General features: G+C 66.5%; 50 protein-coding genes, 1 tRNA gene and 1 pseudogene. 38 read left to right on the top strand and 14 right to left on the bottom strand.

Annotated features, from left to right (window positions below; translation table 11 throughout):
* Nucleotides 1-204: 204 nt before the first annotated feature.
* Nucleotides 205-1,536, bottom strand: coding sequence for an alpha/beta hydrolase family protein (locus OB2597_RS11870; protein WP_040609296.1), 1,332 nt, complete (start codon nt 1,534-1,536; stop codon nt 205-207).
* Between the two features lie 159 nt (nt 1,537-1,695).
* Here OB2597_RS11870 and OB2597_RS11865 point away from each other — a divergent pair, with 159 nt between their 5' ends.
* The 14 genes and pseudogenes from OB2597_RS11865 to OB2597_RS11800 all read left to right on the top strand — a co-directional run bounded on the left by OB2597_RS11865 (nt 1,696) and on the right by OB2597_RS11800 (nt 8,275).
* On the top strand, nt 1,696-2,316 hold the full coding sequence (locus tag OB2597_RS11865) for a TIGR02466 family protein (protein WP_009805810.1): 621 nt from the start codon (nt 1,696-1,698) through the stop codon (nt 2,314-2,316).
* Nucleotides 2,317-2,775 carry a DUF3237 domain-containing protein gene (locus OB2597_RS11860; RefSeq protein ID WP_009805809.1) on the top strand — a complete coding sequence of 153 codons (459 nt, stop codon included), beginning with the start codon at nt 2,317-2,319 and terminating at the stop codon, nt 2,773-2,775.
* A gap of 205 nt (nt 2,776-2,980) precedes the next feature.
* Nucleotides 2,981-3,181, top strand: a complete 201-nt coding sequence (rpmC, locus tag OB2597_RS11855) for a 50S ribosomal protein L29 (RefSeq protein ID WP_009805808.1) — start codon at nt 2,981-2,983, stop codon at nt 3,179-3,181.
* A gap of 12 nt (nt 3,182-3,193) precedes the next feature.
* Nucleotides 3,194-3,421: pseudogene (gene rpsQ, locus OB2597_RS11850) on the top strand (30S ribosomal protein S17); the annotation flags it as partial.
* Nucleotides 3,422-3,595: 174 nt separating this feature from the next.
* Nucleotides 3,596-3,964 (top strand): 50S ribosomal protein L14, encoded by a 369-nt coding sequence (gene rplN / locus OB2597_RS11845; protein ID WP_009805806.1) that lies wholly within the window; start codon nt 3,596-3,598, stop codon nt 3,962-3,964.
* Nucleotides 3,964-4,275, top strand: a complete 312-nt coding sequence (rplX, locus tag OB2597_RS11840) for a 50S ribosomal protein L24 (protein ID WP_009805805.1) — start codon at nt 3,964-3,966, stop codon at nt 4,273-4,275. Before rplN ends, rplX begins: the two co-directional genes overlap by 1 nt.
* Entirely contained in the window at nt 4,268-4,831 is a 564-nt protein-coding gene (rplE, locus tag OB2597_RS11835; RefSeq protein WP_009805804.1) for a 50S ribosomal protein L5, read from the top strand. The genes rplX and rplE overlap by 8 nt, the downstream gene beginning before the upstream one ends.
* 17 nt (nt 4,832-4,848) lie before the next feature.
* On the top strand, nt 4,849-5,154 hold the full coding sequence (gene rpsN, locus OB2597_RS11830) for a 30S ribosomal protein S14 (RefSeq protein ID WP_040609294.1): 306 nt from the start codon (nt 4,849-4,851) through the stop codon (nt 5,152-5,154).
* A 13-nt stretch (nt 5,155-5,167) separates the two neighbouring features.
* A complete protein-coding gene (gene rpsH, locus OB2597_RS11825; protein ID WP_009805802.1) occupies nt 5,168-5,560 on the top strand; it encodes a 30S ribosomal protein S8 in 393 nt (130 codons plus the stop codon).
* A gap of 11 nt (nt 5,561-5,571) precedes the next feature.
* Nucleotides 5,572-6,105, top strand: coding sequence for a 50S ribosomal protein L6 (gene rplF / locus OB2597_RS11820; RefSeq protein ID WP_009805801.1), 534 nt, complete (start codon nt 5,572-5,574; stop codon nt 6,103-6,105).
* Between the two features lie 12 nt (nt 6,106-6,117).
* Nucleotides 6,118-6,477, top strand: a complete 360-nt coding sequence (rplR, locus tag OB2597_RS11815; RefSeq protein WP_040609293.1) for a 50S ribosomal protein L18 — start codon at nt 6,118-6,120, stop codon at nt 6,475-6,477.
* Between the two features lie 181 nt (nt 6,478-6,658).
* Nucleotides 6,659-7,231, top strand: coding sequence for a 30S ribosomal protein S5 (gene rpsE / locus OB2597_RS11810; protein ID WP_009805799.1), 573 nt, complete (start codon nt 6,659-6,661; stop codon nt 7,229-7,231).
* A gap of 3 nt (nt 7,232-7,234) precedes the next feature.
* Nucleotides 7,235-7,420, top strand: coding sequence for a 50S ribosomal protein L30 (rpmD, locus tag OB2597_RS11805; RefSeq protein WP_009805798.1), 186 nt, complete (start codon nt 7,235-7,237; stop codon nt 7,418-7,420).
* A gap of 126 nt (nt 7,421-7,546) precedes the next feature.
* Nucleotides 7,547-8,275: a gamma-glutamylcyclotransferase gene (locus OB2597_RS11800; protein ID WP_009805797.1), complete on the top strand. Its 729-nt coding sequence runs from the start codon at nt 7,547-7,549 to the stop codon at nt 8,273-8,275.
* A gap of 100 nt (nt 8,276-8,375) precedes the next feature.
* On the opposite strand, the gene OB2597_RS11795 is transcribed toward OB2597_RS11800, so the two are convergent.
* Entirely contained in the window at nt 8,376-9,110 is a 735-nt protein-coding gene (locus OB2597_RS11795; protein ID WP_009805796.1) for a vWA domain-containing protein, read from the bottom strand.
* A gap of 54 nt (nt 9,111-9,164) precedes the next feature.
* Nucleotides 9,165-10,520: a DEAD/DEAH box helicase gene (locus OB2597_RS11790; RefSeq protein WP_009805795.1), complete on the bottom strand. Its 1,356-nt coding sequence runs from the start codon at nt 10,518-10,520 to the stop codon at nt 9,165-9,167.
* 452 nt (nt 10,521-10,972) lie between these two features.
* Between OB2597_RS11790 and rplO the strand changes: the two genes are divergently transcribed.
* The 19 genes from rplO to OB2597_RS11695 all read left to right on the top strand — a co-directional run bounded on the left by rplO (nt 10,973) and on the right by OB2597_RS11695 (nt 28,231).
* On the top strand, nt 10,973-11,443 hold the full coding sequence (gene rplO / locus OB2597_RS11785; protein ID WP_009805794.1) for a 50S ribosomal protein L15: 471 nt from the start codon (nt 10,973-10,975) through the stop codon (nt 11,441-11,443).
* A 106-nt stretch (nt 11,444-11,549) separates the two neighbouring features.
* Nucleotides 11,550-12,920 carry a preprotein translocase subunit SecY gene (gene secY / locus OB2597_RS11780; protein WP_009805793.1) on the top strand — a complete coding sequence of 457 codons (1,371 nt, stop codon included), beginning with the start codon at nt 11,550-11,552 and terminating at the stop codon, nt 12,918-12,920.
* On the top strand, nt 12,917-13,561 hold the full coding sequence (locus OB2597_RS11775; RefSeq protein ID WP_009805792.1) for an adenylate kinase: 645 nt from the start codon (nt 12,917-12,919) through the stop codon (nt 13,559-13,561). Before secY ends, OB2597_RS11775 begins: the two co-directional genes overlap by 4 nt.
* Before the next feature lie 129 nt (nt 13,562-13,690).
* Nucleotides 13,691-14,593: an MBL fold metallo-hydrolase gene (locus OB2597_RS11770; RefSeq protein WP_009805791.1), complete on the top strand. Its 903-nt coding sequence runs from the start codon at nt 13,691-13,693 to the stop codon at nt 14,591-14,593.
* Nucleotides 14,594-14,604: 11 nt separating this feature from the next.
* Nucleotides 14,605-14,982 carry a rhodanese-like domain-containing protein gene (locus OB2597_RS11765; protein WP_009805790.1) on the top strand — a complete coding sequence of 126 codons (378 nt, stop codon included), beginning with the start codon at nt 14,605-14,607 and terminating at the stop codon, nt 14,980-14,982.
* Nucleotides 14,983-15,273: 291 nt separating this feature from the next.
* The gene (gene rpsM, locus OB2597_RS11760; RefSeq protein WP_009805789.1) at nt 15,274-15,642 is read left to right on the top strand and encodes a 30S ribosomal protein S13; all 369 of its coding nucleotides are present in this window, start codon (nt 15,274-15,276) and stop codon (nt 15,640-15,642) included.
* 15 nt (nt 15,643-15,657) lie between these two features.
* Complete coding sequence (rpsK, locus tag OB2597_RS11755; protein WP_009805788.1) at nt 15,658-16,047, top strand: 30S ribosomal protein S11; 390 nt, start codon at nt 15,658-15,660, stop codon at nt 16,045-16,047.
* Between the two features lie 113 nt (nt 16,048-16,160).
* Complete coding sequence (locus OB2597_RS11750) at nt 16,161-17,177, top strand: DNA-directed RNA polymerase subunit alpha (RefSeq protein WP_009805787.1); 1,017 nt, start codon at nt 16,161-16,163, stop codon at nt 17,175-17,177.
* A gap of 186 nt (nt 17,178-17,363) precedes the next feature.
* Nucleotides 17,364-17,783: a 50S ribosomal protein L17 gene (gene rplQ / locus OB2597_RS11745; protein ID WP_009805786.1), complete on the top strand. Its 420-nt coding sequence runs from the start codon at nt 17,364-17,366 to the stop codon at nt 17,781-17,783.
* A gap of 100 nt (nt 17,784-17,883) precedes the next feature.
* Nucleotides 17,884-19,284, top strand: coding sequence for a trypsin-like peptidase domain-containing protein (locus OB2597_RS11740; protein WP_009805785.1), 1,401 nt, complete (start codon nt 17,884-17,886; stop codon nt 19,282-19,284).
* Entirely contained in the window at nt 19,281-20,588 is a 1,308-nt protein-coding gene (locus OB2597_RS11735; protein ID WP_009805784.1) for a replication-associated recombination protein A, read from the top strand. Before OB2597_RS11740 ends, OB2597_RS11735 begins: the two co-directional genes overlap by 4 nt.
* A 140-nt stretch (nt 20,589-20,728) precedes the next feature.
* Nucleotides 20,729-21,103: a fluoride efflux transporter CrcB gene (gene crcB / locus OB2597_RS11730; protein ID WP_009805783.1), complete on the top strand. Its 375-nt coding sequence runs from the start codon at nt 20,729-20,731 to the stop codon at nt 21,101-21,103.
* The gene (locus OB2597_RS11725) at nt 21,100-22,143 is read left to right on the top strand and encodes an RluA family pseudouridine synthase (protein ID WP_009805782.1); all 1,044 of its coding nucleotides are present in this window, start codon (nt 21,100-21,102) and stop codon (nt 22,141-22,143) included. The genes crcB and OB2597_RS11725 overlap by 4 nt, the downstream gene beginning before the upstream one ends.
* The gene (locus tag OB2597_RS11720) at nt 22,143-22,811 is read left to right on the top strand and encodes an HAD-IA family hydrolase (RefSeq protein ID WP_009805781.1); all 669 of its coding nucleotides are present in this window, start codon (nt 22,143-22,145) and stop codon (nt 22,809-22,811) included. The genes OB2597_RS11725 and OB2597_RS11720 overlap by 1 nt, the downstream gene beginning before the upstream one ends.
* Entirely contained in the window at nt 22,808-23,521 is a 714-nt protein-coding gene (locus OB2597_RS11715; protein ID WP_009805780.1) for an ATP12 family chaperone protein, read from the top strand. Before OB2597_RS11720 ends, OB2597_RS11715 begins: the two co-directional genes overlap by 4 nt.
* A 232-nt stretch (nt 23,522-23,753) precedes the next feature.
* Nucleotides 23,754-24,773 carry an amino acid ABC transporter substrate-binding protein gene (locus tag OB2597_RS11710; protein WP_009805779.1) on the top strand — a complete coding sequence of 340 codons (1,020 nt, stop codon included), beginning with the start codon at nt 23,754-23,756 and terminating at the stop codon, nt 24,771-24,773.
* Between the two features lie 128 nt (nt 24,774-24,901).
* A complete protein-coding gene (locus OB2597_RS11705) occupies nt 24,902-26,116 on the top strand; it encodes an amino acid ABC transporter permease (protein WP_040609290.1) in 1,215 nt (404 codons plus the stop codon).
* 1 nt (nt 26,117) lies between these two features.
* Nucleotides 26,118-27,422, top strand: a complete 1,305-nt coding sequence (locus tag OB2597_RS11700; RefSeq protein ID WP_009805777.1) for an amino acid ABC transporter permease — start codon at nt 26,118-26,120, stop codon at nt 27,420-27,422.
* A gap of 14 nt (nt 27,423-27,436) precedes the next feature.
* Nucleotides 27,437-28,231 (top strand): amino acid ABC transporter ATP-binding protein, encoded by a 795-nt coding sequence (locus tag OB2597_RS11695; protein WP_050759233.1) that lies wholly within the window; start codon nt 27,437-27,439, stop codon nt 28,229-28,231.
* A gap of 44 nt (nt 28,232-28,275) precedes the next feature.
* On the opposite strand, the gene OB2597_RS11690 is transcribed toward OB2597_RS11695, so the two are convergent.
* From OB2597_RS11690 to argB, 3 genes are read right to left on the bottom strand one after another with little or no spacing between them, the layout of a single operon-like run.
* Nucleotides 28,276-28,782, bottom strand: coding sequence for a SixA phosphatase family protein (locus tag OB2597_RS11690; RefSeq protein WP_040609289.1), 507 nt, complete (start codon nt 28,780-28,782; stop codon nt 28,276-28,278).
* A gap of 13 nt (nt 28,783-28,795) precedes the next feature.
* A complete protein-coding gene (locus OB2597_RS11685) occupies nt 28,796-29,455 on the bottom strand; it encodes a hypothetical protein (RefSeq protein WP_009805773.1) in 660 nt (219 codons plus the stop codon).
* 3 nt (nt 29,456-29,458) lie between these two features.
* Nucleotides 29,459-30,325, bottom strand: coding sequence for an acetylglutamate kinase (gene argB / locus OB2597_RS11680; protein WP_009805772.1), 867 nt, complete (start codon nt 30,323-30,325; stop codon nt 29,459-29,461).
* Nucleotides 30,326-30,497: 172 nt separating this feature from the next.
* Here argB and OB2597_RS11675 point away from each other — a divergent pair, with 172 nt between their 5' ends.
* Nucleotides 30,498-31,082 carry an outer membrane protein gene (locus tag OB2597_RS11675; RefSeq protein WP_009805771.1) on the top strand — a complete coding sequence of 195 codons (585 nt, stop codon included), beginning with the start codon at nt 30,498-30,500 and terminating at the stop codon, nt 31,080-31,082.
* A 1-nt stretch (nt 31,083) separates the two neighbouring features.
* On the opposite strand, the gene yihA is transcribed toward OB2597_RS11675, so the two are convergent.
* From yihA to rpmH, 8 genes are all read right to left on the bottom strand, one after another.
* A complete protein-coding gene (yihA, locus tag OB2597_RS11670; protein WP_009805770.1) occupies nt 31,084-31,734 on the bottom strand; it encodes a ribosome biogenesis GTP-binding protein YihA/YsxC in 651 nt (216 codons plus the stop codon).
* Nucleotides 31,731-32,465: an MOSC domain-containing protein gene (locus tag OB2597_RS11665; RefSeq protein ID WP_009805769.1), complete on the bottom strand. Its 735-nt coding sequence runs from the start codon at nt 32,463-32,465 to the stop codon at nt 31,731-31,733. Before OB2597_RS11665 ends, yihA begins: the two co-directional genes overlap by 4 nt.
* Entirely contained in the window at nt 32,466-34,292 is a 1,827-nt protein-coding gene (gene yidC, locus OB2597_RS11660) for a membrane protein insertase YidC (RefSeq protein WP_009805768.1), read from the bottom strand.
* 165 nt (nt 34,293-34,457) lie between these two features.
* The gene (locus OB2597_RS11655) at nt 34,458-36,005 is read right to left on the bottom strand and encodes a putative bifunctional diguanylate cyclase/phosphodiesterase (RefSeq protein ID WP_040609288.1); all 1,548 of its coding nucleotides are present in this window, start codon (nt 36,003-36,005) and stop codon (nt 34,458-34,460) included.
* 55 nt (nt 36,006-36,060) lie between these two features.
* Nucleotides 36,061-36,954, bottom strand: a complete 894-nt coding sequence (gene ttcA, locus OB2597_RS11650) for a tRNA 2-thiocytidine(32) synthetase TtcA (protein ID WP_009805766.1) — start codon at nt 36,952-36,954, stop codon at nt 36,061-36,063.
* A gap of 56 nt (nt 36,955-37,010) precedes the next feature.
* Nucleotides 37,011-37,253 carry a membrane protein insertion efficiency factor YidD gene (gene yidD / locus OB2597_RS11645; protein WP_009805765.1) on the bottom strand — a complete coding sequence of 81 codons (243 nt, stop codon included), beginning with the start codon at nt 37,251-37,253 and terminating at the stop codon, nt 37,011-37,013.
* Complete coding sequence (gene rnpA / locus OB2597_RS11640) at nt 37,250-37,588, bottom strand: ribonuclease P protein component (protein WP_040609286.1); 339 nt, start codon at nt 37,586-37,588, stop codon at nt 37,250-37,252. The genes yidD and rnpA overlap by 4 nt, the downstream gene beginning before the upstream one ends.
* Nucleotides 37,589-37,683: 95 nt before the next feature.
* Nucleotides 37,684-37,818, bottom strand: a complete 135-nt coding sequence (gene rpmH, locus OB2597_RS11635) for a 50S ribosomal protein L34 (RefSeq protein WP_005980833.1) — start codon at nt 37,816-37,818, stop codon at nt 37,684-37,686.
* A 298-nt stretch (nt 37,819-38,116) separates the two neighbouring features.
* On the opposite strand from rpmH, the gene OB2597_RS11630 reads away from it, so the two are divergent.
* The 4 genes from OB2597_RS11630 to OB2597_RS11615 all read left to right on the top strand — a co-directional run bounded on the left by OB2597_RS11630 (nt 38,117) and on the right by OB2597_RS11615 (nt 41,801).
* Nucleotides 38,117-38,839, top strand: coding sequence for a TVP38/TMEM64 family protein (locus OB2597_RS11630; RefSeq protein WP_148234721.1), 723 nt, complete (start codon nt 38,117-38,119; stop codon nt 38,837-38,839).
* Nucleotides 38,836-40,245: a dihydrolipoyl dehydrogenase family protein gene (locus tag OB2597_RS11625; RefSeq protein ID WP_009805762.1), complete on the top strand. Its 1,410-nt coding sequence runs from the start codon at nt 38,836-38,838 to the stop codon at nt 40,243-40,245. Before OB2597_RS11630 ends, OB2597_RS11625 begins: the two co-directional genes overlap by 4 nt.
* An 18-nt stretch (nt 40,246-40,263) precedes the next feature.
* The gene (locus OB2597_RS11620) at nt 40,264-41,664 is read left to right on the top strand and encodes an ATP-binding protein (RefSeq protein ID WP_009805761.1); all 1,401 of its coding nucleotides are present in this window, start codon (nt 40,264-40,266) and stop codon (nt 41,662-41,664) included.
* Nucleotides 41,665-41,724: 60 nt separating this feature from the next.
* Nucleotides 41,725-41,801: transfer RNA gene (locus OB2597_RS11615), tRNA-Arg, on the top strand.
* The last annotated feature ends 156 nt before the right edge of the window (nt 41,802-41,957 follow it).

Genomic DNA, 41,957 nt, shown 5'->3' with positions numbered 1-41,957 from the left:
ACCCGTCTGGGGCTGTTGGCCGAACGGGTGGCCCGCGCCTTCTGGCCGCTCTGTTCGGTGGTGATCCTGGCCGCCGGTATGTTGATGCTGGGCCTGCACAACATGGTCGCGGTCGAGGTGGTCTGGGCGGTCGGCCCCACCCTACGCAGAATGAAGAAAGGGCGGGGTCGACCCCGCCCTTTTGCTTTGCGCGGAGCGGTGCGACTACTCGCCTGCCTCCATCCATTCCAGTCTCAGGCCGCGGCCCCAGCCTTCGTCGAAGCCTTTCCAGTAGGTATGTTCGGGTTTGAAGCTGCCGTCCTCGTTGGCCGCCCAGACACCGTCGTTGGCGGCGGGCACGAGGTCTAGATAGCTTTCCTTGTCGGCCTCGCCCTTCAGCTGCCAGTCGAGCCAGGCGGTGATGAAGTGCTGGGAGATGTTGTTCATCCGGGTCGTGTCCCAGACGGGGTCGAGGTAGTGATCGCTGCCGCTGACGCCGGGTTCCAGTGCCTCGGCCGGGACCGGCATCGGGGCGCCCGCATTGTGGCCGGCGTTCTCGAAGGTCAGCAGGGCGCGGTCGACGCCGGTGGTTTCCTTCCAGATCTGGCGCACGCCGTTCTCGTAGCCCGAGACCTCGTCCATCGAACCGGCGATGAACAGCGCGGGCACATCGACACCCGACAGCCCCTCGGCGTCCCACATGTTCCAGTTCCGGCCCCAGGGTCCGAAGGCGACGATGGTCTGGATGCGCGGGTCCGGCAGCGCCTCGTGGGTTTCGCTGCCGGCCTGGTGCACGGCGAGCATGTCATGGGCCGCACCGAAAGGCAGTTTGACCGCATCCTCGCTGACACCGCCGCCGGCGGTGACCAGCGCGCCGTATCCGCCCATGGAATAGCCGATGAGCCCGGTCGTCGAGGCGTCGACCAGCCCGTTCAGGAAGGAGCCGTCCTCGTCCGACATGGTGGCGATCCGGTCGAGCACGAAGAGCTGGTCGCGAGGGCGGTTGACCAGGGTCGAGCCGAAGGTGGCGAAGTAGTTGTCCGACACCTGAAAGGTCCTGTAGGTGGATTCGTTGTGGTCGATCGAGGCGACGACATAACCCTTGGAGGCGAGGTTCTCGCCCAAATGGGACATGAGATACCGGTTGCCCGGCCAGCCATGCGAGATCAGGACGAGCGGATAGGTGCCCTCGGCGGGGTCCGCATCGCGCATCGCCCTGCCGGCCAGGTCTATCTCGGTCTGCCCGTCGCGCAGGTAGGTCCGGATCGTGGTGTCGCCCTCGGCGCCGTCCGCGGCCGGGTACCAGACCTCGACCGTCAGTTCCCGGTCGTAGGTGGGCATGGTCTCGGGCTTGTCGGCACCGGGATCGACGCCGAGCACGTCGAGTTGGTCCTCGTTGACCAGGTCGAGCGTGCGCACCCCGACGGCCATGTCGCCATAAGCCGAAAGCTCCGGCGCATAGGGCCGCTGCCCGTCGATCCTGTTCTGGGCGCCAGCCCCCGTTGCGCCCATGGCCAGCGAGGCGATGAGCAGCACGCTCCCTGAGTGGTTTCGCATTTGATCCTCCCATTGCGAATTATTACGTTTTGTCGCGCGATTGTTTTCGGAAACGTGGGGAAACGCAACAGCGGGTGTGGCGCCCGCAGGGCTTCGCGCCATGGCGCCTCGTGCGATTTGCGGCTGTTGCCCCGCCCGGATCGGCGGTAAGAGGGTGGCATGGCCGATATACGATCCCTCTTTGCGACACCCCTATACCGCGCCCGCCTGTCGGAGTTCGATCCGGCCGTGGACACCGGGGAACTCGAAACCTCGTGCTATTCGATCGCCGAGGATGACGAGGCCGGTCAGGCCTGGTGCGAGAGGGAGGGGTATCCGGGCTATACCTCCTATGCCTCGCTGACCGATCTGCCGTGGCGATTCCCGATCTTCAAGGATCTCGAGGCCGCGCTCGACCGGCATGTCGCGGCCTTTGCCGATCACTGCCAGTTCGATCTCGGCGACAAGGCGCTGGTGCTCGAGGATCTCTGGATCAACATCCTTCCCGAGGGCGGGACGCATGGCAGCCACATCCATCCCCATTCGGTGATCTCCGGCACGACCTATGTCGCCATGCCGGACGGGGCCTCGGCGCTCAAGCTGGAGGATCCGCGCCTGCCGATGATGATGGCGGCGCCGACCCGCGTGAAGGATGCGCGAGAGGCGCTGCGGCCGTTCATCTATGTCGCGCCCGAACCGGGCGAGGTGCTGTTGTGGGAAAGCTGGCTGCGCCACGAGGTGCCGATGAACCTGTCCGAGGACGACCGGATCAGCGTCAGCTTCAACTACAGGTGGGGGTGAGTGCCTGTGCAAGTCCGGACCCGCCCCCTGTTCGACCTGTCCCTCGAGGTCGGCCCGGCGCATGACATGCGCGGCCCCGATGGCACGGGACGTCTGATCTATCATGTGACGGGCGGCGCCTTCGACGGCGCGCGCCTGCGCGGCCGTGTCCTTCCCGTGAGCGGCGACTGGGTCCGGGCCGAGGCAGGGTTCGGCCGGATCGACGTGCGGCTGATGCTGGAAACGGACGGCGGCGCGCTGATCTACATGCGTTACGAGGGGATCAACACGCTGGGTCCCGAGCATCGGGCGCGGCTGGCCGAGGGCAAGCCGCTGGACCCGGAGAGCTATTACTTCCGGACCGCCGCGCATTTCGAGACGGCGGACGAGGGCTGCGACTGGCTGAACCGGGTCGTCGCGGTCGGTGTCGGATCGCGGACCCCCTCGGGTGTCGAGTACGCCGTTCACGAGGTGCTCTGAGCCGCTGGAGGGGCAGGGCGGGGCCGTATCAAGCCGCATCGGGCTTGGCGTCCGACCGTGCGTTGCAGGTTCTTCGGATCAGGGCTTGCCACACAGGGGAATCGCGCCTATACGGCCCCCTCATCATGACTCCACCGGAATCAGGGTGACCCGCCGCTATGCGGACAAGGGGCCTCCCGGTGATGTTGAAAAAGGAAAAATGACCATGAGCGCGAACGAGCTTCGTGACAAGACCCCTGACCAGCTCCGCGAAGAGCTGGCCACCCTGAAGAAAGAGCAGTTCAACCTGCGCTTTCAGCAGGCGACCGGCCAACTGGAAAACCCCGCACGCATGCGCATCGCGCGCCGCCAGGCCGCCCGCGTCCTGACCGTGCTGAACGAAAAAGCCGCTTCGGCTGCCGAATAAGGGAAGATCCAGATGCCCAAACGTATCCTTCGCGGCGTCGTGACCTCCGACGCAAACGCCCAGACCGTCACCGTGTCGGTGGAACGCCGTTTCACCCATCCGGTTCTGCAAAAGACGATCCGGAAGTCCAAGAAATACCGCGCGCATGATGCGGACAACGCCTTCAAGAAAGGCGACATCGTCCGGATCCAGGAGTGCGCGCCCAAGTCCAAGACCAAGCGCTGGGAAGTGATGACCGCCGCGATGCTCGAGGACTACGAAGCACAGCGCGCCGAGGCCGCCAAGCTTCAGCAGGAAGCGGACGCCCAGCGTCATGCAGAACACGAGGCGGCCGGCAGCTAAGGCCGTCTCACCCATTAGTCGAAACCCTGGGGGAGCTAACGAGAACAGCCCCCAAAGGTCGGGAGAAACCAAATGATCCAGATGCAGACCAATCTGGATGTCGCTGACAACTCCGGCGCGCGCCGGGTGCAGTGCATCAAGGTCCTCGGCGGTTCGCACCGCCGTTACGCGTCGGTTGGCGACATCATCGTTGTCTCGGTGAAGGAAGCCATTCCGCGCGGCCGTGTGAAGAAGGGCGACGTCCGCAAGGCCGTCGTCGTCCGCACCGCCAAGGAAGTTCGCCGCGAAGACGGCACCTCCATCCGCTTCGACCGCAACGCCGCCGTCATCCTGAACAACGCAGGTGAACCGGTCGGCACCCGTATCTTCGGGCCGGTCGTGCGCGAGCTGCGTGCCAAGAACTTCATGAAGATCATCTCGCTTGCTCCGGAGGTGCTGTGATGGCCGCGAAGCTCCGCAAGGGTGACAAGGTCATGGTCCTGTCCGGCAAGGACAAGGGCAAGACCGGTGAGATCACCAGGGTCCTGCCGCAGGACGGCAAGGCCGTGGTCGACGGGATCAATGTCGCCGTCCGCCATACCCGCCAGACCCAGAACCAGCAGGGCGGGCGTCTGCCCAAGGCCCTGCCGATCGACATCTCGAATCTCGCGTTCGTCGATGCCAACGGCAAGCCGACCCGCGTCGGCTTCAAGATGGACGGCGACAAGAAGGTGCGCTTCGCCAAGACGACCGGAGACGTGATCGATGCTTGATACCGCGACCTACACCCCGCGTCTGAGGGCCGCCTATCGTGACAGCATCCGCGCTGCCATGAAGGAAGAGTTCGGCTACTCGAACGACATGATGATCCCGCGCCTGGACAAGATCGTCCTGAACATCGGCTGCGGGGCCGAAGCCGTAAAGGACAGCAAGAAGGCCAAGTCGGCTCAGGAAGACCTGACCGCGATTGCCGGCCAGAAGGCGCTGATCACCACGGCGAAGAAATCGATCGCGGGTTTCCGCGTCCGGGAAGACATGCCGCTCGGTGCCAAGGTCACCCTGCGGGGCGACCGGATGTACGAATTCCTCGATCGTCTGATCACCATCGCAATGCCCCGTATCCGCGACTTCCGCGGCGTGTCGGGCAAGTCGTTCGATGGTCGCGGCAACTATGCCATGGGCATGAAGGAACACATCGTGTTCCCCGAGATCAACTTCGACAAGGTCGACGAGGTCTGGGGCCTGGACATCGTGATCGCAACCACCGCGAAGACCGACGCGGAAGCCAAGGCGCTGTTGAAGCACTTCAACATGCCCTTCAACAGCTAATCGCGGGAGATTTAGATATGGCTAAGAAATCCATGATCGAGCGCGAGAAGAAGCGCGAGCGTCTGGTCAAGAAGTACGCGGCCAAACGTGCGGCCCTGAAGGAAATCATCTACGACGAGTCCAAACCGATGGAAGAGCGTTTCCGCGCCACCCTGAAGCTGGCCGAGCTGCCCCGCAACTCGTCCCCGACGCGTCTTCACAACCGCTGCCAGCTGACCGGCCGCCCGCATGCGTACTATCGCAAGCTCAAGGTGTCCCGGATCATGCTGCGCGAGCTTGGCTCGAACGGCCAGGTTCCCGGCCTCGTGAAATCCAGCTGGTAAGGAGGGCTGAGATATGAACGATCCTATCGGCGATATGCTCACCCGTATCCGCAACAGCCAGTTGCGCGGCAAGTCCATCGTCTCCACGCCGGCCTCCAAGCTGCGCGCCTGGGTGCTGGATGTGCTGGCGGACGAAGGTTACATCCGCGGCTATGAAAAAGGCACCGATGCCAACGGTCACCCGACCCTTGAGATCAGCCTCAAGTACTACGAGGGCACCCCTGTCATTCGCGAGCTCAAGCGGGTCTCCAAGCCCGGCCGCCGCGTCTACATGGGCCGCGATGACATCCCGCAGGTCCGCCAGGGCCTGGGCGTGTCGATTGTCTCCACGTCCAAGGGCGTGATGTCGGATGCAGCAGCACGCAGCCAGAATGTCGGCGGCGAAGTGCTCTGCACCGTATTCTAAGGAGGTCCGCAATGTCTCGTATTGGTAAAAAACCGGTCGAGCTGCCCTCGGGCGTCACCGCGACGATCTCGGGCCAGACCGTGGAAGTGAAGGGCCCCAAGGGCACCCATAGCTTCACCGCCACCGACGATGTCACCATCGTGCAGGAAGACAATGCCATCACCGTCACGCCGCGCGGCAAGTCCAAGCGCGCGCGCCAGCAGTGGGGCATGTCGCGCACGATGGTCGCCAACATGGTGAAGGGGTCGACCGACGGCTTCAAGCGCGAGCTCGAGATCAACGGCGTGGGCTACCGTGCCGCAGTCCAGGGCAATGTCCTGAAACTGAACCTCGGCTATTCGCACGACGTCGACTTTCCGATCCCGGAGGGCGTGACGATCACCACGCCGAAACAGACCGAGATCGTGGTGGAAGGCTCCGACGCCCAGCTCGTCGGCCAGGTCGCGGCGAACATCCGCGAATGGCGCGCGCCCGAGCCCTACAAGGGCAAAGGCATCAAGTACAAGGACGAGTACATCTTCCGCAAGGAAGGCAAGAAGAAGTAAGGACGCACAGCTATGGCACTCAGTAAAAAACAACTGTTCCAGAAGCGCCGCATGCGCGTCCGGAGCAAGCTGCGGAAGGTCAACGCGGGTCGCGTTCGTCTTTCCGTTCACCGCTCGAACAAGAACATCAGCGTTCAGCTGATCGACGACGTGAACGGCGTGACCCTGGCGTCCGCCTCGTCGCTCGAGAAGGACCTGGGCGTGGTCGGCCAGAACAATGTCGAGGCGGCCACCAAGGTCGGCACGGCGATTGCCGAACGCGCGAAGAAGGCCGGCGTGGAAGAAGCCTATTTCGACCGCGGCGGTTTCCTGTTCCACGGCAAGGTGAAGGCCCTGGCCGACGCCGCGCGCGAGGGCGGGCTGAAGATCTGATGGTCCGGGTGGGGGCGGACCCCACCCGACGTCACCCGCGGGGCGATGACGCCCCGCTGGGTGGGGGGTCACCCCACCCGTCACCCGAGGGCCTGCGGGCCCCGATGATCCGGGGGGCCTCGGCCTCACCAGGGATCGGACAATCCGGGCCGGCTTGGGCCCACGCAGAAAAGGAGAGCCCATGGCTCGTGATGACAACCGCCGGGGTCGCGATCGCGACGAAGCTCCGGAATTCGCAGATCGCCTCGTCGCGATCAACCGTGTGTCCAAGACGGTCAAGGGGGGTAAGCGCTTCGGCTTTGCCGCGCTCGTCGTCGTGGGCGATCAGAAGGGCCGTGTCGGGTTCGGCAAGGGCAAGGCCAAGGAGGTCCCCGAGGCCATCCGCAAGGCGACCGAGCAGGCGAAGCGCAAGATGATCCGCGTGCCGCTGCGCGAGGGCCGCACCCTGCACCACGACATGGAAGGCCGCCACGGCGCGGGCCGCGTCGTGATGCGCACCGCTCCGACCGGTACGGGTATCATCGCCGGTGGTCCGATGCGTGCCGTTTTCGAGATGCTGGGCATCCAGGACGTTGTCGCCAAATCGGTCGGTTCGCAGAACCCCTACAACATGATCCGTGCGACGCTGAACGGTCTCCAGAAAGAGTCCTCGCCCCGCCAGGTGGCGCAGCGCCGCGGCAAGAAAGTCGCCGACATCCTGCCCAAGCGCGACGAAGCGCCGGCGGAATCGTCGCAAGTGTCCGAGGAGGCCTGATCCATGGCAACCATCGTCGTGAAACAGATCGGCTCTCCGATCCGCCGCCCCGAGATCCAGCGCAAGACGCTGATCGGCCTGGGCCTCAACAAGATGCACAAGACCCGGGAACTCGAGGATACGCCCTCGGTCCGGGGCATGATCAACAAGATCCCGCATCTGGTCGAGATCGTCGAGGAAAAGGCCTGAGGCCGCTTCTTCAGACGCTTTGATTTCGCTGCACCCCGGTCGTTCAGGCCGGGGTGTTTCGATTCCGACAGGGGGCTTTTCTTTCTGCCGCATTGCCGCGAAGCTGCGGTCGCGAAAGGACAAGAGATGCCCGTTCCCGACACCGCGTTCCGCCACCATCCCGCGCTCCGGACGCTGATCCGCGACCCGGAGCAGAGCTTTTTCCGCGACCTCGATCTCGCCGAGCTCGATCAGCGCATGATCGACCGGGGCGTGCCGATGCCGTGGCGGCGACCTGATGAGGAACGGGAGACGCTGCGCCGGGACTTTCTGGCAGGTCACGCGGGGCCCGTCTGGGTTTTCGCCTATGGTTCGCTCATGTGGGATCCGGCGATCCTGTTCGACGAGGTGCGGCATGCGCGGGTGTTGGGGTTCTCGCGCGCCATGTGCCTTGTCGACCGGCGCGGAGCACGCGGTTCGGCCGAGGCGCCGGGCCTGATGGCGGGGCTGGCAGAAGGCGGGACCTGTGACGGGCTGGTCTTCCGGATCCCCGAAAAGCGGGTCGATCACGAGACCGAGCAGCTCTGGCGTCGCGAAATGATCGCCCACGCCTATTACACCGCCTTCGCCGAGGCGGTGACGCCGCAAGGGCCGGTGCGGGCGCTGTGTTTCGTTGCCGATCCGGAGGCCGAGATGATCGACGTGGAACTCAGCCATGCGCAGCAGGTCGAATACATCGCGACCGGAGAAGGGTTCCTGGGCACCAGCTACGAATATCTCGAGAACACGCTGGCGCATTTCGATGCCATGCAGGTCGAGGACCCGGCGCTGCGGTCGCTGCTGCACGACGTGCAGCGGCGGCGGGGGGCGGCGTGACCCGGCAGGTCCGGCATGGAGGCGGTGTATCGGTCTCAAGCCATGCGCGGCGACCGACGGTCCCGCTGTCGGGGACCCGCGCGACGGGTTGGCCCGAGCTTCAGCCGGGCAGGGCCGGTCGCATGTGGAGCCGCCCGTAGAGCGGGCAGCCCAGCGTCGCCTGCAGCGCCTCGACCAGTTCACCGACGGTTTCCGTGCGGACATACATGCCGCCGGTCTTTTCGGCCAGGCATCGGGCGACGGTGTCCTCGCCGACATGGGCCTCCTGCTCGGGGTTGTCCCAGGTCCAGTAATCGACGAGGGCGCGAAAGCCGATGACGTGGATTGTCAGGTCCCGGGCTTCGGCGGCAAGCGCGGCGCCCGTCGCGCAGGGGCGCCCGCCGCAGGTCTCGTTGCCGTCCGTGACGACGACGATGATGCCCGCCTTCTCGCGGTGGTCGAGTACCCGGGCGGCGACACCGACCGAGCGCGCCAGCGGGGTCAGCCCCCCGGGGGAGAGGGCGTCGACGGCGCGGATCACGGGATCGGCGGCATCGGGCCGGGGTGGAAAGCGCAGGTCGATGCCGCTGCAGCTGTCGCCGTCGTTGGGGCCGTAGATCAGCAGGCCGATCCGCCGGACCGGCGCGACGAGGGGCATGGCATGGCGGATCGCCTCGCGCGCTTCGCGGATACGGGTGACCTGGCGGGGGTCATAGCCGAACTCGACCATCGAGCCGGAGCCGTCGAAAACCAGCATGGCGTCGGTCGCGCAGCCGGAGCCGGCGTTCAACCGGGGGGCCGGCGTCGTGGCCAGTGCGGCGACAAGGGCCGCGGAAAGAAGACGGGGCCTTACCATGCGTCATGGTCGGCCCCGTCCCGTCGTTTTGCAATGTTTTTCGGTCGGAACCGATCAGGCCGCGCGGGCCTTGCCGCGTCCGCGCGCGTTGCGGCGGTTGCCGCGGGCCGGTTTCGCCTTGCCGGACGACGGCTGGGCGGCGGGTTTCGCCGCCTCGGCGCGTTGTCCGTTGCCCTTGCGCTCGCCTCCGCCGGCGGGCTTGCCGCCGCGCCGCCGTCCGCCGTTGCCGCGTCGGCCGTTGCCCTTGGGCTTGCCGGCCCCCTGTTCGGCCGAGGCGCCGCCCGACCAGACGGTGCCGCCAGAGACGGGGAGTTCCTTGCCCAGCAGCTTCTGGATATCGCGCAACTCGCCCATTTCGGCGGGGGCGCAATAGGCGATGGCGGTGCCGTCACGTCCGGCGCGCGCGGTCCGGCCGATGCGGTGCACGTAGTTGTCGGCGACGTTCGGCAGGTCGTAGTTGTAGACGTAGCGGATGCCGGGAATGTCGATGCCGCGTGCGGCCACGTCGGTGGCCACCAGCACCATCGCCTCGCCCTCGCGGAACTCGCGGATGGCGCGATCGCGCTGCCCCTGGCTCTTGTTGCCGTGAACGGCGACCGCGGCGTAGCCCGCGGCCAGGAGGTTCTTCATCAGCCGTTCCGACCCGTGCTTGGTCCGGGCGAAGACGATGGCCGGGTCCGCGCGATGCGCGTCGAGGTGCTCGATCAGGAGCGCGGTCTTCTCGCCCTGCGCGATGAAGTGCACCGATTGCTCGATCTTGTCCGCGGGCTTGCCCGGAGGCGCGGTTTCCACCCGGACGGGATCGGTGAGATAGGAGCCGGCGATCTCGGCCATGAGCTTGGGCATGGTCGCCGAGAAGAGCATCGTCTGCCGGGTCTGCGGCAGCAGGGTGGCGATGCGGCGCAGGGCGTGGATGAAGCCGAGGTCCAGCATCTGGTCGGCCTCGTCCAGGACGAGGAAGCGGGTCTGCGACAGGGTGACGGCGCGGCGGTCGAGCAGGTCGATCAGCCGGCCCGGCGTCGCGACGAGCACATCCGTCCCGCGTGCGAGCCGGTTGACCTGGGCGTTGATCGAGGCGCCGCCGACCACGAGGCCGACGCGCATATGCGTGCCCTTGGCATAGGCCTGCAGGTTCTCGACGATCTGCTTGGCGAGTTCCCGGGTCGGGGCGAGGACGAGGCCGCGCACCGTCTTGGGCTCGGGCTTGCCCTGTTCGCGGGCGATCGCGGTCAGAAGCGGCAGGCCGAAGGCGGCCGTCTTGCCGGTGCCGGTCTGGGCCAGGCCCAGGATGTCGCGGCCCTCCATGGCGTGGGGGATCGCCTTTGTCTGGATGGGCGTGGGTCGGGTCAGTCCCAGTTCGGCGAGGTTTTCGGTGATGCAGGGCAGGAGCCCCAGGGAATTGAAGTCCAAGATATTTCCTTTGGCCGCCGGACTGTCCGGCAGCGGTCGTACGGGGCCTTGGCCGATGCAGGCAGGCCGCGCGGGTGCAGCCCGACGGGGAGGACGGCCGAATTGCCGGACCTCTGGCGGGCGTCTGACCCCCCGCGTGAATTGGGAACCATGTGTTGAAGAATGCCGTCGCGCAGCCCTGCGGCGCGCCGTACCTGCTCACGCGGCAGTTCCGGCATGAGAGGCACATGGGGTGTTTCCCGCGCCAAGTCAATGCCATTCGGTGCGGCGGCCCGAGGGGAGGGGGCGGAGCCGCGTCGCGCGACGGGCGGAGCGCTTGCGTCGGCACGGCGCATCGCCTATACGCCCCCGGTGGTCTTCCGACGGCGAGTCGGCGGACCCTCAACCAACCAAGAAATGCCGTGTCCCCTCCGTTTCGCTTCAGGAGGGTGTTCCGGCCAAGGAGAAGCGACATGAAACTGCACGAACTGCGCGACAATCCCGGCGCAACCAAGAAACGGATGCGCGTCGGCCGCGGCCCCGGCTCTGGCAAGGGCAAGATGGGTGGCCGTGGTATCAAGGGTCAGAAATCCCGCTCGGGCGTGGCCATCAACGGCTACGAGGGCGGCCAGATGCCGCTCTACCAGCGTCTGCCCAAGCGCGGCTTCAACAAGCCGAACCGCAAGGAATTCGCCGTGATCAACCTTGGCATCATCGCCAAGTTCATCGAGGCGGGCAAGCTGGACGCCGGCAACATCACCGAAGAGACGCTGGTCTCCTCGGGGGCCGTTCGCCGCAAGCTGGACGGTATCCGCGTTCTCGCGAAGGGCGAGATCGGCACCAAGGCCACCATCGAAGTGACCGGCGCCTCGAAGGCCGCCATCGACGCGGTGGAAAAGGCCGGCGGGTCGCTCAAGGTCACGGCTGCGCAAGCCGCAGAGTAAGCGGTTGTGGGCGGCTTCCGGGCCGCTTACATAACCCCTAGTTTTCCCAAAGCGCCGCCGTGCCGGAAAACCGGCCCGGCGGCGTTTGACTTGAAGAGAGATCCATATGGTATCCGCAGCAGAACAGATGGCGGCCAACACGAGCTGGGCCGCGCTCGGCAAGGCGACCGACCTGCGCAACCGCATCCTTTTCACCATCATGCTCCTGATCGTGTACCGCCTCGGCACGTGGATCCCGGTTCCGGGGATCGACGGCGTGGCGCTGCGTCAGTTCATGGAAGGCGCGGGGCAGGGGATCGGCGGCATCCTGTCGATGTTCACCGGCGGCGCGCTAGGCCGCATGGGGATCTTCGCGCTCGGCATCATGCCCTACATCTCGGCCTCGATCATCGTTCAGCTGCTGGCCTCGATGGTGCCCTCGCTGGAAGCGATCAAGAAAGAGGGCGAACAGGGCCGCAAGAAGATCAACCAGTACACGCGCTACGGGACCGTCTTCCTGGCGACGCTGCAATCCTACGGGCTGGCCGTCTCGCTGCAGAGCGGGGATCTCGTGCAGGCCGACATTCCCTACTGGTTCTTCATCGCGACCTGCATGATCACCCTGATCGGCGGCACGATGTTCCTGATGTGGCTGGGCGAACAGATCACCGCGCGCGGCCTGGGCAACGGCATCTCGTTGATCATCTTCGTCGGCATCATCGCCGAACTGCCGGCCGCGCTGGCGCAGTTCTTCGCCTCGGGCCGGTCGGGGGCGATTTCGCCCGCGGTCATCGTCGGCGTGATCCTGATGGTGGTCGCGACGATCGGCTTCGTCGTGTTCATGGAGCGCGCGCTGCGCAAGATCCACATCCAGTATCCCCGCCGCCAGGTCGGCATGAAGGTCTATGACGGCGGGTCCTCGCACCTTCCGATCAAGGTGAACCCGGCGGGCGTGATCCCGGCGATCTTCGCCTCGTCGCTGCTGTTGCTGCCGGTCACGATCTCGACCTTCTCGGGCAACCAGACCTCGCCGGTCATGTCCACCGTGCTTGCCTATTTCGGACCGGGTCAGCCGCTCTACCTGCTGTTCTTCACGGCGATGATCGTCTTTTTCGCGTATTTCTACACGTTCAACGTGTCGTTCAAACCCGAGGACGTGGCGGACAACCTGAAGAACCAGAACGGCTTCGTGCCGGGGATCCGCCCCGGGCCTAAGACCGCGGAATATTTGGAATATGTCGCGAACCGCATCCTCGTGCTCGGCTCGGCCTACCTTGCGGCAGTTTGTCTCCTTCCCGAGATTCTGCGTAGCCAACTGGCGATCCCCTTCTATTTTGGCGGCACGTCGGTCCTCATCGTCGTTTCGGTGACCATGGATACGATCCAGCAGGCGCAGTCGCACCTTCTGGCGCATCAGTACGAGGGCCTGATCGAGAAATCTCAGCTGCGCGGCAAGGGGAGCCGCCGCGGCAAACGGAGGGGGGCAGCACGCCGATGAACATCATTCTTCTTGGACCGCCGGGTGCCGGCAAGGGCACCCAGGCCCGGAAGCTTGTCGACGACCGCGACATGATCCAGCTGTCGACCGGCGACATGCTGCGCGAGGCGCGGACCTCGGGCACGGAGATGGGCAAGATCGTCGCGGACGTGATGGACAGCGGCAAGCTGGTCACCGACGACATCGTAATCGGCCTGATCCGCGAGAAGCTGGAAGGCGAGAAGAAGGGCGGTTTCATCTTCGACGGCTTCCCCCGGACTCTCGCCCAGGCCGACGCGCTGGAGCAGCTGCTCGGCGATTGCGGCGAGTCGCTGGACGCGGTCATCGAGCTGCGGGTCGAGGAAGAGGCGCTGGTCTCGCGGATCACGGGCCGGTCGACCTGCGCGAACTGCGGCGAGGTCTACCATGACGAGACCAAGCCGATCCCGGCGGACGGCAAATGCTCTGTCTGCGGCGGAACCGAGTTCAAGCGCCGGGCGGATGACAACGAGGAAAGCCTCAAGACGCGCCTGATGGAATACTACAAGCAGACCTCGCCGCTGATCGGGTACTATTATGCGAAGGGCAAGCTGCACGGTGTTGATGGCCTTGCGGAAATGGACGAGGTCGAGACCTCGATCAAGGGTATCCTCGACGCCTGATCCGACCGAAATGTGCAATTCAGGGAACCCCGCCGCATCGACGATGCCGGCGGGGTTTCTCGTTTTTCCGGCCTCCCCGGTTGAAGTATTCCGAAAGCAAGATATGTTCCGATTGAAGGAGACGCAGAAATGCCCATGTTCCACAGAACCAGCCCTTCGACCGGGCCCGGCTCACCCCGGGTCGAGGGGTTCTACGACGCCGCGACCGGCAGCATCCAGTATGTCGCCATCGACGAGGCGACCGGCACCTGTGCGTTGATCGACGTGGTGCAGGATTTCGATCCGGGTTCCGCGCGGCGTTCCTTCGACAGCGCGAAGGAGATCCTCGAATTCGTGCGGGGCGAGGGGCTGACCGTCGCCTGGGTGCTGGATACCCATCCCCATGCGGATCACCTCATGGCCTCGGCCTGGCTGCGCGAGGAAACCGGCGCGCCGAACGCCATCGGCGACAAGGTGGTGGAGATCGCCGGGCTCTGGTCCGACATCTACAATCTGCCCGACACGTTCGATCCGGCGCGGGACTTCGACCGGCTCTTCGCCGATGGCGAGACCTTCAGGCTCGGCGGGCTGGAGGTGCAGGTGATGCTCTCGCCCGGTCACACGCTGGGCTCGGTCACCTATGTGATCGGAGATGCGGCCTTCGTGCACGACACGTTCATGCATGTCGACAGCGGCACTTCGCGCGCTGATTTTCCCGGGGGCACGTCGCGGGAGCTCTGGCACTCGCTCCAGGCGATCCTCGCGCTGCCCGACGAGACGCGCCTGTTCATAGGGCACGATTATCCGCCGGTCGGCGACCGTGAGGACCCGGCCTGGGAAGCGACGGTGGCCAGGCATCGCGCCCATAACAAGCACATCGGCGGCGACGTGACCGAGGCCGAATTTCTCAGGCTGCGAGACGGTCGTGACGCGACCCTGCCGCTGCCCGACCGGATGCTGCACGCGCTCCAGGTCAATCTCAGGGGAGGGCGGCTGCCCGAGCCGGAGGCGGACGGGCACAGCTATTTCAAGATTCCCGCCAACAAGTTCTGAGGAGGTTTCCCATGCAGACGCAGACGACCGACAGCGGCGAAATCGAGGTCTGGACCCCCGAAGAGGTCTCGGAGGCGCTCGACAAGGGCGAGATCGCGCTGATCGACGTGCGCACCCCGCAGGAGTTCATGTTCGAACATATCGAGGGCGCGCTTCTCATGCCGATGGCCTTCTTCCGCGCGGACCGCCTGCCCGGACAGGAGGGCAAGCGGCTCGTCTTCTACTGCGGCTCGTCGATGCGATCGGGCAAGATGGCCGAGCAGGCGCTGCAGGCGGGCCTCAGCCCGGTGGCGCATCTCGAGGGCGGGTTCGCCAAGTGGAAAGAGGCCAGGCAGCCGTATGTCGGAACGGACATGGCCACCGGCGCGCCGAAGCGCGTGACGCCGTGACCCGCATCGCGCTTTCGCCGGGGCTGCTTCCGTGCTAGGCTTTCGGACGGGCCCGGTGCGGCCCTCGCGTGTGTTTCCCGGGGGCGAAGCTTCGCCGTCCGGGAAAAAACGCGTTGCGAGGGGTTGACCCCGGTCCCGTTCACCCATACCACGCGCTATCTCGGATTGCGGGCCGATTCCGGCCTCTCTTCGTGTTTCGTGAAATGACCCGTGGCCGGGCTGCATGCCGGGCCGACGCGTTGTGAAAAAAGGGCCTGGAGTTACGGGCTCGCAACAAAAGGAAGACAGACCTTGGCACGTATTGCCGGCGTTAACATCCCGACTGCAAAGCGGGTCCCCATCGCCCTCACCTACATCACCGGCATTGGACCGTCCTCTGCCCAATCCATCTGCGAAGCCACCGGCATCGACCAGACCCGCCGAGTCAACGAGCTGTCGGATGCCGAGGTGCTCACGATCCGCGAGCATATCGACGCCAACTACACCGTCGAAGGCGACCTGCGCCGCGAGACGCAGATGAACATCAAGCGCCTGATGGACCTCGGGTGCTATCGCGGCCTGCGCCATCGCCGCAACCTCCCCGTCCGCGGTCAGCGGACCCACACCAACGCGCGGACCCGCAAGGGCCCCGCGAAGCCGATCGCCGGCAAGAAGAAGTAAGGGGAGACAGCAGATATGGCACGTGATACCCGCCGCGTCAAAAAGAAGGTTTCCAAGAACATCGCCGCCGGCGTTGCGCATGTGAACTCTTCGTTCAACAACACCAAGATCCTGATCTCGGACGTCCAGGGCAATGCGATTTCCTGGTCCTCGGCCGGCACCATGGGCTTCAAGGGCTCGCGCAAGTCGACCCCCTACGCCGCCCAGATGGCCGCCGAAGATGCCGGCCGCAAGGCGCAGGAACACGGCGTGAAGACGCTGGAAGTCGAAGTGCAGGGGCCGGGTTCGGGCCGCGAGAGCGCGCTGCGCGCCCTGGCCGCCGTCGGGTTCAACATCACCTCGATCCGTGACGTGACCCCGATCGCGCACAACGGCTGCCGCCCGCCGAAGCGCCGCCGCGTCTGATCGCAGGCAAGTATTGAGGGGGGCCGCGTCCGAACGCGGCCTCCTGTCGTCATTCAACCTCGGGTGTTTCGTCCTTAGGGACATGGGGGCGGAACGAGCATGGAGGGACGTACATGATCCACAAGAATTGGGCAGAACTGATCAAGCCGACCCAGCTTGACGTCAAGCCGGGCTTCGATCCGTCGCGCCAGGCCACCGTCGTCGCCGAACCGCTGGAACGCGGTTTCGGCCTGACGCTCGGCAACGCGCTGCGCCGCGTTCTGATGTCGTCGCTCCAGGGGGCGGCGATCACCTCCGTGCAGATCGACAACGTGCTGCACGAGTTCTCCTCCATCGCGGGTGTCCGCGAGGACGTGACCGACGTGGTGCTGAACCTCAAGGGGGTTTCGCTGCGCATGGATGTCGAGGGGCCCAAGCGCCTGTCGATCAATGCCAAGGGGCCGGGCGTCGTCACCGCCGCCGAGATTTCCGAATCCGCCGGTATCGAGGTGCTGAACAAGAATCACGTGATCTGCCACCTCGACGAGGGCGCGTCGCTCTTCATGGAGCTGACCGTGAACACCGGCAAGGGCTATGTCCCCGCCGACCGCAACAAGCCCGAGGATGCCCCGATCGGCCTGATCCCGATCGACGCGATCTATTCGCCGATCAAGAAGGTGTCCTATGACGTGCAGCCGACCCGCGAGGGCCAGGTGCTCGACTACGACAAGCTGACCATGAAGGTCGAAACCGACGGATCGGTCACGCCGGACGACGCGGTGGCCTATGCCGCGCGCATCCTGCAGGACCAGCTGTCGATCTTCGTCAACTTCGACGAACCGGAATCGGCCGGCCGCCAGGACGAGGACGACGGGCTGGAGTTCAACCCGCTGCTTCTCAAGAAGGTGGATGAGCTGGAACTGTCGGTGCGTTCGGCGAACTGCCTGAAGAACGACAACATCGTCTATATCGGCGACCTGATCCAGAAGACCGAGGCCGAGATGCTGCGGACTCCGAACTTCGGCCGCAAGTCGCTGAACGAGATCAAGGAAGTGCTGTCCGGCATGGGCCTGCACCTCGGAATGGATGTCGAGGACTGGCCGCCGGACAATATCGAGGACCTCGCCAAGAAGTTCGAAGACCAGTTCTGACTGGTCTTCGACCCCGGACCTGATCCGGGGTCTCGTGCCGATGACGCCTGCGGACGGCTTCGGCAGACAGGACGGGAGGTCCCGGGGCAAGCCCGGGACGTGTTCCCCAAGGAGAGCCGGTGACACACGCATCGCCGGCCGGACAAAGCAAAACCGCCCGTAGAGGGCAACAAATGGAGAAGACCCATGCGTCACACACGTGGCTATCGCCGCCTGAACCGGACCCACGAACACCGCAAGGCGATGTTCACCAACATGTCCGCCTCGCTCATCGAACATGAGCAGATCAAGACCACCTTGCCGAAGGCCAAGGAACTCCGCCCGATCGTGGAAAAGCTGATCACCCTCGCCAAGAAGGGCGATCTGCATTCCCGCCGCATCGCGCAGTCGCGCGTGCAGCAGGACGAGGCGGTGAAGAAACTCTTCGAGGTCCTGGGCCCCCGCTATGCCGAACGCAACGGCGGTTATGTTCGAATCATGAAAGCCGGCTTCCGCTACGGCGACATGGCGCCCATGGCGATCATCGAATTTGTCGAACGCGACGTCGATGCAAAGGGCGCCGGCGACAAGGCGCGCCTGGCCGCCGAAGAGGCCGGCGAGGCGTAAGCCGCCCCGACCGATCCCTTGCAAGGCCCCGCCCGATCCGGCGGGGCTTTCGCGTTTCCGGCCGGCTTGCATTCCGGGCCCGCGCTCCGCATATCTGCGCATGATGAAGCCCCTGTTCCAAGCCTTGCTCGTCCTCGCTCTGGCCGCCGTTTCCACGGCGCCGGTCGAGGCGCAGAGCCTGATCCCGCGCAGCCGCGCCGAGATCGCGCTGTCCTTTGCGCCGGTGGTCAGAAAGGCGGCGCCGGCGGTGGTGAACATCTACGCGCGCCGGGTGGTGGAACAGCGACGCTCGCCCTTTGCCGACGATCCCTTTTTCCGCGACTTCTTCCGCGATTTCGGCCAGGTCCGGCCGCAGGTGCAGAATTCGCTCGGCTCGGGCGTCGTGCTGAGCGACGACGGCATCGTCGTGTCGAATTACCATGTGGTAGGGCAGGCCGAGGATATCCGGGTGGTTCTGAACGACCGGCGCGAGTTCTCGGCCCGGGTCCTTCTCGCGGATGCGGAATCGGACCTCGCCATCCTGCGGATCGAGGGGGCGCCCGGGGGGATGGCGCATCTCGATCTCAGGGACAGCGACAGCGTCGAGGTGGGGGAACTGGTCCTGGCCATCGGCAATCCCTTCGGCGTGGGGCAGACGGTCTCCTCGGGGATCGTCTCCGGCCTCGCCAGATCGGGCACCGCCACCGGCAATGGCCGGGGCTATTTCATCCAGACCGACGCGCCGATCAATCCGGGCAATTCCGGCGGCGCGCTGATCGACCTGAACGGCGAATTGATCGGGGTGAACACCTCGATCCTGACCCGGTCGGGCGGATCGAACGGTATCGGATTCGCCATCCCCTCGGCGCTCGTGGCGCAGTTCGTGGACCAGGCGCAGGCGGGGAAGACGCGGTTCGAACGGCCCTGGGCCGGGATGACCGGGCAGGAGGTCGACGCGGGCATGGCCGAGACGCTCGGCCTGGACCGGCCCGGCGGCGTGATCGTTGCGGCGCTGCACCCGGCCAGCCCCTTCGCCGAGGCGGGGCTTGAGACCGGCGACGTCATAACCTCGGTCGACGGGATGAGCGTGAATACGCCGCCCGAGATGATCTTCCGCATGTCAGTGGCCGGGCTCGGCGCCAAGGCGAGGGTCGGCTACGTTCGCGGCGGGCGCGAGAGATCGGTGGATGTCCGGCTGATCGCCGCGCCCGACGCGCCGCCCCGCAACCCCCTGACCACCGGCCCCGGCAGCGCGATCCCAGGCCTCCGGCTCGAGACCGTCAATCCGGCGGTCGCGGCGGAACACGGGCTGGAGCCCGGCGTCGAGGGGGTCCTCATCGCCGATTCCGGCCCCTTCGGCGGGCGGGTCGGGCTGCTGACCGGCGATGTGGTCCAGCGGGTCAATGGTGCGACGGTGACGGAGAGCGCCGCGCTGGCCGAGGTGCTGTCCACGGCCGAGCGGCGGCTCGACATCGGGCTTGTCCGGGGCGGACGGCGGATGACCCTGCGGCTGCGGCTGTGACGGACCTCTTCGACCAACCCGGGGCCGAGCAGACCGCGCCGCGCCCCCTGGCGGACCGGCTGCGGCCCCGGCGGCTTGCCGATGTCATCGGTCAGGAACAGGTGCTGGGTCCCGAGGCGCCGCTCGGGGTGATGCTGGCCTCGGGCAGCCTCTCGTCGCTGGTGTTCTGGGGCCCCCCGGGCGTCGGCAAGACGACGATCGCCCGGTTGCTGGCGGACGAGACCGACCTGGAGTTCATCCAGATCTCGGCGATCTTCAGCGGGGTGGCCGATCTCAAGAAGGTCTTCGAGGCGGCGATACAGCGGCGCCGGGCGGGGCAGGGCACGCTGCTCTTCGTCGACGAGATCCACCGCTTCAACAAGGCGCAGCAGGACGGGTTCCTGCCGCATATGGAGGACGGGACGATCCTTCTGGTCGGCGCCACGACCGAGAACCCCTCGTTCGAGCTGAACGCCGCGCTGCTGAGCCGGGCGCAGGTGCTGGTGCTGGAGCGGCTGGGGCCCGAGGATCTGGAGCGGCTGTTGCAGCGGGCCGAGGCGGAGATCGGGCAGGAGCTTGAGCTGACCGACGCCGCCCGGGCCACGCTGCGCGAGATGGCCGATGGTGACGGGCGGGCGCTGCTCAACCTGGTGGAACAGGTCGCGGCCTGGCGGGTCAAGGCGCCCCTGACGCCCGAGGAACTCTCGACACGGCTGATGCGGCGGGCGGCGAAATACGACAAGTCCGGCGAAGAGCATTACAACCTGATCTCGGCGCTGCACAAATCGGTGCGCGGCTCGGACCCGGACGCGGCGCTCTACTGGTTCGGGCGGATGCTGGCGGGGGGCGAGGACCCGCGGTTCCTGGCCCGCCGGATCACCCGCATGGCGGTCGAGGATATCGGGCTGGCCGATCCGCAGGCGCAGGGCATCTGCCTCGAGGCCTGGCAGATCTACGAGCGCCTGGGCTCGCCAGAGGGGGAACTGGCGCTGGCGCAGGCGGTGATCTATCTGGCGCTCGCGCCGAAATCCAACGCGGGATACGCCGCCTACAAGGGCGCGATGGCGCTGGCGAAGAAGACCGGAAGCGCCATGCCGCCCAAGCACATCCTGAACGCCCCCACGGGCATGATGAAGGACCAGGGCTACGGGGCGGGCTATGCCTATGACCACGATGCCGAGGACGCCTTTTCCGGGCAGACCTACTTTCCCGACGGTGTCGCGCGCCCCGACCTGTACCAGCCGGTGGAACGCGGGTTCGAACGCGATCTGAAGAAACGGCTCGACTATTTCGCCAGGCTGAGGGCGAAGCGGCAGGGGGAGTGACCGGCGCCCCTGCTTCATCTTGCCGGAAATACTCCAGGGGGGTGCGGCAAAGCCACCGGCTTTGACGCGCGGGGGACAGCGTCCCCCTCCGCGGTCGCCATCGGATTGACTCCGTCCGCCCTTGGGGCCATGACCCGCGCATGATCCAGACCCTCTTTCAGGTGGCCCTCGGCGGCGCGGTCGGCGCTTCGGCCCGGTACCTCACCGGCGTCGCCGCCCTGCGCGTCGTGGGCGCGGGATTCCCCTGGGGCACGCTGGTCGTGAACCTTGTCGGTTGCTTCGCCATGGGCGTGATCGTCGTATTGCTGGCGGAACTGTCGGCCAACCGGTTCGCGCCACTGCTGATGACGGGACTGCTGGGGGGCTTCACGACCTTTTCGGCCTTTTCGCTCGATGCGGTCACCCTGTGGGAGCGCGGGGCGACGGGGGCTGCGATCGGATATGTCGCGGCCTCGGTCACGCTGTCGATCGGGGCGCTGCTGGCGGGGCTGCTGCTGGCGAGGTCCCTGGCATGAGCGGCGTTCAGATGCTCACCGTGGCGCCCGAGGATGCGGGCCAGCGCCTCGACCGGTGGCTGCGGCGGTTGTTCCCGCAGGTCACGCAGGGCCGGATCGAGAAGATGTGCCGCAAGGGTGATCTGCGGGTCGACAAGGGGCGGGTCAAATCCTCGACCCGGCTCGAGGCGGGGCAGGTGGTGCGGGTGCCGCCGCTGCCCGAAAGCGCCGCGCCCGAACCGGCGCCGCGCGACGCCGTGTCCGAGGCCGATGCCCGTCTGATCCGGGATTGCGTGCTGTGGTCCGACGATCACATCGTCGCGCTGAACAAGCCGGCGGGGCTTCCGACGCAGGGCGGCAGCAAGCAGAGCCGCCATGTCGACGGGCTGTCGCAGGCGCTCGTCCCGGCCGGCGCGGAAAAGCCGCGGCTGGTGCACCGTCTCGACAAGGACACCTCGGGCGTTCTTCTGCTGGCGCGGACACGGGTGGCGGCGCAGGGGCTGACGGCCGCGCTGCGACACAAGCAGACGCGCAAGATCTACTGGGCGCTCGTCGCAGGTGTCCCGACGCCCTATCTGGGCGAGATCCGCTATGGTCTGGTCAAGGCGCCGGGCCACGGCAAGGGCGGCGAGGGCGAGAAGATGATCGCAGTGCACCCCGCCGAGGTCGAAGGAACGCCGGGGGCCAAGCGGGCGCATACGCTCTATGCGACGCTCTACCGCGTGGCGAGCCGGGCCTCGTGGGTGGCGCTCGAGCCGCTGACGGGGCGCACGCACCAGCTTCGCGCGCACCTGGCCGAGATCGGCCACCCGATCATCGGAGACGGCAAGTACGGCGGATCCGGGCAGGAGAACCTGGGCGACGGCTGGGGGGCGCAGCTGGGGGGCATCATCTCGCGCAAGCTGCATCTGCACGCGCGGTCCATGACCTTCGAACATCCGGTGACCGGCAAGCCCGTGACCGTGACGGCGCCGCTGCCCGACCACATGGCCGAGAGCTGGGACACGCTGGGCTGGGCCGAGGACATCGCCGCCGACGATCCGTTCGAGGAGTTGCGCTGATGCGTCTGGTGATCTTCGACGTGGACGGCACGCTGGTGGACAGCCAGGGCGATATCGTCGCCTCGATGACGGCGGCCTTCGATTTCGCGGGGCTGGCCCCGCCGGACCGGGCGGCGGTGCTGGCCATCGTGGGGCTGTCGCTGGATCGCGCGATGTTCCGCCTCTCCCCGGAGGTGCCGCCCGAGCAGCGCGACGCGATGGTCGCCCGCTACAAGGAGGCCTATCACGACCTGCGGGTGCAGGCCGGTGCGGCGTCGAGCCCGCTTTACCCCGGCGTGGCCGAAGTGCTGGCCGAGATCAGGGCCGAACCGGACATGATGATGGCCGTGGCCACGGGCAAGTCGCGGCGGGGGCTGACGGCGTTGATGGACAATCACGGCTGGACCGACGTCTTCGACAGTGTCCAGGTCGCGGATGATCACCCCTCCAAGCCGCATCCGTCGATGATCCTGACGGCGCTCGCCGAAACCGGTGTCGCGCCCGAACGGGCCGTGATGATCGGCGACACGACCTTCGACATGGAGATGGCGGGGGCGGCCCGGATCGCATTCATCGGGGTGAGCTGGGGCTATCACCCGCCGCAGCAGTTGACGCAGGCCCGCGAGATCGTGGCGGTGGCGCAGGACCTGCCGGCGGCGGTCGACAGGGCAATCGGAGTATCGGCATGAGCGAATGGGCCCCCAAGCGGTTCTGGAAGACCGTCGCTGTCACCGAGAGCGAGGGCGGGTTCGGCGTCGCCCTCGACGGGCGGCCGGTCCGGACACCCGCGAAACGGCCCCTCGTGGTGCCGACACGCGCGCTGGCCGAGGCGGTCGCGGCGGAGTGGGAGGCGCAAGAGGATGTGCTCGATCCCCGCACGATGCCCGCGACGCGCGGCGCAAATGCCGCGATCGACAAGGTCGCGCTCCAGCATGCGGAGGTGGCCGGGATGCTCGCCGCCTATGGCGACAGCGACCTGCTGTGCTACCGCGCCGACAGTCCCGCGGGGCTGGTCGCGCGCCAGGCCGAGGGGTGGGATCCCCTGCTGGACTGGGCGGAGGAGGCCCTGGGGGCCCGGCTCATGCCGCGCGCGGGCGTCATGCACGAGCCGCAGAACCCCGAGGCGCTGAACCGTCTGTCCGCCGCGGTCCATGCGTTGGGGCCGTTTCAGCTTGCGGCCTTTCACGACCTGGTCTCGCTGACCGGATCGCTTGTTCTGGGGTTCGCGGCGGCGCGGGAGGTCCGGCCGGTCGAGGAGATCTGGGACCTGTCCCGCATCGACGAGGACTGGCAGGCCGAACAATGGGGCATCGATGACGAGGCAGCGGCGGCCGCGGCCGCCAAGCGCGCCTCATTCCTGCAAGCGAAACGCTTCTTCGATTCAGTGACCGCAGCCTGAGGGGCAGGGCCGGGGCCGGCCGAACCTTTCCCGAGTGCCCCGGCGCGGTCAGATTGACCTGAAGTCAGCACGGGATCGATTGATTTCCCTGATCTTTCCCTTGACCGCTTGGAATGAATCCCTCCACACTCCTGCCATGCTGGCGGGATGTGACCCAACAGTATCGCTCCGGGTCCGTCCGGACCCGACCGAACCACCTGCGATTTGGGGTGGGTAACAGGAAGAGGTAAACATGAAAAAATCCGTATTTCTCGGCGCTCTGACCGTTGCCGGTCTTGCCGCGGGCGCGGCCGCTGCCGCAACGCTCGACGACGTCAAGGCGCGTGGCACGCTGAACTGCGGCGTTTCCACCGGTCTCGCCGGTTTCTCGGCGCCCAATGCGAACGGCGAATGGGAGGGCTTCGACGTGGCCGTCTGCCGTGCCGTCGCGACCGCCGTGCTCGGCGATCCGAATGCGGTCGAATTCGTTCCGACCACGGGCAAGACCCGCTTCACCGCGCTCGCCTCGGGCGAGATCGACATGCTGGCCCGGAACACGACTTGGACCCTGTCGCGTGACGCGGACCTGAAGTTCACCTTCATCGGCGTCAACTACTACGACGGCCAGGGCTTCATCACGCCCAAGGCGCTTGGCGTTTCCTCGGCCAAGGAACTGGACGGCGCGACCGTCTGCATCCAGACCGGCACCACGACCGAGCTGAACCTCGCGGACTTCTTCCGCGTGAACAACATCAGCTATGAGCCGGTGCCGATCGAAACCAACGCCGAAGCGCAGCAGCAGTACCTGGCCGGTGCCTGCGACGTGTACACCACGGACGCCTCGGGCCTGGCCGCCACCCGTGCGACCTTCGAGACCCCGACGGATCACGTGATCCTGCCGGAAATCATCTCGAAAGAGCCGCTCGGCCCGCTCGTGCGTCATGGCGACAGCGAATGGGGCGACGTGGTCCGCTGGTCGCTGAACGCGATGATCGCGGCGGAAGAGCTGGGCGTGACCTCGGCCAACGTCGAGGAAATGTCCTCGTCCACGACCGACAATCCCGAGATCAACCGCCTGCTGGGTACCGAAGGCAACCTGGGCGAGATGCTGGGCCTGGAAGCCGACTGGGCGAAGAACATCATCATGCAGGTCGGCAACTATGGTGAGGTGTTCGAAGCCAACATCGGCGAATCCACCCCGATCGGCCTGGCGCGCGGCCTGAACGCGCAGTGGACCGATGGCGGCCTGCTTTACGCACCGCCGTTCCGCTAAGGATCAAAGGGAAGGGCGCGGCACGGACCGCGCCCTTCCTGCCTCCGCGTCCGTGCAGATCGGGCGCCAGATGACCGGCCAAAGCGCGTAGACGCATACAACAACAGGCCGGACAACGGGGAACACAAATGACCACATATTCCGATCCGCCGTCGGAGTCGTTCCAGCTATCCATGCTGGTGAACGACACGCGATACCGGTCCATCACCTTCCAGGTCGTCGCGCTGATCCTGCTGGCGGCCGCCATCGGCTTTCTCGGCTGGAACCTGATGCGCAACCTGGCGCTGCTGGGTCAGGACATCTCGTTCGAGTTCCTGGGCGAGCCCTCGGGCTACGACATCAACCAGCGTCCGATCCCCTACGACAGCCAGTCCAGCCACCTCAGGGCCACCTTCGTCGGCGTGCTGAACACGCTGATCGTCGCCTTCCTGGGCTGTATCACCGCCACCATCCTCGGCGTCGTGGCGGGGGTTCTGCGCCTGTCGAACAACTGGATCATCCGCAAGCTGATGATGGTCTACGTCGAGGCGTTCCGGAACGTGCCGGTGCTGATCTGGATCCTCATCATCTTCTTCGTGATGACCGCCGCCCTGCCGCCGCCGAGCGCCTTCCGGGGGGACGATCCGGACAGCTCCATGCTGTTCGGCGCCTTCGCCTTCACCAATCGCGGCATCTACATTCCCCGCCCGATCTGGGAGCCGGGATCGGCCATCGTCGTCGGCGTCTTTATTGCCTCGGTCATCGGCGTCTTCGCCTATCGCCGCTACACGACCCGGCTGCTCTACGATACCGGCAAGCTGCTGCCGCGCGGCTGGCCCTCGCTGCTGATCCTGTTCGTTCCGACACTGCTCGTCTTCTTCATCCTTGGGCAGCCGATCTCGCTCGACCTGCCGGCGCTGCGCGGGTTCAACTTCCAGGGCGGCACGCAGATCCGCGGCTCGCTCATCGCGCTGTGGTTCGCGCTGGCGATCTATACCGGGGCCTTCATCGCCGAGAACGTGCGGGCCGGCATCCAGGCGGTCAGCCACGGGCAGACCGAGGCGGCGGCTTCGCTGGGGCTGCGGCCCGGACGGATCATGAACCTCGTCGTGCTGCCGCAGGCGCTGAGGATCGTCATCCCGCCGGTGATCTCGCAGTATCTGAACCTGACCAAGAACAGCTCTCTCGCGATTGCCGTGGGCTACATGGACCTGACCGGCACGCTGGGGGGGATCACGCTGAACCAGACCGGCCGGGCCATCGAAAGCGTCCTGCTGCTCATGCTGTTCTACCTGACCATCTCGCTGAGCATCTCGGCGGTGATGAACGTCTACAACGCCCGCATGCAGCTGAAGGAGCGCTGAGATGTCCGATACACATGCGCAATCCGTCGGCTACGTCCAGCGTTCGCAGATCCCGCCCTCGCCGCCGCCGGCGACCGAGGCGGGGGCGGTCCGGTGGGTGAGGGAGAACCTGTTCTCCTCCACCGCCAATGCGATCATGACCCTGCTGGGTCTGCTGGCCATCTATCACCTGGCCGTCTGGGCGCTGCCCTGGATCCTCAACGGGGTGTGGAACGCCGACAGCCTGAGCGAATGCCGCGAGATCCTCGACGGCGCGCGCGGCGCCTGTTTCGCGGTCATCGCCGAGCGGTGGAACCAGCTTCTGTTCGGGTTCAAGTATCCCAGCACGGAATATTGGCGGCCGACGCTGGCCTTCGTCCTGCTTCTGGTCTCGGCCTCGCCGGTCCTGTTCTCGAAACTACCGCGCCAGCTGCTTGTCCTGACCGCGCTCTATCCCTTCGTCGGCTTCTGGCTGATCTGGGGCGGGTCGATCTGGGTCCCCGTCTTCGCATTGCTGGGTATCGTCGCCGGCTACTATGCCTTCAAGCAGCTCGAGCGGCAGAGCTTTGCGATGGGTCTGATCGGCGCCGTCGTGGCGGCCGCGCTGTTCTGGTGGGTCACGGGGTTCGTCATCCCCGACCTGTCACGGATCATCCCGATCTCGCTGCCCGAGGTCCCCTCGCGCGATATGGGCGGCTTCATGCTGAACCTGATCCTCGGCACGGTCTGCATCTCGCTGTCGCTGCCGATCGGGATCGTGCTGGCCCTGGGCCGGCGCAGCCAGATGCCGCTGATCAAGTGGATCTGCGTGATCTTCATCGAGTTCATCCGCGGCGTGCCGCTGATCACGCTGCTGTTCGTGGCGAACGTGGTCCTGGCCTATTTCCTGCCGCCGGGATCGAATTTCGACCTGATCCTGCGGGTGATCATCATGATCACCATGTTCGCCTCGGCCTATATCGCCGAGGTGATCCGCGGCGGGCTGGCCGCGCTGCCCAAGGGGCAGTACGAGGCGGCGGACAGCCTCGGCCTCGACTATCCGCAGGCGATGCGGCTGATCATCCTGCCGCAGGCGCTGAAGATCTCGATCCCCGGGATCGTCAACGTGGCCGTGGGCCTGTTCAAGGACACCACTCTGGTCTCGGTCATCTCGATGTTCGACATGGTCGGCATGATTCGCGGCCCGATCCTGGCGTCGACGGACTGGAACGGCGTCTACTGGGAACTGTTCATCTTCGCCGCCCTGCTGTTCTTCATCGTCTGCTACAACATCTCTCAATATTCCCAGTGGCTCGAGCGGCAGCTCGACACCGGCCACAAGCGCTAAGGAAAGGGACGGTCATGACCGATACCGCAACCGAAATGACCTCCGGGCGAACCGACCAGATGCAGGTCTCGGACGAGGTCGCCATCGAAATCGTCAACATGAACAAGTGGTACGGGACGTTTCACGTCCTGCGCGACATCGACCTGACGGTCCATCGCGGCGAGAGGATCGTGATCTGCGGGCCCTCGGGGTCCGGCAAGTCCACGCTGATCCGGTGCATCAACGCGCTGGAAGAGCATCAGAAGGGCTCGATCACGGTCGACGGGACGGTGCTGTCGTCGGATCTGAAGAACATCGACAAGATCCGCTCCGAGGTCGGGATGTGCTTCCAGCACTTCAACCTCTTTCCGCATCTGACGATCCTCGAGAACTGCACCCTCGCGCCGATCTGGGTCCGCAAGACCCCCAAGAAGGAGGCCGAGGAAACCGCGATGCATTTCCTCGAGAAGGTGAAGATCCCCGAACAGGCCAACAAGTACCCCGGCCAGCTTTCGGGCGGCCAGCAGCAGCGTGTGGCCATTGCCCGGTCGCTGTGCATGCGGCCGCGGATCATGCTGTTCGACGAACCGACATCGGCGCTCGATCCCGAGATGATCAAGGAGGTGCTGGACACCATGATCGAGCTCGCGCAGGAGGGGATGACGATGCTCTGCGTGACGCACGAGATGGGATTCGCCCGGCAGGTCGCGAACCGCGTGATCTTCATGGATCAGGGCCAGATCGTCGAACAGAACGAACCCGAGGCCTTCTTCAATAACCCGCAATCGGACCGGACCAAGCTGTTCCTGAGCCAGATCCTGGGGCACTGAACCGGATCGGGAGGGTGCAGGGGGCGGTCCGGCCGGGGCCGCCCTCAGTCTTTTTCAGGACCGGTCAGTTCGCCCGGGGTGATGAAGTTCACCACCCGCGAGGTGCCGAAATGCCCCGCTTTCCAGTCATCCGCGGGCATGTCGACGATCAGGGTGGCCGCGGTCGGAAAGTCTTCGAACCGCCCGTGCGGCGGCGGGTTGGCCACGATGCGCCGGGCGAATTCCCCAATCCCCGGGTTGTGGCCGATGATCATCGCGCAGGCGCCCTCGGCCTGCTGCATGATCTCGAGGATCGCATCCGCCTCGGCCAGGTAGAGATCGCGACGCAGCCGCAACTCGCCCTCGATCCCGAGCCGGGCATGGGTTTCGACCGTGCGCACGGCGTCGGAGCACAGGATCACGTCCGGCACGATCTCGAGGGTCTTCAGCCAGTTGCCGATCGCCTTGGCAGAGGTGCGCCCGCGCTTGTTCAGCGGCCGGTCGTGATCGGCCATGCCGGGGGTCGCCCAGCTTGATTTTGCATGCCGAAGCAGCACGAGACGTTTTACCATGTGGGGAGACCGATCAAAGGAACTGCTGCATGTGGTAGGCGGAGTGCGCGGCGATCCTGCCATGCGACTTGCCGCAAGGGCAAGCCCGTCTTGCCCGGCATCCCGTTGACATGCAGTCCTTTCCGGCCTCGGAGCGCAAGAACCTCTTGCAGGCGTCCACATCGTAGCCCGAAGGCTTCAGGGCAGTTACCGGACAGGTGCTCAGGCAGGGGCGCGTGGCGCAGCCCTCGCAGGGGGAGGTCTGCGGCGGGGGCAGGTTGATCGCGTCGGTCAGGGCGAGGGCGCCCCGGAAAGACAGGTAGAGACCCGCTGTCGGGTGGACCAGCATTCCGACCGGCGAGGCGTGAACATGGCCCGAAGCGAGGGCCCATTGTATGAACGGCCGGAACGGGGGGCCGCCAAACGGGAAAAGGGCGGTGGCCCCCAGATCGTTGGCCCAGTCGCCGATCACGCGCCGCGACCAGCGATCCATCGGATCGGGACGCCTGTCGCGGCATTCCTCGGACCGCGCGAAGGCGGGCCAGAAGGCGGGTTCGTCCGGCGACAGCAACAGCAGCGTCCGGGTTCCCTCCGGCAGGTCGTCGCGTGTGGCGCAAAGATGATCGGGAAGGCCGGCGGCAATGGCGAGGTGGCGGCGCCGGGCCTCACGGGCGAGGGCCTCCAGCGTCGCCATCGCTCAGTCCGCGCGGATGAGCGACCCGGCCCCGTGTTCGGTGAAAAGCTCGAGCAGGGTCGCATTGGGCGCGCGGCCGTCCAGGATCACCACCGCCCGGACGCCGCGTTCGATGGCGTCGAGCGCGGTCTCGGTTTTGGGGATCATGCCGCCCGCGATCACGCCGTCGCTGGTCATCTGGCGGATCTGGGCGGCGCGCAGTTCCGTCACCACCTCGCCATCGGCGTTCTTGACGCCGGCCACATCCGTCAGCAGCAACAGGCGGTCGGCGCGGAGGGCACCCGCCACGGCGCCCGCGGCCGTGTCGCCGTTGATGTTGTAGGTCTCGCCGTCGCGGCCCATGCCGAGGGGGGCGATCACCGGAATGATGTCGGCCTTGAACATCGCATGAAGGATATGGGTGTCGATCTCCACCGGCGTGCCGACGAGGCCCAGCTCGGGATCGTCGGGTTCGCAGATCATCAGCCGGGCGTCCTTGCCCGAAAGGCCGACGCCCTTGCCGCCCATGTCGTTGATCGCCTGGACGATCCGCTTGTTCACGCGGCCCGAGAGGACCATCTCGACCACCTCGACCGTGGCCTGATCGGTCACGCGCTTGCCGTTCACGAAGTCCGACTTGATCTCGAGGCGCTCGAGCATCTCGTTGATCATCGGGCCGCCGCCGTGGACGATCACCGGGTTCACCCCGACCTGCCGCATCAGGACGATGTCGCGGGCAAAGACCTCCATCGCCTCGTCGTCGCCCATGGCATGGCCGCCGAATTTCACGACGACGATCGCGCCCTCGTAGCGCTGAAGGTAGGGCAGCGCCTCGGAGAGGGTGCGGGCGGTGGCAATCCAGTCGCGGTTCATGGCGGTCTGTTTTCTCATCTTCGGCTCTTTCTGGGTCGCCGATGTTGATACGGCCAGTTCCCGCCTGTGCCAAGGGCGCAATCGGCACGATCCCGCCACGCAGTCTTGCACGGGCGGACCCCGATCCTATCTCGGGCGTTGAGACCGGACGAGCGCGAAGGCGCTGACGCGAACAACAAGGAGAAGCAGTATGTCTCGCATCAAGACTTTCATCATCGGATCCGCCGTCGTGGTGACCGCCGGCGCCAGTGCCGCCTATGCCGGATCGCCGACCCAGGCCCAGCCCGAGCCGGTGGTGGCGCAGCCGGTGACGCCGGTGGTCGCGGGCACCGACTGGAGCGGACCCTATTACGGTGCGTCCCTCGGCTTCGGCTCGTGGGATCTCGGCGGGGCATCGGGCGAGGGGCGCAACGAAGGCGCGTTCCTCGGGTATGATTACGATTTCGGCAACTACGTCGCGGGCGGCGAGCTGCAGTACATCGGCAATGACGTGACGGTTGGCGGCACCGCCCTGAACGGCATGGCCCGCCTGAAGGGCAAGCTGGGCTATGACGCCGGGCCGGTCCTGCTCTATGGCACCGCGGGCTATGCCTGGGCCGACAGCAGCGCGGGTGACGGTGACGGTTATGTCGCCGGCGTCGGCATGGACTATCAGTTCGACAACGGCGTCGCGGTCGGGGCGGAGTATCTCTACAACGAGTTTTCCGATTTCGCCAACACCGGCAACACGCTGACCGGCAACACGATCGAAGCGCGCATCAGCTATCGCTTCTAAACTACTCGATCCCTGCGATGATGCTGCGCAGGGTCGCGATCCCGTCGCCTTTTTCGGATGAGGTGAGAACCAGCTCCGGATAGGCGGCGGGATGCTTCGACAGCGCGCTGCGCGTGACGTCCAGCGCCCTGTCCAGGTCCGACCGGCGCACCTTGTCGATCTTGGTCAGCACGACCTCGAAGGTGACGGCGGCGCTGTCCAGCAGGGACATGATCTCTTCGTCCACCTTTTTCACGCCGTGCCGCGCGTCGATCAGCACGAAGGCACGGCGCAGCGTCTGACGGCCGCTCAGGTACTGCCGGAGCAGCCGCTGCCATTTCTCGACCACCGGCAGCGGCGCATTCGCGTAGCCGTAGCCCGGAAGGTCGACGAGATAGCCCCTATCGCCCAGCGTGAAATAGTTGATCTCCTGCGTGCGACCGGGCGTGTTCGACGCGCGGGCAAGGTTGCGCGTGCCGGTCAGGGCATTGATCAGGCTGGATTTGCCGACATTCGAACGGCCCGCGAAACAGACCTCCATCCGGTCGGCGGGGGGCAGGCCGTCCATGGCCACGACGCCCTTGACGAACTCGGTCTCGCCGGCAAAGAGCTTGCGCCCCGCCTCGGCGGTCTGGCGGTCGGGTTCCTCCGCGATGGGAAAGGCGAGTGTCATAGCAGCGCCGCGGTATCGCCGGTGGCGACGGTGCCGCCGTACACCACCCGGGCATAGACGCCGAAGTCGGTCTTCTTGCCGATATCCGTCAGGATCCGGTTGGTGTTCACGTCGCGCTGCCCCGTCTCGGGGCTGGCCTCGGGCGCACGGCAGCGTCCGATCGGTTCGCTGACGTCCAGCCGGGTCGTACCGATCATGATCTGGCGACCGATCCAGCCGGTCTCTTCCCACGGGTCGAGGTCTTCGAGCCAGAGGTTTATCCGGAACCGTCGCAGGTCGAGCTGCTGCCCGGCCGCCGCCTCGAAGGCGCGGAGCGAAGCCAGACTGCCGATCGAGACATAGGCGTCGGGCATGTCGGTCATGCCGTGGCCCGGCGCGCGGACAAGCCGGGCCGGGGCGGGGTAACCGGCAGGCCAGAGGGGGGCGACCCACTCCCGCAACGCATCTGCCTCAGCGGCCGGATCGAAGTCGAGCGGCGGGCGATCGGGATGCGTCAGCCGGATCTTCTGTCCGACGCTGGTCGCCGTCACCGCCGCGAGAGCGGGACCGCGTGCGACGACGAGGAAGTTGCGCCGCGGCTGCCAGTCGTCGGTTTGCGGGGCATCGGCGTTCAGCAGCGCCCAGGCCCGGTCGCCGGTCAGGGCACCGGCGGGCGTCAGTTCCGCCGACTCCAGCGGCTCCGACCCGATCCCCTTGATGGGGTGCCGGAATATCCGGGCCAGCCGGGGCATCTATTTGCCCTCGGCCTTCTTCTTGCGGGTCAGGCTTTTTCGGATGTTGCCGAAGACATCGGGCTTGAACCCGTGCGAGCGCATGATCGCGTATTGCTGCATGAAGGTGATCACGTTGTTGGTGATCCAGTAGAGCACGAGGCCGCTGGCGAAGGTGCCCAGCATGAACATGAAGACCCAGGGCATCCAGGCAAAGATCATCTGCTGGGTCGGATCCGTCGGTGCCGGGTTCAGCTTCTGCTGAAGCCACATCGAGACGCCGAGCAGGATCGGCAGCACGCCGAGGCTGATGATGGCGAGGAAGCTGTCCGGGTCGGGCGTCGCGATCGGCAGCAGGCCGAAGAGGTTGAGGATCGAAGAGGGGTCCGGCGCCGAGAGGTCGTGGATCCAGCCGATCCAGGGTGCGTGGCGCAGTTCCAGCGTGACGAAGATCACCTTGTAGAGCGAGAAGAAGATAGGGATCTGCAGAAGGATCGGCAGACAGCCCGAGGCGGGGTTCACCTTTTCCTTCTTGTAGAGCTCCATCATCTCTTTCTGCAGCTTCTGGCGGTCGTCGCCGGCGCGTTCCTTGATCTTCTCCATCTCGGGCTGGAGTTCGCGCATCTTGGCCATGGAGGCGTAGGATTTGTACGCCAGCGGGAAGAGCACCATCTTGAGCAGGACGGTCAGCGCGATGATCGACCAGCCCATGTTGCCGATATGGCTGTTGAGCCAATGCAGCACCGCGAAGATCGGCTTGGTCAGGAAGAAGAACCAGCCCCAGTCGATGGCGTCGAGAAAGCGGGTGACGCCGTGGTCGTTCTGGTACTCCTTGATGGTTTCCCATTCCTTGGCACCGGCAAAGAGGCGGGTGTCGACAGAGGCCGAGGCGCCGGGCGCGATCTCGACCGCGGGCAGGACGGCGTCGGTCTGGAAGATCGACCGGCCGGGGAAGTATTTTGCCGTGGATCGGAAGGCCGTGTCGGGGATGATCGTCGACATCCAGTAGTGATCGGTAAAGCCTGTCCAGCCGCTCTCCTGCACCTCGATGCGCTCGGCCGGGACGCCTTCGCGCCCGTCAACGTCGAAATCCTCGAGGTTGCCATAGCTCTCTTCCTGCAGCTCGCCGTCGGACATGCGGATCAGGCCTTCGTGCAGGACGAAGAACTTCTTGAGGTCCGAAGGGATGCCGTGGCGCCGCAGCACGCTGTAGGGGCGCAGAGCGACGGGATTTTCGCCCGTGTTCTCGACCGTCTGACGCACGGTGAACATGTAGTCGGTGTCGATGCCGACCGTGCGGCGGAAGATCAGGCCGGCGTCGTTCTCCCAGGTCATGGTGACCGGGGTCTCGGGGGTCAGGGTCGGGGTGCCCTCGACGGACCACACGGTGTCTTCGGCCGGCATGGCGCCGGCATCCGCGCCGGAGACGGGGATCCAGCCGTAGAGGGCGTAGAACGGGTCGCGCTGGTCTTCGGGGCGCAGGACGGTGACGCGGGTGGCGTCGGCGTCGAGGCTGGTGAGGTAATCCTTGAGCTTGAGGTCGTCGATGCGGCCGCCGCGCAGGTTGATCGACCCCGCGAGGCGGGGGGTGTCGATGCCGAGACGCGGCGCCTCTTCGGTGTCGGCCGAGGCGGGGGCGGCATCGGACGGGACGCTCGCCCCCTCGCGCGTGTCGGCGCCCGGGGTCATGGGGGCGGTGCCGTCGGCCTGGGACTGCGCCGTTTCGCCGGTGGCCGGGGCATTGGGATCGTCGACCCGTTCCGGCGGCGGGAAGAGCAGGAACCAGACGACGATGACAATGAAGCTGAGCACCGTTGCGAGAATGAGGTTCTTGTTCTGGTCGTCCATCGAGCGCCATTCCGTTCCAATGTGAAAGGTAGGTGGGTTCAACAGAGGAAGGAGTCAAAGGTCAAGGAGGAATCCGGGAAACGCGGCGACGCAGCCCGTGCGGCCGGCGGGGTCGCGGATGGTGGGTGTCGTGCCCGGCGGCCCGGGTGCGGCGCGGCCGGGCGGTCAGCCGTTCCCGCCGGTGATGCGCGGCGGGTCCTCGACCGTGGCGGCCTGGGCGCGTATCCAGTCCGCCGTGGCCTCGAAGGGCATCGGACGGCCCAGGCCGAACCCCTGGACATGGCCGCAGCCCAACTGGGCGAGCATGGCGTGCTCGCCCGGGGTCTCGACGCCCTCGGCCAGCGTGTCGAGGCCGAGGCGTTCCGCCATGGTCAGGATCGCCGCCACCATGCGCTGCTGTTCCGCGTCCCGGTCGACCTTCATGACGAAGCTGCGGTCGATCTTGATCCGCTGTACCGCGAACCGCCGGATCGAGGCGATGGAGGCGTGGCCGGTTCCGAAATCGTCGAGGTCGATCCGGCAGCCGAGGCGGGCGAGCCCGTTGACATTGCGCGCGACCACATCCTCGGGCGAAGCGGCGATGACGGTTTCCAGCACTTCGACCGAAAGACGCCCGGGCGCGAGGTCGAAGCGGTCGAGCTCCCACTGGACATAGTCGATCAGCTTGGGGTTGCGGAGCTCGTCGGGCGAAAAGTTCACCGCGACCCCCGGCACGTCCAGCCCGGCGTCGTCCCAGGCGCGCAGGGCGGTCAGGGATCGCGACAGCATGACCTCTCCCAGGCGGGCGAGTTTGCCGGCGCTTTCGAGAACCGGCAGGAAATCCATCGGCGCGATCGGGCCGCGTTCGGGATGGTTCCAGCGGGCGAGGGCTTCGAAGCCCGTGATTCGACCGGTGTCGGTGGAGACCTGCGGCTGGAAATGGGGGTGTATCTCGCCGTTTTCGAGCGCGGCGGCGGCTTCGTCGGCGAAGATGTGCCGCGACCGTTCGGTGCGCCGCAACTCGTCGGAATAGGAGCGGATCGCCGAGGGGGCGTTCCGGCTCGCCTCGGCCAGGGCGGTGGCGGCGGCGGCGATCAGCCCCTCGCCCGAGGGGTCGGGGGCGCGGCTGCCCAGGCAGAAGCCGACCGAGACCGAGATGTAGATCACGGTGTTGTCGAGGACGACGGGTTCCTCGAGCGCGGCCTGGAGCCGGCTGGCCATATGGATCGCGCTTTCGATATCCAATCGCATCACCGGGGCGAGGGCGATACCGAAACTGGCGCTGCCGATCCGGCAGGTGACATCCTGGTCGCGCAGGACCGATCGGATGCGATCGGCGGATTTCTGCAGGATGTGATCGGCGGCGGTGCGGCCGTACCGTTCCGTCGTGACGTCGAAATCGTCGATGGCGATCATGAAGCAGGCGGTGGCGCTCCGGTCGGAGAGGGTGCCGGACATCGTCGTGCGGGCGGCGGTCTCGAGGCTGCCGCGCAACGGCAGGCCCGTGACGCCGTCGCAGGGGCGCAGGGCCTGCGCGCCCAGCGTCGAGAACCCCCCGAGGAGGCCGAATGCCAGCGGCAGTCCCAGGGCGGTTGCGATCAGCCATTCCTCACCCCCCAGCCAGAAGGCTCCGAGGGCGATCGCGGGCAGGAAAGCGAGGGTCTGGGGACCGATCAGCATGCGGCGCAGGCGCAGGCGCATGGTCGGAAAGTGGTGTCGCGGCAGCCTTGGCATCGGCCCTCCCATCTGGCGGATGGGAGGAGACTAGGACGAGAAGCTCAATACGAGTTTAACGAAGGCGCGGGATCTCGTCGGCCGGATCGGAGGCCGGATCGGAGGCCGGGACGGCGTCTTCGTCCGCCGAGCGCATGAGGCCGGCGAAATCGAAAAGCTTCGGGTCCAGCATATGCGAAGGACGGATGTTCATCAGGGCCCGGAACATGACCTGGCGGCGGCCGGGCGCGTTGCGTTCCCAACCGTCGAGGATCTGCTTGACCTGCTGGCGCTGCAGGCCGTCCTGGGACCCGCAGAGATCGCAGGGGATGATGGGATAGTTCATGGCCCGCGCGAATCTTTCGCAATCCGCCTCGGCGACATGGGCGAGGGGGCGGTAGACGAAGAGGTCGCCCTCCTCGTTGACCAGCTTCGGCGGCATCGTGGCGAGACGCCCGCCGTGGAACAGGTTCATGAAGAAGGTCTCGAGGATGTCGTCGCGGTGATGGCCCAGCACCACGGCCGAACAGCCCTCTTCCCGGGCGATGCGATAGAGGTTGCCGCGCCGCAGCCGCGAGCAGAGCGCGCAATAGGTCCGGCCCTGCGGCACCTTGTCGACGACGACGGAATAGGTGTCCTGGAACTCGATCCGGTGCGGAACACCCATCCTTTCGAGGAACTCCGGCAGGACGGTCGCCGGAAATCCGGGCTGCCCCTGATCGAGGTTGCAGGCCAGAAGCTCGACCGGCAGCAGGCCGCGCCATTTCAGCTCGTAAAGGATCGCCAGCAGGGTATAGCTGTCCTTGCCGCCCGAGAGGCAGACCAGCCAGCGCGCGCCGGGTTCGACCATGCCGTACCGGTCCACCGCCTCGCGCACGTTCTGGACGATGCGCTTGCGCAGCTTCTTGAACTCGGTGCTCTTCGGGGCGCCGTGAAAGAGCGGGTGGATGTCGTCGCTGTCGTCTAGCATGAGGGCATATCGCACGGGCGATGCGGCGCTTGGAAGGGGAAATCGGCGGCGGGAGGTCAGGTGCGGCCTCTGCGGCGCGGTTCCGGGACGGGATCGTACCCGCTCTGGCCGAAGGGATGGCAGCGCGCGATCCGCCGCAGGGCGAGCCAGCTGCCGCGGACCCCGCCGTGTTTCTCGAGGGCTTCGAGCGCATAGGCCGAACAGGTCGGCTGAAAGCGGCAGCCGTGGCCGACCCAGGGAGAGAGAATCAGCCGGTAGGCGCGGACGGGCAGGGCGACGAGACGGGCGAGGGGACTCATCGGTGCAGCTTCCGCAGGGCGTGCAGGAAATCGGCCTTGAGGTCCTCGAACGGGCGGTCCGCCGTCGCATCGCGGTTGCCGATCAGGACATAGTCCCAGCCGGGACGGCCGTGGTCGGGCAGCAGGAGGCGGGCCACTTCGCGCAGCCGCCGCTTGGCGCGGTTGCGGGCCACGGCGTTGCCCACCTTCTTGGAACAGGTGAAGCCGACGCGGATGCCCGCATCCTCGCCTCGGTCGCGCCCCTGGACGAGCATGCCCTTCGTGCCCTGCCGCCGCGCGCGGGCACAGGCGAGAAAGTCGGCGCGTCTGCGCATGGTCTGGAGGGATTCGGTCATCTGCGCCCCGGACAAGCGAAAACCGCCCGGGCCATTGCCCCGGCGGTTGCATCCCGTTCGGCCATTCGATCCCGCGCCGGGACGCGGGGAACGGTTTATGCGCTCAGCGACTTGCGGCCGCGGGCGCGGCGGGCGTTGAGAATCTTGCGGCCGGCCTTGGTCGCCATGCGGGCGCGGAAACCGTGACGCCGTTTGCGCACGAGGTTCGAGGGTTGGTAGGTGCGTTTCATCGCTCCGTCTCCGTCTGCTTGCGCCGTTTCGGCGAATTGCGCACCAATCGGGGCGCGTCGGTGTGTCTGTTGCGGGCACGTAGGCGGGATGCGGTGAATCGTCTGCCCGCCCGCTGGTGTTCGAAGCCCGGTCTATAGGCGGGGGCCGGTGATATGTCAAACCGGCAAAACCCGCCGCGACGCGATTTGCCGCGTGGTGAAGGGCAGGGCGTGAATCGATCGGATCACTGCGGCGTGAGGGGGGCTTTTCACGGCGGGGCGAGGCGGTCATTGTTCACCGATCCGGATCGGAGCCCACATGACGCCCAAACCCGCCACATCCCGTCACGCCATGGTGCGACTCTGGCCGATCGGGCTGCTGATCGTGCTGGCCGCGCTGGCCTATTGGCTCTTTGGCGACCGTCTGACCCTTTCGTCCCTGCGCGAGGGGCAGGATCGGCTGATCGCGTTCCGAAACGAGAACTATCTGCTGAGCGCGCTCGTCTTCGTCGGCGTCTATGGCGTGATCGTCGCGCTGTCGCTGCCGGGAGCGACCGTCGCCACGCTCACCGGGGGCTTTCTCTTCGCCGTCTGGCCCGGAACGCTCCTGAACGTGGTGGGGGCGACGCTCGGGGCGGTGGTGATCTTTCTCGCCGTCCGGTTCGGGCTGGGGCGGTCTCTGGCGCGACGGCTGGACGGGGCCGGCGGCCGGATCGGACGGGTGAAACAGGGGCTCGACCGCAACCAGTGGCCGATGCTGTTCTTCATCCGCCTTGTTCCGATCATTCCCTTCTTCGCCGCGAACCTGCTGCCGGCGCTTCTGAATGTTCCGCTGCGCCGGTTCGCCGTCTCGACGTTTCTCGGCATCGCGCCCGGCGCGCTGGTCTACACCGCGGTCGGGTCGGGGCTGGGGCGGGTGCTCGAGGCCGGGGGCCAGCCGGATCTCGGTCTGATATTCGAGCCGCATATCCTGCTGCCGCTGCTCGGCCTGGCCGCCCTGTCGCTGCTGCCGGTGCTTTTCCGCGGACGGGCGCCTGCATGAGCGGGCAGGACCTCATCGTGATCGGCGCGGGGTCGGCCGGGCTGTCGGTGGCCTCGGGTGCCGTGCAGATGGGGTTGCGCGTCGTCCTGATCGAGGGGCGCGTGATGGGGGGCGATTGCCTAAACCACGGCTGCGTCCCGTCCAAGGCATTGATCGCGGCGGCCTCGGCCGCGCATGCCATGCGGACGGCGGACCGCTTCGGCATCCGGGCCGTCGAGCCGGTTATCGACTTTCCGGCGGTGATGGCCCATGTCGCCGGGATCATCGCCGAGATCGCCCCCCATGACAGCCAGGAGAGGTTCGAGGGGCTTGGCGTGCGCGTCATCCGCGGCATGGCGCGGTTCACGGGACCGGACGAGGTGACCGTGAACGGGGAGAGGCTGAAGGCGCGGCGCATCGTCATCGCCACCGGATCCCGCCCGCTCATCCCGCAGATCCCGGGGCTTGCGGACGTGCCCTACCTGACCAACGAGAGCGTGTTCGACCTCCGCGCGCTGCCCGGTCATCTGCTCGTGCTGGGGGGCGGTCCGATCGGGGTCGAGATGGCCCAGGCCTTCCGGCGCCTCGGCGCGGCGGTCACCCTGGTCGAGGCCGGGTCGATCCTTGGCCATGACGATCCGGAGGCCGTCGACATCCTGCGCACCACGCTCGGCCGGGATGGGGTGGTCCTGCGGGAACAGGCGCGGGTCGAGGCGGCCGGGCAGGACGGCTCCGGCGTCTGGCTCTCCGTCGGGGGCGAGCGGATCGCCGGATCCCACCTGCTGGTCGCGACGGGGCGCAGGGCGGGAGTCTCGTCGCTCGATCTCGACCAGGCCGGCGTCGAGGGCGACGAGGGGGGCATCCGCGTGAATGCCGCGCTCAGAACCACGAACCGGAAGGTCTTTGCCATCGGCGATGTCGCGGCCGGCCTGCCGCGCTTCACCCATGTGGCGGGATACCACGCGGGCATCGTCATCCGGCAGGCGGTGCTGGGCCTTCCCGCGAAAGCCGATCACGCGACGATACCGCGGGTCACCTATACCGCCCCGGAACTGGCCCAGATCGGAATGACCGAGACCGAGGCGCGCGAGGCGCTGAACAGCGTCGAGACCGTCCGCAAGGCCTTTGCCGAGAACGATCGTGCGCGGACCGCGCGGGAGACCGAGGGATGGCTGAAGCTGGTCCTGCACCGCGGCCGGCCCGTGGGGGTCACCATCGTCGGCCCCCATGCCGGAGAACTGCTTGCCCCCTGGAGCCTGGCGATGAGTTCCGGAACCCGCCTTTCGAGGATAGCGGGGCTGGTGCTGCCTTACCCGACCCTCTCCGAGGTGGCCAAGTCGGCCGCAGGGACCTATCTCTCACCCAAACTATTCGGTAATCCGTGGGTTGAGCGGTTCGCGCGGCTCGTTCAGCGCGTGGTGCCGTGACCCTGACCCGAGCCGACCATGCTTCGATCGCTTTCCGGACGTTTCCTGATCCTCACGATCCTCTTCGTGATGCTGGCCGAGATCATGATCCTCGTTCCCTCGGTGGCGCGGTTCCGGCAGGATTACCTGTTGTCGCGGCTGGAACGGGCGCAGATCGCCTCGCTCGCGCTGCTCGCCAACGACATGATCGACGCGGATGTGGAGGAGGAGCTGCTCCGCAATGCCGAGGTCTTCAACGTCGTTCTCAGGCGCGACGAGGCGCGGCAGCTGATGCTGGCTTCGCCGGTGCCCGGGCCGGTCGCCCGGACGTTCGACCTGCGTGACGCCGGCCCGTGGGTGCTGATGCGCGATGCCATCCTGCGGCTGGCCGACCCCGAGCCGCGCGTGATCCGGGTCTTCGGCAACCCGGTGCGCGAGGCCGGCCTGCTGATCGAGATCACGATGGGCACGTCGGCGCTCAGGACCGCGATGATCGACTACGGCTGGCGTATTCTCGGGCTCAGCTTCGTGATCTCGGCCATCACTTCGGTCTTTCTCTTCCTGGCCGTGCGGGCGCTGCTGGTGCGGCCGATCAAGCGGGTCATCGAACAGATGCAGAGCTATGCGGCCATGCCCGAGGACGCGCGCCGGATCATCGAGCCGACCGCCGGCATCACCGAGCTGCGCGAAGCCGAGCAGGCGCTGAAGTCGCTCGAGACCGAGCTGACCGGCGCGCTGCGGCAGAAGGATCGGTTGGCCCAGCTTGGCGGGGCGGTGGCCAAGATCAGCCATGACCTGCGGAACATCCTGACCTCGGCCCAGCTCTTCGTCGACCGGATCGAGAAATCCGAGGATCCGACGGTGCGCCGGCTGGCCCCGAAGCTGGTGAACTCGATCACCCGCGCGGTGAACCTGTGCGAAAGCACGCTGGCCTTCGGGCGCGCCGAGGAACCGGCCCCGAGGTTGACGATCGTGCATCTGGCCGAGCTGGCGGGGGACGTGATCGACGGCGAGCGGCTGGCGGTCGGAGACGCCGATGTCAGCTTTTCCGAGGACATTCCGGCGACCCTGACCGTCCGGGCCGATGCCGAACAGTTGCACCGCGTGCTGCTGAACCTCGTGCGCAACGCGCGGCAGGCGGTCGTCGCCACCGGCAGGCCGGGCGAGATCTCGGTCGCGGCGGACGAGGATGAGAAAGCCTGGCGTATCTGGGTGACGGATACCGGCCCGGGCCTTCCCCCCAAGGCGCGCGAGAACCTCTTCACGCCGTTCCACGGCGGAACGCGGCGCGGCGGCGCCGGGCTCGGCCTCGCCATCTCGGCCGAGCTGATCCGCGGGCATGGCGGGCAGCTCTTGCTCGAGCGGACCGGAGACGAGGGCACGCGCTTCCGGATCGAACTGCCCAAGACGGTCGTCGCGATGGACGAAGCGGCGGAGTGACACCTTCGTCCGATTTTCCTCTTGAACTCCTCCGGGACGGCAGCTATTTGCACCCCCTACGGACCGATAGCTCAGCTGGATAGAGTACTTGACTACGAATCAAGGGGTCGGGGGTTCGAATCCTCCTCGGTCCGCCACCTTGAAGACCTCCTGAAATACTTGCCCTGGAACGCTCGCCCTGCGTGGCGCGCCGCGACGTCGCAAAAGCGTCTTCTACGACCTGCTCCGTTTTGATGCGTCAAGCGCGGGCACGATTCCAGATTTCTGTGTCTGCACGAAATGCGTCACGAGGA

This window comes from Pseudooceanicola batsensis HTCC2597 (assembly GCF_000152725.1).
Lineage (GTDB): Bacteria > Pseudomonadota > Alphaproteobacteria > Rhodobacterales > Rhodobacteraceae > Pseudooceanicola > Pseudooceanicola batsensis.
Note: the sequence above shows the minus strand (reverse complement) of the source record. Positions and strands in the feature narration are given on the sequence as shown.

Coding starts and splice junctions, on each gene's coding strand:
- OB2597_RS11870 (WP_040609296.1), bottom strand. CDS start 1,536: ATGCGAAACCACTCAGGGAGCGTGCTGCTCATCGCCTCGCTGGCCATG.
- OB2597_RS11865 (WP_009805810.1), top strand. CDS start 1,696: ATGGCCGATATACGATCCCTCTTTGCGACACCCCTATACCGCGCCCGC.
- rpmC (WP_009805808.1), top strand. CDS start 2,981: ATGAGCGCGAACGAGCTTCGTGACAAGACCCCTGACCAGCTCCGCGAA.
- rplN (WP_009805806.1), top strand. CDS start 3,596: ATGATCCAGATGCAGACCAATCTGGATGTCGCTGACAACTCCGGCGCG.
- rplX (WP_009805805.1), top strand. CDS start 3,964: ATGGCCGCGAAGCTCCGCAAGGGTGACAAGGTCATGGTCCTGTCCGGC.
- rplE (WP_009805804.1), top strand. CDS start 4,268: ATGCTTGATACCGCGACCTACACCCCGCGTCTGAGGGCCGCCTATCGT.
- rpsN (WP_040609294.1), top strand. CDS start 4,849: ATGGCTAAGAAATCCATGATCGAGCGCGAGAAGAAGCGCGAGCGTCTG.
- rpsH (WP_009805802.1), top strand. CDS start 5,168: ATGAACGATCCTATCGGCGATATGCTCACCCGTATCCGCAACAGCCAG.
- rplF (WP_009805801.1), top strand. CDS start 5,572: ATGTCTCGTATTGGTAAAAAACCGGTCGAGCTGCCCTCGGGCGTCACC.
- rplR (WP_040609293.1), top strand. CDS start 6,118: ATGGCACTCAGTAAAAAACAACTGTTCCAGAAGCGCCGCATGCGCGTC.
- rpsE (WP_009805799.1), top strand. CDS start 6,659: ATGGCTCGTGATGACAACCGCCGGGGTCGCGATCGCGACGAAGCTCCG.
- rpmD (WP_009805798.1), top strand. CDS start 7,235: ATGGCAACCATCGTCGTGAAACAGATCGGCTCTCCGATCCGCCGCCCC.
- OB2597_RS11800 (WP_009805797.1), top strand. CDS start 7,547: ATGCCCGTTCCCGACACCGCGTTCCGCCACCATCCCGCGCTCCGGACG.
- OB2597_RS11795 (WP_009805796.1), bottom strand. CDS start 9,110: ATGGTAAGGCCCCGTCTTCTTTCCGCGGCCCTTGTCGCCGCACTGGCC.
- rplO (WP_009805794.1), top strand. CDS start 10,973: ATGAAACTGCACGAACTGCGCGACAATCCCGGCGCAACCAAGAAACGG.
- secY (WP_009805793.1), top strand. CDS start 11,550: ATGGTATCCGCAGCAGAACAGATGGCGGCCAACACGAGCTGGGCCGCG.
- OB2597_RS11775 (WP_009805792.1), top strand. CDS start 12,917: ATGAACATCATTCTTCTTGGACCGCCGGGTGCCGGCAAGGGCACCCAG.
- OB2597_RS11770 (WP_009805791.1), top strand. CDS start 13,691: ATGCCCATGTTCCACAGAACCAGCCCTTCGACCGGGCCCGGCTCACCC.
- OB2597_RS11765 (WP_009805790.1), top strand. CDS start 14,605: ATGCAGACGCAGACGACCGACAGCGGCGAAATCGAGGTCTGGACCCCC.
- rpsK (WP_009805788.1), top strand. CDS start 15,658: ATGGCACGTGATACCCGCCGCGTCAAAAAGAAGGTTTCCAAGAACATC.
- OB2597_RS11750 (WP_009805787.1), top strand. CDS start 16,161: ATGATCCACAAGAATTGGGCAGAACTGATCAAGCCGACCCAGCTTGAC.
- rplQ (WP_009805786.1), top strand. CDS start 17,364: ATGCGTCACACACGTGGCTATCGCCGCCTGAACCGGACCCACGAACAC.
- OB2597_RS11740 (WP_009805785.1), top strand. CDS start 17,884: ATGATGAAGCCCCTGTTCCAAGCCTTGCTCGTCCTCGCTCTGGCCGCC.
- crcB (WP_009805783.1), top strand. CDS start 20,729: ATGATCCAGACCCTCTTTCAGGTGGCCCTCGGCGGCGCGGTCGGCGCT.
- OB2597_RS11725 (WP_009805782.1), top strand. CDS start 21,100: ATGAGCGGCGTTCAGATGCTCACCGTGGCGCCCGAGGATGCGGGCCAG.
- OB2597_RS11720 (WP_009805781.1), top strand. CDS start 22,143: ATGCGTCTGGTGATCTTCGACGTGGACGGCACGCTGGTGGACAGCCAG.
- OB2597_RS11715 (WP_009805780.1), top strand. CDS start 22,808: ATGAGCGAATGGGCCCCCAAGCGGTTCTGGAAGACCGTCGCTGTCACC.
- OB2597_RS11710 (WP_009805779.1), top strand. CDS start 23,754: ATGAAAAAATCCGTATTTCTCGGCGCTCTGACCGTTGCCGGTCTTGCC.
- OB2597_RS11705 (WP_040609290.1), top strand. CDS start 24,902: ATGACCACATATTCCGATCCGCCGTCGGAGTCGTTCCAGCTATCCATG.
- OB2597_RS11700 (WP_009805777.1), top strand. CDS start 26,118: ATGTCCGATACACATGCGCAATCCGTCGGCTACGTCCAGCGTTCGCAG.
- OB2597_RS11695 (WP_050759233.1), top strand. CDS start 27,437: ATGACCGATACCGCAACCGAAATGACCTCCGGGCGAACCGACCAGATG.
- OB2597_RS11690 (WP_040609289.1), bottom strand. CDS start 28,782: ATGGTAAAACGTCTCGTGCTGCTTCGGCATGCAAAATCAAGCTGGGCG.
- OB2597_RS11685 (WP_009805773.1), bottom strand. CDS start 29,455: ATGGCGACGCTGGAGGCCCTCGCCCGTGAGGCCCGGCGCCGCCACCTC.
- argB (WP_009805772.1), bottom strand. CDS start 30,325: ATGAGAAAACAGACCGCCATGAACCGCGACTGGATTGCCACCGCCCGC.
- OB2597_RS11675 (WP_009805771.1), top strand. CDS start 30,498: ATGTCTCGCATCAAGACTTTCATCATCGGATCCGCCGTCGTGGTGACC.
- yihA (WP_009805770.1), bottom strand. CDS start 31,734: ATGACACTCGCCTTTCCCATCGCGGAGGAACCCGACCGCCAGACCGCC.
- OB2597_RS11665 (WP_009805769.1), bottom strand. CDS start 32,465: ATGCCCCGGCTGGCCCGGATATTCCGGCACCCCATCAAGGGGATCGGG.
- yidC (WP_009805768.1), bottom strand. CDS start 34,292: ATGGACGACCAGAACAAGAACCTCATTCTCGCAACGGTGCTCAGCTTC.
- OB2597_RS11655 (WP_040609288.1), bottom strand. CDS start 36,005: ATGCCAAGGCTGCCGCGACACCACTTTCCGACCATGCGCCTGCGCCTG.
- ttcA (WP_009805766.1), bottom strand. CDS start 36,954: ATGCTAGACGACAGCGACGACATCCACCCGCTCTTTCACGGCGCCCCG.
- yidD (WP_009805765.1), bottom strand. CDS start 37,253: ATGAGTCCCCTCGCCCGTCTCGTCGCCCTGCCCGTCCGCGCCTACCGG.
- rnpA (WP_040609286.1), bottom strand. CDS start 37,588: ATGACCGAATCCCTCCAGACCATGCGCAGACGCGCCGACTTTCTCGCC.
- rpmH (WP_005980833.1), bottom strand. CDS start 37,818: ATGAAACGCACCTACCAACCCTCGAACCTCGTGCGCAAACGGCGTCAC.
- OB2597_RS11630 (WP_148234721.1), top strand. CDS start 38,117: ATGACGCCCAAACCCGCCACATCCCGTCACGCCATGGTGCGACTCTGG.
- OB2597_RS11625 (WP_009805762.1), top strand. CDS start 38,836: ATGAGCGGGCAGGACCTCATCGTGATCGGCGCGGGGTCGGCCGGGCTG.
- OB2597_RS11620 (WP_009805761.1), top strand. CDS start 40,264: ATGCTTCGATCGCTTTCCGGACGTTTCCTGATCCTCACGATCCTCTTC.